Here is a 57,671-nt window from a genome sequence, read left to right as displayed (position 1 = left end):
AAAATCGAATTCGGAAGATAAGGTTTTGGGAATGATCTCAACGGGAGATCGTTACGACGTGATGGCAACAGCGACGGACGCGTTGAAGGTGGAATACATCCGTTTGGCATTGGAGCGTTTGAGTCAGAAAAAAGATCTGCAAGTCCTTCGGATACAAAGCAGCGAGTCCTCTCATTCTAAATACGTTCCTTCCGGAATCGCTACTTTCCCGCCGGGAAGTTACGGATCGATCATATCCCTACTCAAGCCGATGGACCGAATCTTCTTTGCCGGAGAACATACCGCAGAATTGAACGGGACGGTGGAAGGCGCCCTTGCCTCCGCGATTCGTGCGGTCAATCAAGTCTAAAAAAGATCTAAGAACGGGATTTTACAAAGTCGAATCTCTTCCACTTTCAAAGGGAGTAAGAAAAATATCTTAAGAATTTTCTACTCCCTTTTTGAATTCGGAACGACTTTTCAAAAAAGAGTTTCCGATCAGACGGCGCTTCGTTCCGATCTCCGAGAGTTTTCCTTTCGATAGAGTTCAGGAAGAAAACGTTCAAATTGTCCCACTTCTTCGATGTTGTGTTTGATCCAAGCCGATCCTCTTTCTTTGTTAAAGACGAACTTTAAGAAGAGCGGACGAACGATTCTCCAAGTCCAGCCTTTCCATCCTATAATCAAACAGTTTTCGTAGACCGTATCGTTTCCCGAAGGCGCAAAGGTATATTCCATTCTTGCAACTTTATATTTTCCTTCCAATTTCGGATTGTGAATGTAGCCTGTTTCGTTTAACTTCTCGATATCCGTCACGATGTTCACGATATATTTTTTGTTTCTTCCAAGATATTCCACCAAACGAATGGAAGCGCCGGGGCCGATCGAACCGTCGGGAAGTCTTTTTTCATAACTCGCGTGAACGTGGTCTTCCGGATGCCAGACACGATATTTTTCAAATTCTCCTCCTTCGTATGCCATCTTTCCCTCCAGATGAGAAAACCACCAAACGAGCATCTTCGGCGTAACCCCTTTTACTGGAGAATGTCGTATCCAGAATTGAACTCTTCCGTCCGGAAGAGTTCTCACGCCTGAAGAGGCGGTCTCGATTCCTTTTTTGAGCCAAGATACGGGAAGAATTTCGGGAATCGTCAAATCTACGTTTTTCATAAAACCTCAAGTATAGTGATCACTATACTTATTAAAAATAAAATATAGCATTTACTATACAATCTTTTTTTAGGGAAATTGAAAAAAAAAGTACACCCTGATTCGGAATTCTACTTTCATTCCATGTTCGATTTTAAGAATCGAGCGTAGGGTACTACTTGAAACTGAATCGAAAAAAATTACTAAACGAATACGGGAAATACGTCAATCCGGCAAGCGCGAAGGAAAAAGACATTCTCCAGGCGGGAGAAAAACTTTTTGGAGAAAGGGGATTCGAGGGAACCACAACTTCGGAGATTGCGAAAGAAGCTAAGGTAACTGAAAGAACCTTGTTTAAATACTTTCCAACGAAAAAGGATCTTTATTTTAGAATCCTGTCTTCCATCGTCTATGAAACCGCATTTGCCGAACAAATACCCGAACTTAGGAAATTCTTAGAAGAAAGAAATATTTCCTTTGGACAGTGGTATCTTTCGATCATGAGGAATCGTATACAAGCTGCAAAGGGGAATCACCACAAAGTGCGGATTCTTGCTTCCGCGATTCTTCATGATTCGAGTTTCGCGGAATACTTCGGTTCCGTTTGGAAGGAGAATCTTTTCGCACCCGCCTTGGAAGCGATTCGTTATTTTCAAGAGAAAGGCGAGATTCGAAAAGAGATAGATCCGGAGACACTCGTAAAAACTTCCTATAGCATCAATATTTCTTATTTAATCTATCGATTTGTTCTAAGTAAGGATGAGAAGTTTGACGACGAAGCGGAACTCAGGAAAATTTTAGAAATTTTCGGTCGTGGGGTTTTGCATGGATCTAAAACGAATCAATATTAGTAATGTTTTTTGAATATTCTAAAAATCGTATTTTCTGTAAAAATAAAAATCTCTTTGTTTTTCAGATGGTTTTAAAACGGATTCGACCTTCTAAAAGAATCGAATTTTTGCAGCAAAGCGATTTTGCAAGTAGAATTTCAGAACGGAACCGTTTGTCGTAACAACCGGAAAAATTTCAAAAATACAGACGAGCCGCGTTTCACACAGCGAAGGATTTGGATGGATGTTTTTTTCTGATCAATTTAGAGCTTGTCTTTAAATCTCAAAACGCGTTTATAAACATCAGGTAGGCTCGTAATAAAAAAGCAGGAGTTCCTACAGATTACGTCCCTTTTGCGATCTTTGAACTTTCTAACTGCCTTATTTTTCTTAAATTCTGATTGGAGTTCCTACATTTTTGTAAAAATAGGTTTCTCTCTTCTGTTGAAGCTCGAAAGGTTTTGGGATAATTTCTAAATCAGGTAACGGAAGAATTTCGAAATTCTTCCGTTATAAAAAACGAATGATTGAAATGAGATTCGAGAGGAATCGGAATTTCCAAACGACTATTTTGGTCGAGCCGTTTGGAAATTGGAATGAAAGAAAAAATTAATCTTCGATCACGCTCATCGCGTATTCGGAAATCGCGTCTCTTCTTTGTTCTGCGAAGTCTTTGTGGAACCAAAGGTTCTGGATCTTAGAAGCTTCTTTTTTATTTCCGATGGTGATCTTAGTCATACACTCATCCACCGCAAATTTCATGGCTTCTTTTCCGGTTTCTCCGAGACCTTTGTTCCTTTTTTTACGGGTGATTTCTCCGCCGCTTTTTTCAACACGTTTGATCAGATCGTCGTAGTCTTTGTCGTCGATGCAGAAGATCGTTTCCTTTTTTTTATCTCCGAACTTTACATCCACTTCGTAGAGCGGAGCGCTCGAGATATGAATAAAACCCAACTCAAAAAGTTCAGGCCAGTATTCATAAAAGAAAGACAACATCAAGGAACGAATCGCGTATCCGTCGAAGTCCGCATCGGTGATGATACTTATCTTTTCGTAGTTCAATTCTTCTATCGATTTTACTTTCTGATCTAACGGCAATCCGACGATCGCAACGATATTTTTTAATTCTTCATTTGCAATTGCCTTGGCAATGCTCATTCCTTTGCAGTTGAGGGGCTTTCCTCGAAGAGGAAATAGTCCATGTAATTTCGGGTTTCTCGCGGGACGCAAACCTGCGATTGCAGAATCCCCTTCAGCTACAAACAAAACTCTCCCCGGATCGCCCGGCTTTCCGGTCGGAGGCATAAGTTTTGGAATGTTCATTCGGCTCGCTTTTTTAAGACCTTTTTGTGCGTCTTCAAAAGCCTTGAGCTGAGTACGTTTTTCCATCTGCAGCTTGATCTCTTCCAAAAGCCCGGTTTTTTTGATAAACTTTTCAAGATGTTTATCGACCGCGTTTCGAATCTCTTCGTTTAGATCGTTGATCAAATAGGATTTATCCTGGGATTTAAAACGAGGATTGAGGAGCCTTGCGTTCACATACATGTGAAAACAGTTTCTTACGTCGTTTCTTGTGGAACTCGTTTTGAGTTTTTTCTCTAATGCAACGATCTGACTTTTTTTCCGGACTTCGTCGCAGATTCTATTTTCAAGATATTCGATCGCGGATCCGCCTTGTGGAGCGAAAATGGAATTCACCCAGGCAAGGTTTTTGTTTTGTCCGATTACTAGATAAGTTTCTAAGTGAAGTTGCGACGCGGATCCCGGAGCGTTGAAATCCATTTTGTAGTAAACGAGATCGGAATGAGAAAAGATTTCATCGAGTCCTTTTTTGAACTTGAATTTTTCCTTTTTCCCTTTGAATACAAACTGAACTTCCAAACCGGGATTGGTCATCGCGATATCTTGCAGATATTGTTTCATCAAATCCACGTTAAACGAAATATCCAGATTGTTGAAATACTTAGGATTGAGTTCGAATTCCACGGAAGTTCCATGATCTTCTTTCGAAGCTTTTTCGATCAATTCCTGCATGTTAGTTTTTTTGAGGAGCGGGGTTAATTTTTCGATTTGATCCTTTGTGAGCAGAGGACAATCGGTGAACTTTCCGTGTTCGTCGAAATAAAGAAAGATACGATCGGTTTCGTCTTTCGAAAGTTTGTAGGAACGGATTTGTTTTTTTACGTCGTCGTGAACGGTAAAAAGTTTTTTAAACGAGGTTCCGCCGTTTACCGTTTTTACTTTGAAGTAGCTGGACACCATTCTTACGAGGGAGATACCGACTCCGTTTTGTCCGGCGACGTGATCCTGTTTTACGTGATCGTCGAAATTCTCTCCGTACATCAAGTGGAGATAAACTCCTTCCGCGTTCGCGGCGGGAATTCCCCTTCCGTTATCCGCAATCGTTACGCTCTTTCTGTCCGACGAAAGTTGAATGATCAGCTTGGACATTTTATCCTTTTCAGGAATGGTTTTGTCTTTCTGATTCTTACGGTATTCGTCGACCGCGTTCATACAAGCTTCGTCGAGACATTTTAATTTTGCGGGAACGTCTTCGAGTTCTTCGTGAACGATTTCATATTTTCCTTCGTTGTTCTTGCGGAAAAAATGTTGCTCGAACGTGGAAGAGGAGTTTTGCCCCAGCCACATTCCGGTTCTCATCCGAACGTGTTCCACGTTGGAGAGTTTTTTAAAATTTCTTTCTTGGGATGATTTATCTTTTACTTTTGTTTTATCGGCGCTCATACTTTATCCCATTTTGTCTGGAGTTCGTCCAATTCGGTGATCATGAAGTCGGTCAGCTTTTTGTCCTCTTTTACCAAACCTTGATAACGTGAGAGAGCTGTTTTTGCCTCTACGATCGCTTCTTCACACTTTCTTACCTCGTCGATAGTCATTCTATAGACGGGAATTGTGGACAACCATTCGAAATATTTAAATTTAGAGGCTTTGAGTTTTTCTTCAAAGTCCTTTTTGGATTTGATTCCGATCACTTTTTCGTTCCATTTCTCTTTGATAAAACGGATCAATTCGGAGTTCCTTTCGATTTTCTCCTCTTCCAATCCCGAGAGACGTTTGAATCTTCGGATCAAATGAGTTTTTCTAAAATCGCAGAATCGTTTTATGATTTCTTCCGGTTTGAAGTTTTTCAACTTTCCGTCATAAGTAATCACGTTCATCGCAAGAGTCTGAACGTCCTCCTTATTGAAGAGGGCCATAATTTCTTTTTGAGTCGGTTTTTCGCCCTTTTTATATTGAAGTTCGATTCTAAACGTCTGGCTGGAGTAGTCGACGTAGTCCTTTAACCAGGAATCCTTTCTCTCGATAATATCATCGATCAGAGAAACCACTTTTTCACGGTTCCAGTTCATCGGAGAATCGGTAAGATAAAGAGTGTCTCCTTCCCATTTGAAAGCGAAAGAAGTCGCCATCGTAATATTTCCGGCTTCCGTTTCGGCCATTCTGACTTCGCCGCCGAAATCCCTATACCAAGGTTTTAACGGAAGAGGCTTTTTGGTTTTTAGATAATTGACTTGAGACTTGACGATGTCCGCGAGTCTGTGCGCCGGAATGAAACAACGAAAACCGGTTGCAATTCCTTGAATATTATTGAGTAAAACGATCGGAACCTTTCCCACAAAGTGAATCGGCTCGTCTTCGGTTTCGTCGTAATTCTTAACATAATCGATATCCGGTAAACTTTCAAAGAATCCCAAATCTTTTGCAAAGTCGGAAAGTTTTACTTCCGTGTAACGAGGAGAAGCGATCGCACTCGGATCTAAAACGTCCCCGAAGGTTCCTTCGCCGGAAACGAGAGGAATGTTGTTGGCAAAAGTAAAATCCTGAGCCATTTGAGAAAGTGCATCTTGAATGGATCTATCCCCGTGAGGGTGATATCCCATCGCGAGACCCGCAACTTTTACCGTCTTTGTATAACGGTTTCTCGCGTCGGAATTCCACATAGCCCAGAGAATTCTTCTCTGAACGGGCTTCAGGCCGTCGATTTCATGGGGAATCGCCCTGGAATCGCAAACGTAACGCGAATATTTTCTCTGGTCGTCATTGACCTGGTCTTCAAAGGGTCGTTTTGGAAACGCGTCCTTCGGCTTTGGTGGATTGGAATTCTTCATACAGTTTTGGCCAACGAAATTCTAGAAGACTATCCTGTCAACTGTAAAAAGTTGACTGGATTTAATAAGGGTGTTTTTCCAGTGAAAGAAGGTGCAATTCACTTTTGGACATTTGCATATCTGACCCCCCGTTTTTGTAAAGAAAGTTTAATTTTTGGGTTTTTCCTTGCCGGTTTTTGCGAAAAGCACGATCTACAAGTAGATGAAAAAAGTTTTCAGGCTCTTTTTGCCGGTTTCAAATCGTTTTCCATTTTCGTTCCTTGTCTTCATTTTGTTCGGAATTTCTCTCTTCTTTTTTCATTGTAAAAGTTTTCCGATGAATTGGTTTGAAAGTCCAAAAAGTCTTTCGGAACAGTATTCCTCTCAGATTTATTTTGTTTCGAGACCGTTTGTTTCTCCGTATTACGAGAACTCGAGTTTTCAAGCTCGTTATATCTTCCTAAGAAATCGAGCGGGGAAAGACGAAATGGTCCAAGGAATTCTAAAATATATGGAATTGTCCGGAAAGACCGAACAAACGGAAAGAATTGTTTTGGATGTTTCCGAATGGAAGGGAAACTTTCAGAGAAATCCAAACGACAAAAACAGACTTGAATTTGCGCCGAAATTTATTTCCAAAAGAATCGAAAAATCGAATTCGAAAACCTTACCGGAGATTTTCAACCCCCAGTCGAAGATCGAACCGCTGGAGAATGTAAAAAAGGAATTTCTGATCGGAGACGAAGGAGGAATTCGGGAAATCGAAGAGACAAGAGTGGTCCCGGGAATCGGAACTCTAAAATGGAAACACAGTCTACGAGGAATTTTGGTAAGAATTATGCAGACGGAATTCATCTCCGCGAACGGAACTCTCACTTCTTCCAGGGACTACGACTATGAATCTTTGGAATACCCGCCTGCGATCGGACTTACGGGAACGATTCCGATTCTTCCATTAAAAAAAGGAGAGTTTTATGTCGACTATTACTGTTTGGATTTTCCATCCGATGTGGATCTTCCTGCGCTGAGAAAGAACGAACAAAAAAAATCGGTTTCATTTTACGATCTCTCTACAAATAAACCATTTACCACAACGGCTAATTTCAAAAATTATCCTATCATAAGAATTTCCAACGAGAAAAGCCAATCCCCATGAATCAAACCAGAGAAGTCCGAACCAGATTTGCGCCTTCGCCTACCGGGTTTTTACACGTAGGAGGAGCGAGAACCGCACTCTTCAATTATTTATACGCAAAGTCCCAAGGCGGAAAGTTTATTTTAAGAATCGAGGACACGGATCAAAACCGTTCCACCGAGGATTCTTTTAAAATTATATTAGAATCTTTGCAATGGTTGGGAATCCACTGGGACGAGGGTCCGGGCGCCGGCGGAGAATTCGGTCCTTACATCCAAAGCGAAAGAATTTCCATCTATAAAGAATATACTGATAAACTTCTCAAAGAAAAAAAAGCCTATCGTTGTTTCTGTACTCAGGAAGAATTAGAAGCCAAGAAAAAACAAGCCGAAGCGATGGGAGTTCCTTACGTCTATGACGGTCTTCATGCAAACATGTCCGACGAAGAAGTGGAAGAAAAAATCAAACAAGGAATTCCATATTCGATTCGATTTAAAACTCCGTCAAAAACTCTGATCGTCAACGATATCATTCAAGGAAAGGTAAAGTTCGAAACAAAATTGATCGGCGATTTTATCATCGTAAAGTCGGACGGATTTCCTTCCTACAATTACGCGGTCGTTGTGGACGACGCTCTTATGAAGATCAGTCACGTGATCCGCGGAGTCGGACATCTCTCCAACACACCAAGACAGATTTTGTTATACGAAGCCCTGGGTTATGAAACTCCGGAATTCGCCCACGCATCCGAGATCGTCGGGATGGACGGCAAAAAACTTTCGAAAAGAGCGGGGGCAACTTCCATTCTTGCGTTTCGTGATTTAGGATATTTACCGGAAACGTTTCGGAATTACATGGCTCTTCTCGGTTGGACTTCTCCCGATGGGAGGGAATTTCTTCCAAGCGACGAGTTGGAGAAAATCTTCGATGTACATCGTTGTTCGAAATCGCCTTCCACCTTCGACGTCTTTAAAAAACCGAAAGGCGGAGACGAAGAAGTGGTCACAAACTTCTCCGATCTTTCTCAAATTGCCGAAGCGATGAATCCAAAATCTAAACTCAATTGGTTATCAAATCGAACGATTCGAGATTTAGATATATCGAAAGTATTAGAAAATCTCCTTCCGTTTCTCAAAGATAGAAAAGATATTCCGGAAGAAGTAAAAAATATAAGTAACCCTGTACTTACTTCCATCGTCGAATCTGTTAGAGTGTATCTGGACAACCTGACTCAGGCTCCGGATTACATCGCGGAATTTTTCGTTACGGACCTGAAGATTCAGTCCGAAGAAGCGGCTGGTTACCTAAAAGAAGGCGATGGTTCCAAAGTAGTGAAAGAATTCTATACAATGCTGAAGAATTCAGAGCCGAAAACCGATGAGGACTATAAGAACTCAATGTCCAAGATCGGCGAAATAACCGGTCAGAAAGGAAAAACTCTCTATATGCCGATCCGGGCCGCAACCACCGGAAAGTCAGCTGGTTTGGAGTTGCCGATTCTTTTTCCGCTTTTGGGGAAGGAAAAACTCCTCCAGAGAATTGAAAAAACCGCCGGAGAAGCAGGAATTTCGTTGTCGTCCTGAAAAAAACCGGCATATTTTGTTCAAATCGCCTGCTTTGGGCTGTTAATCTGGAAAGTGGGTACCGGGAACGGAAATGAGAGATTCTGACGAATCATTGCTGGTTAAACATCACGGGGGTTCTTACGTTATGTTCCTCCCAACGGATCTAACCAGCATCCGAGAGCTTCGCAGCGCCCTGAGAGATTCTCTTTCAGAGAATTCTTTTGCCAAAAAAGATATTACTCAGATCGAGTTGGCCGCCGACGAAGCGCTTACAAACTCGATTTCGGCTAACGTAAAAGTTAGCTCGGATGAAACGATCATCTGTAGATGGGTGATTCAAGATTGTAAATTCACTTTGTGGATTATGGACTACGGCTCCGGTCTCAAAGCAGAAAAATTAGAATCCCTTACGACTCCGTCCGAACCTTCGAACCTCAAAGACTACATCAGTTGTGTTCAAAAACACCAGGAAAAGAAATGTGAAATTCTTCCGTGGAAAGGATCGCAAGTTCCTCATAGAAATATCGGAAGAGGATTGCAGATCATTCAGTCGTTGATGGATACGTTTAAAATCATGTATCACTGCGGAGAAGGAAAAATTTCCCTCAATCCGGACGAGAAGAACATTCAAGGTTCTATCATCGAACTCGGATTCGACGCTTCCAAACACCCCGCTTAAAAATGACTCTGAACGAATTCGCAAAGCAGGTGCTCTATGGCGCCGGCCTCGAAGACAAATTATTCTCCCCCGCAATTCCGCCGGAAGACAATCAAACATTCGAAATTTCCGATTTACCGAATCTTCCGATCCGCGAAAAAAAAATCCAGATCAGCGATCACAAAAGCAAAATTCCGAGATTGGAACAATTGTTTCTGGATGAAAATCGATACGTGACCCTTCATCATTTCGCCAATCACGAGTTGATGGCGATAGAACTCTTTGCATACGCGATTCTTAAATTTCAAGATGCTCCGTCGAGAGTTCGATGGAGTTTGTATCGAACGCTTTTGGAGGAACAGAACCATCTTCGCCTTTATCTTTCCGAAATGAAAAACGGAGGGATGGAGCTCGGGGATCGGCCTCTCAATTATATCTTTTGGAAACAAATTCCGCGAATGCAAACGTTGGAGAAGTTCTACGCCGTAATGGCAATTTCTTTCGAAGGCGCGAATCTAGACTTTTCAAAAATTTATACGATGGCTTTCGAAAGATTCGGCGATATACAAAAGGCCGAGATCATGAAGAAAGTATACCAAGACGAAATCAAACACGTACGTAGAGGATATCAATACATTCGAAAACAAATGCCGGATTCTAAGAATGAATGGGAACACTATCTTTCTCTCATCGAATATCCTTTTACACCTCGAAGAGCGAAAGGATATCATTACTTTCCCGAAACTAGGATCGAGGCCGGTTTTTCTCAGGAATTTGTAACGGAATTGGAAAGATACGAAGACGAGTTTACGGGAAGAGTGAATTCTCGAATTTTGAAAGAGGTTCTGGATATAAGAACCTTTCCCTAAGAGAACTTAACGCCTCGCTTTCTATGGGCGCTCGGGTGGGGACGGAACCTTGCAGCTTGATCTTTTCGATAGAGTAAAGTTGGATTTTGGAACGCGCTCTAAATTAGAGGCCTCGGAAAATCATAGACAGGCTTTTTTCCCTCCCGGATTCTGTTATCGAACCATGAATCCAGTCGTATTTCGTTTTCAAAAAATTCTCCAAACGTTGATTTTGATTTTTATCGCAGTGAGTTGTTCCTCAAAAACTCCTTCGGATTCTCGAATCGTAGAATTGTTGTTATCTCCTTCCGAACAAAAGAATCCCGATGTCGTCTTAAAAAAGGTGGGAAACCTCGACGAAGATCAGGATTTGGAATCCTTTGCTTTGGTTCGAAATGGAACCGAAGAAGTTCTCGGGGTTTTTAAGAAGAAAAGCGGCGAATGGTCTTTGATCGGGAAATTCTCGTTCTCCCTTTTGAACATAGGTCCGCTTCACTATGACGCGTCGAAGTTTTCTTGGCTTCCGGGCGACGGAGAGAATCCTCAGACAAAAGAAGCAGGTTTTGTAGTTAAGAGAATTCTAATGGAAGAACTTCCGGGCGACGGATTCAACTCTCTCTTTTTGGAAGTGTTAAGCGAAGAACCTCCTCTCGGACTTTTTTCGGTTCCCTACGGTATTCGAAAAGGTCAAAAGATTTTGGACGGTCTATTATCTTTGAAAGATCACGAATTCTTAATTAAAACAAAACGAATCGATTTTGATTACAACAAAGCAGAAAAGAACATAACGATCTTTCCATCCAATCGAAGTTATGCTCAAAATTTTATTTTCAACGGCTGGGAAATGGTCCCAGATATACCGCGAGTTGCGGTTCCGTCTCTCCTTTCTTTAGAAGCTCCCGTGGAATGGAAAAAAGGAGTTTCCGGAGAAGCAGTTCTTTGGTTTAAGAATCGGGGCTCTTATGCTGGAACTACGTATCTTTCACTTTCATTTCCGGATGGAGGAAAGATAAACATCGATACTACGAAAGAAGGGCAACGAATCTATTCTCCCGGTTCGAGCGTTTTTTCATCTGCGGGAAAGTATATCAATGCAACGGTTCCTCTCGTTGAGATTACAAAAGACGGATGGGGAAGAAATCATAAATATGGAATTCGTTTTTCCATCACGCCCGATAAGGACGGAATTCCGAGCGTACTTTTTCGATCTTCCACTCGTATGGGAAGAGACGTTGTCAATCTTCCGAACCAATTCGGCTCGGTTCAAAAACAAACCGATCAACAGGGTTTTTCCGCTTATAGACTGGAGTTGATTCCAAAAAAAGAATGAGCGATCTGGCAGGTAAAAAATTAAAAGCGGCGAGAGCCGAAGTCGTTCGCGCTCAAGTGGAACGATTCCGAGTCTTTTACGCCAACTACTTTCATCTTGAAGAAACGATTCCTATGGTGGAATATTTTTTCGAGAAAATCTACAACTTGGATGGAAGAGATGTCTGGTTGCAACTCGCGATGGACACATATCAAAAGGTAAAAGGTATGATGAAGGAAAGTTCGAGAGAGAATATCGAATATCTCATCGAACTAAACAATCTTACCGAAGAAATGGATACCATTCTTGCAAAACATCTGGTGGAGGCAGGTTGGGACGGAAAACGTCTTACGAGAGAAGAATACGATCTTCATTACGGTCAGATGGGTCATTATAAGGAAAGAATCAGACAGCTTGAAATCGTTCTTCGCAACTTGAAAGTTTTTTACGAATTAGCGCACAAACCGATCAGCGCGTATTTGATTCGCCCCGCCCGATTTATGGCGGGAATGCTCGGAGTTTCCGCACTTTTCCAAAGCGTCGAAGAAGCGTATAACGCGACATTGCCGGTTTCAGCGAACATCTTTAATTCTTTTTACGAAGAAGTGGAAAAGAGAGAAACCGAATACATAGAATCTTTGCTCGGGAATCGTCGGAAAGAAGCATGAGTCGTCTTCGAAGACAACTTCTCGAAAGAGGTCGTCGTAAGGACGAGTCTCACGAAAACCGGGAACGTTGGCTATTGACCTACGCCGACATGATCACCTTGCTCTTAGGTTTGTTTATCATTATGTATTCCATTTCCCAGGTCGATCAGGTAAAACTCAAACAGGTCGCCGATGTGATTCGAGGCGGTTTCGGTTTGGGAGAATCTTTTTTTCAAGGGAGTGCGGTTTCGATCGAAGAAGATCCTTTGCTGCAACCTCGAACTCAGCTCTATCGTTTTTGGGAACGAGTCAGTTATGCTTTGAAAAAGCTAAAAGAAAAAGCAAAACTGAATATAGGAATTCAAGAAACCGAAGAGATCAAGATAGTCCTTTTCGGATCCTCTTTAGGCGAAGGTCAGTTTCAGCCGGACGAGGATATGACTTTTGCTTTTCAAAAAATCTCGGAACTATCGAGTGCAATGGACGTCGATATCACATTAAAGGTGCAAATCCCGTACGGCAACGAGGCTGCACAAAAAGGTTTTCGAAACGTTTGGGAATACAACTCATACAGAGCTGAGTTGATCGCAGATTCCCTATCAAAGAATTATAAAATTCCCAAAGATAGAATTTCGATCGAAGCGTCCAGCGCCTACAAGGCTATCGAGAATTCTTCGTCCACTCCGGAAGGAAAGGCTTCGGGGGAAAGAGTTGAAATATTTATTCGTAAAAAATCCGAACACTGATCGAGAAACTATGAAACAAAAATACGGAAGTTTTTTATTTAGCCTTTTTGGGATTTTCTTTCTTGTTAACTTTGCTTTATGTAAAAAGAATTCCTTACCGAACGGGATCGTGGACGAGAAATGGAGAGAAGAATCTTCGGAATTACTTTCTTCTTATTGTCAAAAACTTGCGAATTGCTCGGAAGTTGTCTCTAAGGATTTAAAGGATTCTACTAAAAGTTTGATTCAAGAAAGGCTAAATCCTGCGAACTGCGCCGAAAAATTTCGTAAATCCAACGCATATCTCCTTGCGAATGAAGATCCCGAGAAGATCAAAAAGTCGGTTCGAGGTTGTTTTCAAATTGTCGCGCATGAATCTTGTGAAAAGATTCAAGGCGGTGTGTTGAAACTTTCGACGGATTGTAACGAACTACAGGCGATTCAATCTAAACGATAAATCTATGTTAGGCGGATATAAAAGACTCAATCGATACGATAAGAAACTTCTCAAAATTTTAAAGTTGGGCGGCAAACTCGCTAATTTGAGTCAGATCGGATTTTCGAGAAAAACGGAAGAGGGTTTTAGATTTCCGATTCATGCGCTTCGGCTAGGCACGGAAAAAGGACTCAGAGAACATCCTGTTGGAATCGTAGCCGGCGTTCACGGCTTGGAAACCATCGGGATTCTTATCTTACTCGATTTTTTAGAGTATATCTTACATCCCGATTCGACCGGTTATCTTCCTGAATTAAAAAAAGGAAAATTAGGAATCGTAATTTTGCCGATCGTAAATCCGGGTGGTGTCGTTTTAAAACAAAGATCAAATCCGGCAGGTGTAGATCTTATGAGAAACTCCGGAATAGACGCAGTAAAAGCTCTGCCTTTTTTCGGAGGTCAAAAAATTTCCAAACGACTTCCTTATTTCCGCGGACAAGGATTGGAACCGGAATCGAGAGCTTTATTCCGATTGGTTCAAGAATCTTTTTTTGACATAAAAGATGCAATGATTCCGGTACTCGATTTACATTCCGGTTTTGGAACGATCGATAACGTTTGGTGGCCTTATGCTTATACAAAGAGTCCTTGTCCCGATACACCTTTGTATCGGAAGATCGGAGATCATCTTAAAAATCACTGCGGTCATATCCATTTTCAGTACGGCCCTCAGAGTGAAACTTATACCACTCACGGAGATCTTTGGGATAAATTCTACGACCATTATCTCGAATATCATAAAGACAAATCTCCTTGGAATTCGAAATTTTTACCTCTCACCCTCGAAGTAGGTACTTGGTCGGATATCAAAGAGGATCCTTCCAAATTGTTTCGAAAAAGAGGGATCTTCAATCCTGCTTCGTTTAACAAAATTGAGACAGTGGGAAGATACAGAGGATTTTTAAGGGACTTCGTTAAACTCGGAATCACGAAACCGAAAGACTGGAGTCTCGAATAGATTTTCGAATTTTTTGATAGGAAAAAATCGCTCGAAGAATTCTTCCTTACCGAATTACCTTTTACTCTTGAAGTTAGGCTTCTTTCACAAAATCTAAAATTCTTCCGATACCGGATTCAAAGGATTCGGTTTCCGCTAAAAGGCTTAAGACGATTCTGCCTGTGTCTTCCGAGTTCGGAAAACCGAACATTTCGCCCGGATGAACATACACCTTTTTTTCTTTTAATAAACGAAGTGAGAATTTTTCCTCCGGAAAAAAATCCTTACTTTCTAAAGTACAATACCAGCCTGCTTTTGGAGGATCGTAGACGATTTTTCGCGATATGTCGGTTTCGGAAAAAATTTGCATGAATGCGGTTCGATTTCTTTGAATTCGTTTTAAAATCTGAGTCTGGATCATCGTCCTCCATTGCATCAGATCCGAAAGTACGTTTTGAACCGGAGTATTCACGGAAAGATAAGTATCCGAAATCAATTCCAGAAATTCCTTTGTTTTCTTTTTCCAGTCGTTTGGGCCGCTGAGTAGAATCCAAGAAAGTTTCATCCCAGGCATTCCGAGGATTTTAGACAAACCGTTTACGGTGATTACGGGCGTATCAAAATCGATTAATGTGGAATGAGTCTGTCCGGCATAAACGAAGTCTGAAAAAACTTCGTCGATGATCAAAGGAATATTATATTCTATTAATATATCTTTGATCGATTCAAAATCGGAACGACTGAATACGGATCCGGTTGGGTTGTTCGGACTTACGATCAAAAGTAATTTGCTTTTGGCGAGGTCTTTCCGGTCCAAATCCGTAGATTTCAAGTTCCAAAAGTTTTCCTTTTTTGTACAATAGGAAATTGTCCGGAGTCCTTCCATTACTGAAAGAAATTCAAATAAAGGATATCCGGGAGCGGGAATTAAAATCGAATCGCCCGCGTCGCAAAAAAGCTTGAATAAATAAGAGTAGGCCTCGGAAGAAGAGGAAACCAAAAAAAGGTCATTTACGTCGATTTCCAATCCTTTGGATCCGTAATAGTCGCAAATGATTTTACGGGCCTTTTCACTTCCTTGAGGATCGGGATTGTATGTGATTAAGTCACTCGTCTGAAAACTATGGCGAATCGCTTCGGAAGGGTATTGAAATCCGGCTTTTGTGGGATTGGATGTGGTTAAGTCGATATAGGCGATGTTCTTTTTTTTGTATTCGGAAAGAATTTCAGCAAATTCGTTTTCACCGTCTTGAAAAGAAAACCGCGAGCTAAAACGAAATTCTTTTCTCATGGCGAACCGTTTCTGAACTTTTGTATCAAAAAAAGGACGATAGAAATCAAGACGCTGATTAAAATCGAAGTAGTGAGCGGGAAATAGAATTTGAAGTTTTCTTTTTCGATTCGAATGTCGCCGGGAAGTTTTCCCAGTTCGTTTAAAAAAGGAAATTTATTCCCATAGAGAAAAAAGATTCCGAGCAATAAAAATAAGGCTCCGAGAATTAAAAAGGGTTTTCCGAAAGATTCCATCTGCGTTCTCGATCTTATTTTGATTATAAATTCAGTCAAGGAGCATTCGGATTCTACCGAGTAACCTTTTGTGTATTCGGATTTTATGATATTATTTTCGGATTGGAACCGCTTCTATCGTCTCCAATCGAATATGAATATCTTTTTCAGGGCTCAAAAGCGGAATATGCGTTTTTACGAACACGTCTCCTGATCTTACGATCGCAACTTTATCCTGAGTCAGCTCCATGTTGATTTTAAAATATAAGTCTTTAACTCCGAATTTCCATTTGGAAGTGGTCCCCTCAATATAATAAGGGTGTAAAGAATTCTTATCATAGTAGATTTTTCCTTTGAAGTGCCTTGGCGAAAGTTGAAGAGGTGTCACCTCGACAACGTAACTTTCCCGATTCTTAAAAAGAACGGGGCCTTTGATCTGAACCGAATAATGATTTTCGGATTCATCGTCAAATATCGGATAGGTGGGCGATGATTTTTCGGGTTCGTAATCCTTGGGCGAAAGTTTTTCTCCATTCTTAACGTAATCGAGGACTACGATGACCGGTCGTTCATAGTAATATTCCACCCTTCGTATCGTTGCCTTCGAGATCGAGATTTGTTTTCCGGTCTTTGAGTCCGTCTCGGTAATTTTCAATTCTCGCTTATAATCGATTCCCTTAAACGTAGCGATGGCATTTCTAGAACTTTGTCTGATCTTTTCGATGATACGGCTCAGGTCCTGTTGCCTGATAGGCGTGGAGGAAAGCTCGTGGGATTTTCCCGTTATAATATAAAAAGATAGAAGTAGGAGCGTGCTCCCTTTTCTGAAGTAAAATTTTTTCATGATTTTTTGCGAACGACGGAGCAAGATGCTAAGTCTTCCGTTTTCAAATGCAAGAAATTATTCTTTTCCATATTCTAAATCGAGATTGATCTTACTTTGAAGTAAGGACTCTAGAATTCTTACTTTAAAGGATAGGATAAAGAAATTTCTTTATGTCAATTTGCGGATACGAAAGAATCTTCTAGGATGAATTTGGCCGCTTGTTTGCTGAATGCCATAATCGTATAACTTGGATCCACTGAAACTCCGGTTGGAAATACGCTTGAATCGGAGACGTAAAGATTCTTTAGCCCGTGAACTCGGTGTTTCCAGTCGACAACGGAGCGGGAAGGATCCTGTCCCATTCTACAACCGCCCGCGGGATGAGGCGCCGCCATCATCATAGAAGCCGGACTCAACTCGATTTGATCCACTTTGTCGATTTCTTTCTCCGATTCTATTTTTGTCCTTTTGAGGTCCGGAAGAAGGATCCATTTTGCGCCGGCTTTAAAGTTCAGTTGCACTTGTTTTCGTATACAATCTCTGAGAAACGCTTTTGTCAGCTTACCGTAGTTATACGTTACGGTTCTTTTTCCGGAAGAACTTACGGAAATATTTCCTAACTCGGACGGAACGTCGTCGATCCATCCAATGGTTCCTCCGAGTTGAGGAAGAATTTTCATGATCTCCCTATGTTCGATTCCGAACCCTGGAATCAGAGCGGCGAGACTTCCGGGTTGAAGCTGATTCGCCATGATCAAAAAACCACCTTCGACATATTTCCCATCTTTAAAACGAGCCAGACGAAATTCTTCCACACCGAACGCTGAGGGAATGTTTCTCCACTGTATGATCGGTTCGTCGTAGATTGCGTGAACGAAAGGGGAGGGATTGATTGCAAGGTGTTCGCCGAGCGCGGGTAATTTATTTTTCCATCCGTTTCGAAGTAAGAACGTGGAACTTCCGAAGCCGCCTGCGGCGATCGCAAAAACGGGAGCTTCGAATTTTAGGGTGATTCCCGATTCTTTTCCGGAAGGCCGGTCGATCATCACCGCTTCTAAAAATTCCACCTTATCTCCTTTGAGTTCCAAGCGAACGGCTTTGCAGTCCGCGTAGATATCCGCGCCAAAGGACATCGCTTTTGGAATGTGGGTGACTAACTGACTTTGTTTCGCACCGAACATACAACCTTGCATACAGTGACCGGACTTCTGGCAATTTTTTCTTGCCTGTGGAACCGGGTTACCTTCCCAACCTAGGGACTTGCAGGCTTTGCGAACGAGTTGATTCATTTTATTATGATATTCTTCTTTTGCAGGATGTACATTCAGAGTTTCGTCGAGTTCTTTCCAATAAGGATCGAGGTCTTCGGAGGAATGCCCGTGAACTCCGTATTCTTCTTTCCAAAGATTTAAACGATCGTTCGGAGTTCTGTAACTGTCCGCCCAATAATGAACCGAGGCGCCACCCACGTTTTTTCCATATACGAGATTGATGGTTCCGGAACCGTCGGTGGCCATATTTCTTTCTGCGGAAACCTTTCCCGCCATGTTGAGTTCATGATTGTCAAAAGTCCCGGTATGGTAGTAACCGCCTTCTTCGATAAGGACGACTTTTTTTCCGTTCTTGGAAAGTTCGTAGGCCAGAGTCGCGCCGCCACAACCGGTTCCAACGATCACAACATCGGCTTTAACGGTTCTTGAATCGCCTAGATTCTTCCATTCGTAAACGCGACCGCTCATGCTTCCCCCGAAATTTTTCTATAGTAGATTCTGGATTCGCTTAGTTTTTCAGGAGGATCGGCAAAAGGTCCGTCATACGAAATCGATTTGAATGTGGACTCGTGTCCATAGTACATCAAGAAGATCGGCATTTTAAGATTTGCTAATGCTGCTCGAATAGTATCGGAATTCGTCGTTTCCTGAGAACGTAAAAATTCCGATCTGTCTTCTTCGCCTAATCTGGAAAAACGACTCCAATATCCGCTAACGAGAGGGAGGTATTCTAGGATAAGAATCAGAGATTTGAAATCATCGGTGATGCCGGAGTCCACGAAAAAGAATTCTTCATCCAGGCGCTTAACAACTTCCGCCTTTTCTATATCGGGAAATCCTTTTTCAGGAGGTAAAAGGGTCTGAGCATACGCGTGTAAAAACTGAGCTTCGGATTCGGAAAAGAATATGGTCTTCGGAACATTGCCGGAATACGATCTTTGGCAAAGTAGCGATCCGATGCCGACGCTTAATAAACCTCCGAAACCAAATCCGAAGAGTTTGCGTCTTGAGATTTTTTCTGAAAACACGTTCATCGTTCCGTGAGTATTCTTACATTAGAATCGGTGTCAATTCTGAAAACAGGGTTGACGAAACAATCGTTCGATTAACCTTGTTAAGCATGGCTGACAAAAACGACAAAGTCAAACAAAACGCAACCGGCAAATATTATATCGATAACAGCTGTGTTCCTTGCAACGATTGTGTGGAAGAAGCTCCTATGCTTCTGAAATATACTGATGACGAATCTAAAGTTTACTTTCATAGACAACCGGCGACTCCGGAAGAGGAAGTGGCGGCCAAAAAAGCTATGGAGATTTGTCCTGTCGAAGCTCTTGGAGACGACGGGGAATAAGATTCTCAATGGGCCGGACTTGTTCTCTTTAAAGTCCGGCAAAAACACCATTCTCAGACTTCTCATTGGATTGATTTCAATTCTTCTCTTTTTTAGAATTTAGCCTTCCGTTTTATCTACTACGAATCTTAAAATCACGATCCCGGAACTTTATCGATTCGTTTAATGATTGCAAATCGTTTCTTTTGATTTCGGATAATAGTCGTTTGTAATCGGTTTTTATCTTCTTTTCGGAACGAAGTTTGATTCTTCTTTTTAATGTAAATTCTCGAAAGATTTCGTCCTATTTTTCCTACTTTAACCTTTTACAAAAAATAAAATTCGAATTCGTAATGAATTGTTTTTTTAGAAGAAGGATTATTCTAAGATAACTCACGGCGGCTAATTTTGGATGATTTGAATATTCAATCTACAGAATTTTATAAAGTATTGGTTCAAAGAAGTCCCGATCTGATTTGCTATCATAATCCAGACGGTTCTTACGTTTATGTGAGCCCCGTTGTAACTTCGATGTTGGGTTATCAACCGGAGGAATTGATCGGAAGAAGTCCATACGATTTCTTTAATCCCTTGGACAAAGAACGTATCTATAAAAACTCTCACGAACCCGTTCAACGAGGATCTAATTTCGAACAAATAGAATATCAGTTTCTTCGAAAGGACGGAAAATATATTTGGCTTCAGACGATTTCACAATCCGTTCAAAATGAAAAAGGAGAAGTGATCGGAATTCTTACCAGCTCGAGAGAATATTTGGGGTTAACTACAATCTTAGATGAGACCGAAAAAAAGCAGGCCTTAGAAGAGGTTCGTTTATCCGAAGAAAAATTCTTCAACGCTTTTTACTATTCGGGTGTGGGAATGGCTTTGGTTTCCTTGGAGGGAAAATGGTTGGAAGTGAATCCGCATCTTTTGGATATTCTCGGATATTCCAGGGAAGAACTTTTAAAACTAACTTTTCAAGATATTACCCATCCCGACGATTTGATGGAAGACCTGGCCCTCGTTCAAGAACTTCTCGACGGCAAGAGAGACAGCTATCGATTGGAAAAAAGATATTTTCATAAAAATGGAAGTACGATCTGGATTCTTTTAGTTGTTTCTATCGTAACAGATCCCAAAAAGAAACCTCTGTTTTTTATTTCTCAGATTCAGGACATTACGGATCGAAAGAATATGCTTTCGGCGTTGATCGAAAAAAACGAAACTTTACAGGCTTTGAGCAATCGCCTAACAGAAAGAAACGCACAACTGGAAGAATTCAACCAGATCGTATCTCATAATCTTAGAGCTCCCATCGGAAATATTTTCACCTTAGTTCAAATGCTCTTGGAAAAAGACGCAACGGATAAAGAGGATTTGCTTGGATCGCTTGAAATCAGCGCAAACGACCTTATGACCACTTTGAAAGACATTATTGAAGTAATAAAGATTAGAAGAAATCTGAATATCGATAAACAGACGGTTTCTTTTCAGGAAGCTTTTTTGAAAGTGCAAAATTTACTTTCCGCGCAGATCAAGGAGGTCGGAGCGGAAATAAAATGTGATTTTACTGGGGCGCCGGAAATTCTTTATCCAAAAGTTTATTTGGAGAGTATTCTTCTGAATTTATTGAGCAATTCTTTGAAATATTCCGAACCCAGTCGTAAACTGGAAATTTCCTTCGTCTCATTCAAAGAGGGTAATAGAACTTTCTTAGTGGTTAGAGACAACGGACTTGGGATCGATCTTAAAAAATACGGACATCAAATTTTTAAAATGAATAAGACGTTTCATAGGGACAAAGAAGGACAAGGCATCGGCTTATTTATGACTAAGAATCAGATAGAATCTTTAGGCGGCGAAATTACGGTTGAAAGTTCCCCTGGACGCGGAACCGCCTTTGTCATCAATTTTAACAAGTATAATGATTTTGAACAACGATAACATGAATTTCTGGTTAATCGACGACGACACCATTTATATCATGATTGCAAAAAGATTCTTAGCAAAAGACGGAAGGACAAAAAAGTTAAGAGATTTTCAAGACGGGGAGGTTGCGATCAAACAACTTCAGACTCTGAGCTCAAATTCGGAAGAACTTCCTGACGCTATTCTTTTAGATATCAATATGCCGTTTATGGACGGCTGGCAGTTTTTAGACGAGTTCAAGAAAATCCAAGGCGATCTTGCCAAAAAGATTACGATTTTTATGGTAAGCTCTTCCGTCGATGAAAGGGATATCGTAAAAGCGAATTCCTTTCCGGAGGTCAAGGGTTATATTTCCAAACCGCTAACTCAAGATCACATTCAAAAGCTTTATAACGATTTAGAGTAAGTCTTGATCCAAGAGTGCGTTATCTGCAACGCACTTTTCGTTTTAGACCCTCTACTCTCCCTGACCTAAAGAGAAGGCTCGCTTTCCGTCGAAGTAATATAGATTTTCCGTCTTTACAGCATCAAACCCGGCATCATCCAATTTCAAAAGTAATTCTCCGATTTGTTTGTGAGAGATCGGATAATAGGTAGGATTTTCAGGATGTAAAAGGGCTTCTTTACTGACGAACCTGCATCTCCAATGATCGATCAAAAAGGTTTCCGGTTGTCCGTCAGGATATACTTTTACTCCGCGATTCGTGATGATCTTTAACTTTAGATCGCTTGCGATCGATTCCAATTTTTTTCCAAGTTCGTTCGGATCCTTTCCGACCCAATCCAAAAAAACGTCGGTTCCGACCAATTCCTTTTTCTGAAGAATTCTAGTATATTCAGGAATTGTAATTTTCTTTGCTTTTCCGAAAGAGACAGGTTTGAACTTTTCCGGCAGATGTCCCAAATTTCCGATCACGGCTTCTGCGAATTCTTTAGTTCCGACCTTGATTCTACTCACGCCCGGCTTAAAAATATCTCCGGTATGAATACCTTCTTCGATCGTCAACAACCAGGCATTATTGATCTTAGCGGCTATGTCGGGTTGTCCGATGTGAACCAACATCATTACGGCCGCATTGAGAAGTCCGGATGGATTTGCGATATTCTTTCCGGAAATATCCGGCGCGGATCCGTGGATCGCTTCGAACATAGAAACGATTTCACCGATATTGGAAGATCCCGCCATACCAACGGAACCGGCGATCTGCGCTACGATATCCGAAATGATATCTCCGTAGAGATTCAAAGTTACTACTACGTCGAAATTTTGCGGTCTGTCCGCGAGGTTGGCAGCCCCGATATCGATGATTTGAGAATTGGATTCGAGCTCGGGATATTCTTTCGCAATATCTTTAAAAATATCATGGAACAATCCGTCCGTCTGTTTCATGATATTGTCTTTAACCATCGCGGTCACTTTTTTGCGGCCGTAAGCTCTCGCATATTCGAACGCATAACGAATGATTTTTTCGGAACCGGGGCGGGAAATCAGTTTTAAACATTGGACCGTATCGTTTGTCTGTTGGTGTTCGATTCCAGTATAAAGGTCTTCTTCGTTTTCGCGGATGATTACGATATCTAAGATCGGATGTTTGGTTTCGACATAAGGATACAGAGAAAAACAAGGTCTTACGTTTGCAAAGAGACCTAACGTGGTTCGAACCGTAACGTTTAAACTTTTATAACCGCCTCCTTGAGGAGTTGTGATCGGCGCTTTCAAAAAAACTTTTGTTTGTCTTAAAACGTCCCAAGCTTCCGGTTTGATTCCCGAGGAATGTCCTTCTTTATAAACTTTTTCACCGATCTGAATTTCGATCGGTTCGATCTTGGCGCCGGCCGCGTTGAGAATTTTGAGAGTCGCCTCCATAATTTCGGGACCGATTCCATCACCGTGAGCGATTGCGATTTTAGTTTTTTCGGACATTCTCGTCTCCTAATACTTCAAATAGAAAGAGAATGGAGAAACAGGTCAATTCCCTTCCTGCGACGCTCGTATTGAAAGTGAAGAAAATGTGAATGAAAGGGATTCATCCCTTTTGGAATCGAAATTCTAAGATAAGAATTGGAGAATTTTGTAATCTAAGAAAAAGAAACTTTGAATCGTAAAATCGATCTTATTCGATTTCGAAGTCTGATTCGGAATCTACAAGAAATTCTTCTCTGGAATAGATCAACTCCATTACGTCGTCCATCCAATCCGGCGTTCCATGATTGGGATCTCCGAACGGATCGTTTGCTCTATACTGTCTCATGATTTCGCTGTGCTTCTGAATCTGATCTTTTGTGCTTGCGTTCATACTAGAATTGTCGGTTTAAAGAACCGTTTCCTGACAGATTTAGGAAAGAATTAATAATTTCTTTCCTAATGTACAACCAAAAAAAGATTTATTTTTGCAATACTTTTAACCGAAATAGCGTCGATAGAATCGACGTTTTTAAGAGGAGAAAGAATGGAGGAGCCTAACGATCGTCAGGCCCCGGAAGAACTTTTAGAACAGTTCGTTTCCTTTGAAGAAAAAGGAGATTTCAAGAGCCGCGTTGTCGTCGGAATCGGAACCGTGAACCGCGTTTGCTTCTTTACTTTCGGCAAATAATGCGCGAATGGTTCCCGCCGCCGCTTCTTTCGGATCGGTGGCTCCGATCACATCTCTCCAATGAAGAACTGCGTTGTCTCTTTCAAGAGCGGCAGCTACGATCGGACCGGAGGACATGTAGGAGCAGAGGTCGTTGTAAAACGGGCGAGCCGAGTGAACTTTATAGAATTGTTTTGCATCTTCGAGGGACAATTTGAGGTATTTTAAACCCAGGATCTTGAATCCTTCTTTTTCAATTCTTGAGAGAATATCTCCAACGTGTTTGTTTTTAACACCGTCGGGTTTGATCATGATAAACGTTCTGGACATTTTTTTTCCTTATTGAGAGAGTTTTTTAAGTAATGCTTTGCTTACGATTCCGGGGACCTGATTGCTCACGTCTCTTCCGTGTCTTGCTACCTCTTTTACGATCGTGGATGAAATAAAAGAATATTCGTTCGAAGACATTAAAAAAACGGTTTCCACATCCGGAGCGAGCTTTTTGTTCATTAAAGAAATTGCATATTCATAGTCGAAGTCGGTAACGGCTCTTAAACCCCGAATGATGCTGGTGGCTCCGACCTTTGCACAATAGTCCACGGTAAGACCTTGGAACGTATCGATCTCCAGACCTTTCATTCCTTTCGTAACCTCGCTGATAAATCCGAGTCTTTCTTCGATCGAAAACAAAGTCGTTTTGTTGGAATTCACAGCGATCGCAATGATCACCTTGTCAAACAACGCCAGAGATCGGTGGAGAATATCCAAATGACCGTTTGTCAACGGATCGAAGGAGCCGGGATAAATCGCAATTCGATTCATTTTTTACGAAGCCTTGCCGTTTCTTGCGCTGGGAGTCCGTAGATATTGATAAAACCTTCCGCGTCTTTTTGATTGTACAATTCTTCTTTTTCAAAAGTCGCCATTTCCGGGTTGTAAAGAGAAACTGAGGACTTTCTTCCCACAACGGAACAAGTTCCTTTGTACATCTTTACTTTTACGGTTCCGGTCACGTATCTCTGGGTTTCGGAAACAAAAGCGCGTACAGCCTTCATGCGGGATGAGAACCAATGCCCGTTGTAGATGAGTTCCGCCAATTCTATAGACAACTTGTCTTTGTGATGCTGCGTATCTCTGTCGATCGTAATGGATTCTAAATCTCTATGAGCGATAAATAAAACGGTTCCGCCGGGAGTTTCATAAACTCCCCTCGATTTGATTCCAACAAGTCTGTTTTCAACGATGTCCACTCGACCGACGCCGTGTTTGCCAGCGATCGTATTTAGAGTTTCCATCACTTCCAGAGGATTCAATTTTTTGCCGTTGACCGCGACGCAGTTTCCTTCTTGAAAATCGAGTTCCACGTATTCGGGCGAGTCGGGAGCTTTTTCCGGAGAAGTTGTCAAAAGAAACATCTTTTCGTCCGGTTCTCTATAAGGATCTTCTAATATACCACCCTCATAGGAAATGTGCATCAGATTTCTATCCATCGAGTAAGGTTTTTCCGCGGTGACGGGAACCGGGATACCTTTTGATTTTGCGTATTGAATGAGATCGGCTCTTCCGCCGAATTCCCAGATTCTCCAGGGAGCGATGATCGTTTTTTCGGGGGCCAATGATTTAACGCCGAGTTCGAAACGAACTTGATCGTTTCCTTTTCCGGTCGCTCCGTGCGCGAAAGCATCGGCGCCTTCTTTTTCGGCTACTTCCACCATCGCTTTTGCGATAAGAGGTCTTGCTAAAGAGGTTCCTAAAAGATAACGCATCTCGTAGAGCGCGTTTCCTTGAATGGCTGGAAAAATAAAGTCCCTCGCGAATTCCAAACGAAGGTCTTGGATGTAGACTTTGGAAGCGCCGGTCTTAATTCCTTTTTCTTCCAATCCTGAAAGTTCTTCTTTTTGACCTACGTCTGCGGTAAAAGCGATTACTTCGCAACCGTAGGTTTCTTTTAGCCAGGTTAGAATTACGGATGTATCCAACCCGCCTGAGTAAGCTAGGACGATTTTCTTAACTGGTTTGCTTTGCGCCATTCTGAGAACACTGAAATTCAATCCAGGTCTGTGGACAACCGGATTTTATGGCTTTCCATAAAGGTAATTTGAAATCTGGGAAGATTCCTTCCATTTGACTTCCTCGGTCTTCGATACTCTAATCACATTACAGCCGATTTTAAAAAGAAGCTCGAAAGCAATTAAACCGGTAAATAAATTCAATTGGTTTCTTGTTCTTCCGTGTTATGAATTTCTATAACGAGGGGAATCCATTTCTTAGGTTGGCCGCTTACTTCGCACTTTTCTATTTTGCCTTTTTTGTAATTTTCATGCCAGTAATTGTATAAATCCTTCTTGCCTCTTTGCTCATTTGGTGGGTCGGGAACTTCGGAGAAAAGAGGTAACGAGATTAGAATGAAAACGATAAAAAGAATATTATTAAGATTCATAAAAGTCAGAATCCAAGAAAGAATTTAAGAATTTCCATCCGCCCAGTCTCGCGCCTTCTGATTCGAGTTCGGTTGATTGGTTTCGATTTCATAACGGATGTGTTCAAAGCCGTGTAAACCTTTCACAAAAAGAATTTCTCGGGTTCGCGCTTCTTTACGAGTAACGGATTGATCGTGTTTATCTTTTTTATACTGGTAAATTCTAAAAATGATCGCAAAGGGTTTGCCGTTTTTAAAACGCCATTCGAGCATTCTTTCCTTATCTAAAAAGGTCAGATCTTGTTCTGCTACCGGGATCGCGACGTCTTTTCCGTTAAAAATTCCGATTCTTACGGATTTCTCCCCGGAATGAATTTCCAGTTTATAAGTTCCGTATCCTTTGCAGATAACCGGAATGTCCTGTCCTTCCATAGCGAAGGACGGATCTTCCTTACAGTCTTTCGACAGATTGGTATATTTGCTCGTGTAATTCGATTCGTCTTCGCCGAAGATCGGAATACAAAAAACGGCGAAGACGATAAAAGTGAGAATGTATTTTTTGGAATCCATAACTTTTTAACAAGCGATTCCAAATCCTTCTTTCGCTTTTTTACGATCGCAGCTTAAACCGGAAATCGAATGTCAATCTTGTCAGTAACAACCCCTTCCAAGAGAAGTGATGTCCACCGTCCAATCGGCGCTTGCATTTTGTTTTTGAATCGTAAAATCCGAATCGTTGCAGGCGCTCGAGGAACCGTCCGCAGCTTTTCGTTTCATATCCCCTTGATAACGATACCAGAATCTTTCACCGGAACTCCCGAATTCTCCATCATCGATTTTGAGATCGGAAAAAGTATATTCTCCCGAATATTTATCGTTGAGCGTTTTGAGAATGATCTCTTTGACTTTCGGTTTTGCCGGAGCCGACTGATCCACGCCGGCCATTTTTTCAACATTGCCGATTCCGACTTCGGAAAAATTCCACTGGTTGGATTTAGTGAGAACGTAATTAGCCCCCGCTTCGAATCGAGTCTTAGCGTTTCCCTTTTTAGAAACGACTATAAAAGGAATTTTGTATTTAGTTTCTACGACCTTTCCCTTCGAATCCGTCTTTTCTAAAACAACCGGTTCCCCTCCGCTTTCGATGGATCCTATCGTTTCTCCTTTGTATTTTTTGGCCCAATGCGAACGTAGATCGGCCTTTGCCGTTTCCTCACTCGGCGGAGTCGGCGCTTCCGAAAAAACTGCGGTTGTGAATAAGGCGATCGTCAAACAAAACGCTAAGTATCTCTTCATGGTTTCTCCAAAGAAAAAATTCGGAATCGAATTCCGTAACGAGAAAGAATAGACGAATTATTTTAGATTTCAATCTGGAATCTCAAAGAAATAAAATATTTATCCGTTCGCGGGCGGACCATAATAAGAGCACAACTCTTGCATTTTTGCCCCCTCTATTTTTATTCCAAAGTGAGGACCGCCCTATCCGATCGTCTGCTGAAAAGTGGAGATTTTCGAATAAATTTCAATCGGATGAAAAATCGAATTCCGACTCATTCGACAAAAAGGTTTTTTTCATCCGATTTTAGATTCAGGGACCAAGTCGGTTTAAAATCCACCCAAGAGTTTTGATAATAAGTAAGAAAGAATTTAAATTCTCCGGAGCGCGGAAGAAGAATCAGATGATTCGGTTTTAAAAAATCCTCTCTTTGATTCATCGTAGAAATCATGTCCGAGCAATTTCGATTGAAAACCAACATCGAAGATTTTTTAAAAAGGTTTTCATCGATTCCGTCGTACCCTTCTGGATCCAAGAGCTCTTTGGAAAGAGAATTTTTTGGAATTTTTGAATTCGGAATCCAAGTCGCGGTTACGGATCGTTCCCAGGATTCTCCGGGAACTAAGAGGCTAAGATTTTTTTCATAATAATTTCGTGTAGGTGGTTGAGCGGGCGGGCCGTAGTAAGAACGTAATTCTTGCATTTTTGCGTCTTGTATTACGATTCCAAAATGAGGACCGCCCCATCCGATTGTTTGCGGAAATGGAGCGATTTTCGGATATATTCCGAACGGATTTCGTGCGCGATTTTCAAAACGAATCTTAAATTCAAAATCGATGATTCGAGAAGATGGAAGAATGGTATCGGAAGTTTCTACTTTTAATAAAAGAGATTTCATTTTTTACCTTTTAAGAATGGAAAGAATATTCAGTAAATTCAGATTCCATTATAGAGATCGTGAATTGTCAGAATATCGGTCGCGCTAAACCCGGTAGGATATGGAATCGTTTTTTCATCCTTTGTAATGATAAGAGGGGCTAAAATAGTAAGATTGAGAGTAGAGTATGAAGAGTAGTGCATAATAGAACACAAATCGTAGTTCTGCGCCGTGATTTCGATTCCAACGGGTTTTTCAAATCGGGCAAAAGCGCCGGAAGCAGATGGAGAGATATTTAACCAAACAATACTAATAAAAGAATCACGATCAGGTCGTTGATGTTCATGCAATAATCCTAAAGAATGACCCATCTCGTGAACGACGGCTGAGACCCCGCATTCGTTTCCAATATTGATATCTTGTCTTCCTCCAATTTTTCCGATATTAGAATTACAACCCGACTGATTATCTTGAAAATTCACGTAATCAACTTCGATCGTACGCGGTATAAAGCGAATTTCGGTATGAGTAGTATAATAATCGATTGCACGCGTTATGCGTGTTGTTTCTTTGAGTGATGGATGAAGTGTGTAAGGAACGGTTTTATTTGTCCACAATCCTGCGAAAGGGGAAGAGACGGCAAAGGTTCTGGGGACTCCTCTATCGGAGGATGGATCGATTTTATTCTTAAAAACCATATCTCCTCCCACTATAAATTCTCCTGAATTCAGTTGAGAATATTCTGTGTTAATAGTTCCTGTTGGAGTTTGGAAAGATCCATATTTTGAAATTGAGTTCGAATCCGCTAAAGGAAATTGCTCTCGTTTCAAATTTGTTTGATTTGAGAGAATCGATTCGTTTCCTCGAACCGGAAGAAAACCGATAGGTCGGCACGTCACCTGATTTTTGGAAAGGGCGAGAAGAGTTCCCGCAATCAATTCGGTCGTCTCTTTTTCAGTGATATTGGAGGATACGGAATTTGTACAAGAAGTTTGAACAATTAATAGAATAGGAAAAATAATTAATTTATATTTTAGTTCCATGAGGGAATCTATTTTTTTAAAAAATGTACTGATCAATAAATTTTTTCCATTTTGAGTTCTTTATGAACCAGTTAACTGCGGCTTTTCGTTGCGATGTTATAAAACGTAAGTAATTTTATAAAATGGTAATATATGAAATGAAAACACATCTGCTCTACTTTTTAGAAAAAATAATTTGAATGCTATTGCTTTTTTTTAAAATGATTTTTTCTATAAGTTAAGCAAATTCAAAAAAGTATTTGGGTAAAATTTACTTTTCAGAGATTGATTCGATCGAATTTGAAAACAGGATATTAAATAATGGAAGAAAATAGCCGATCTTGCTATGGCTTTCGTAACCGATCGAATTGAATTAGAAAATATCGAAAAAAAGGATCAATGAGTTCATAAAAAATTCTTTGACACGTCCAAGTTCAGACGACTTCGACCCATTCTTGAATTTTACGAAGAATGAGGACCATCGCATATGTATCCAACTTGCAGTATTGAATCAGATTTTTTTCGATTTCTTGTTTTTCAGAATCTGAAAGGGATTCCGTTTTGACTCTTAAGAATTCGGAGTTCGCCATTTGGCCGGATTTGATTCCAAGATCCTTATACGACTGACCGGTGATTACCGGAAGAATCGTTTTTAAGGAGGTGCTTCCTTTTTGATCGGGATGATAGTAATCGTATTCCCAAAACGGTTTTGCTAAATCGACAAAGTCGTCTTGGATCGATTTGAGCCAAGGTTTGTATTCCGGAAAAGCGGTCGCCGATTCTTCCAAACATCTTCTTTCAAACTTATCGTTGAAACAAAGAACGGTCCCGCCTGGCAACATCCACTGTTCGAGCTTTTCTAAAATTCCTTTTCTCGGATCGGTGATTCCGTCGTCGATATAATAAAAACTTTCAGGTTCTTGAGAAAGATCCTCCCGAACGATATGCAATGAAAATAAGAATGGAACGTGTTGGAACGGATAAGAATTCGGATAGACCGGAATCGGAGGATTGATCGATTCGAAATCCAAAAAATAAATCGGATATCGGATCTTACTCAAAAATTCGGTAAAAACTTTTTGATTGGTAAAGGTTTTGCCCGTTTGTATCGCCTGGATCTGCGTTTTTTGACGGTGTGTAAGACTTTCAGTTTCTTGAATATCTTTTAGGTTTAAGATTCCTTTTTCGTAAAATCTTCCGGATTCTTCCTTTCCTTCACGAAGCGTAAAAATGTCGCCGGGAACCTTAGGCGTCAGACAAACTTCAGGATAAGAACAGTTTCTGGGATGAGAACACATGCGGCTCATATAACGTGCGGGACGGTTTTTTCTCGATAAAAGTTCATACAAAGAATAAGCTAGTTCTTTTGTTTCTTTGTCTTTTAACGCGGTTTCCGCGGTGACGTCCTTTTGAACAAAAAATTCTTCCGGTTTAATCTTTCCTTCGTAAAAGAATTTGGAATTTACGAATATCAGAGTGCATTTTGAAATCGGAAACCCGGCTTCCTGTGCGACGAATTTTTGAAATGCAAATTCTTGAATATGTTGTTTTTTGAATGAACTGGAGGCTTTTAATACTACGATTTCGTAGGTTCCCGGCTGTTCGGTGTTCGGAAGAACGTATTCCGTTTTCATAGAGAATTTGTCGGTTTCCAAACAAGCGGATCGAACTCCTTTTCCGGAACTCAAAATTCTTCTGGTTTCGCTCTCCGAATAACGGACGTTTTTAGAATTCGGATAAAGAAGATGGGAAAGTTCTCTCAGAGCGGATTTTTGTTTGGGAGAAATGTATTGGTGTTCGTAAGGATTGAAGTCGGGGCGAGGTTCGTATGTATTTAACCAGAGATGATACTCGCAATAAAGACCCGTCGTAAAATGGGCTTTGGTGAGTTTTGGAATTTCCCCTTCCGGTCTTTTTAGGGACAGAAGGATCGAAACCCATTCCGGAAGAAATTTCCGAAACGGGTATATCAATTTTAAAATCGAAAATCCCCGGCTGTTCAGGCCAGAAGAACCTTGATATCCTTAGGACTGGAAACCGCGTAGATTTTATTCTCGGAAGTTCCCATGTTTGCCTGAGTCAGTTTTTGACTCACGACACTCGGTCCAAAGTCGATACCGGTAACGTTAGGCGTGTTTACAAAGGCTTTTACCGCTTTGTCCCAATAGAGAGTTTTGATCAACATTTCTCTAAAGAGAGGAAGGCCGATTCCATCGTCCGACTGCATATTTCTTCCGTCGAAGATCGAGAAGACGGGAGTTTTCAGATCGGAACCTTTGAAATCAAAGCCGATTCTTTCCATATCCAAAGGAACGGTTTTGTTGGTTTCTTCCATGTGTGGAGAATGGAAAGGAGCCGTAGTTTTCAAATAAACGAACTTCACTTTTTTCTCGTCCATTTCCGCTTTGAACTTTTTGCGCAATTCTAAAAGGGATTCGGGGCTTCCGGAAACGATATTGGAATCTGGAGTGTTGAAAAGACTTACGTAAATGGCCTTGCTTCCGCTCAGACCCAGAGCTTCGTTTGTTTGTTTGACTCTGTCTTCTAGTTCTTTTTGAAGATAACCGATTACCGCAACCATTGGAGAAGGTTGTTTGTCTCCGACTTCTTCGTTTGCTTTGATAAGCGCTTCGGAAGGATTGTATGGACCGACGAGTTCTTGCGCTCTGTAGCCGATATATAAAACGAATTTTAAGAATTTTGCATATGCAGAATAGAAATCGGCGCCTTCTTTTCCGAGCGCGATCAGAGCGGAAGAGATAACTCCCTGGCTATGACCGGTGACTCCGATCGAATTGGCGATCAATTCGGAAACCGGAAATCCTTTATTGGTGAAAGCTACGTAATTTGCGATTTGAGTCAGAAAGATACCGACGATGGAAACGGGAGCGCTGCAGAGATAGTTTTCGTCGGGAGCGGAATCCGGGTTTTTTACCCAGCTTTCAAAATCGTAACCGCCGTAGATGATCTTTTTATCTAAGCTTGGAACTTCTTCCGCGATGGTTTTAAAAGAAATGTCGAAGAATTCTTTGAGAGACGGCTCGGATTCATAAAGTTTGGAGAGTTCTTTCAAGAACGGAGATCCTTGTCCTCCAAATTGCAGAAAGAGTTTTCCTCCTCCTGTCTTGACTTGAGTCAGAAAGTTTGCGATTGCCATGAACTTTTTTTCCTTAGGTGTTTAAGGATGGATCCCGTTTCATAGGTGGTTCCGCAATTCTTTTTTGATGCTAAGGGTTCTGAAAGGCGTGAATTGACATAACTCCTTTCGTTTTTAATGAGAAATTAGAATAATTTAGAAGAATTCGGCCTTTTTTAAAGGGACATCGTCTCTTTGAGAAAGTTGAACCCGGACCGATCCTCACAGCAAAAATAAAATTGGCAGATTGGAAACGGACGTTAGTTTTGCGAATCAGTGAAACCCATGTGGATTGAATTGTATGGATATGCGAGTTCTCTTTGCGCCTTTCTCATCGGAGTGATGTTGGGTGTAAGTCGAAGAAGTTCGATCTCATTAAAGATAGGATCCTTTCTTTTTATCGCGATTTCAATTTGGCTGGGACAACTTCATCTTTTTATTTCGGGCGCTCTGATTCGTTTTCCGGAACTGATATTCATGCAGATTCCATTTGCAATCTCTACGGGACCGCTTTTTTATTTGTTCATTCAATCCGTTTTTAAGGAAGAATTTCTGTGGAGGCGGACGCAATGGGCGCATATCGTCTTTGTTATGATTCTGAGTCTTTTTTTTCTTCCCATCGCCCTGATACCGAAAGAGGATAAGATCGAACTCGTTCGGAAAAATTTTTCCGTGATATCGCAGAACTTGAAATATTATATTCTTTTTTTCTTAAACATCAGCTATTTAGTTCCCGGAGTTTATATCGCGTTTTCATTTCGTTTTTTGTTAAACACGAGAATTCTTTTTTCCGCAGGAAAGGAGAAGGCCCTTTTTGCTTTTTATCTGGTGCTCGGAATTTTCGCTGTTTCCATGTCGTTTACGTTTTCCGGATTTAGAATGGAATTCTCTTTTTTGAAAGCGATAGGCGCTGTCGGTTTTTCGACCGGAATCTTTTTGATATTCATTCTTCTTTCCCGTTATCCTGATTTTTTGGATCTTGTAAGCAGAGACATTCGGGAAATCCAGAGAAAACAAAATAGAATTCATTCCGATCTTTCGGAATCCGCTTTGGAAAAAATCAAATATTTGTTCGAAGTTCGAAAAATTTATCTCAACGACGATCTTTCTCTCAAGTCGCTCGGAAATCAGCTTTCGCTTAGGCCGGATCAACTTTCACAGGTTGTAAACGATTCTTACGGAATGAACTTCAACCGGTTTCTGAACTATCATAGAATTCAGGAAGCGATTCGAATTTTGAAAGAGGATCCGGAAGCTAAGATCATTCACGTTGCGATGCGTTGCGGATTTAACAGTAAGAGTTCGTTTAACGAATCCTTTCGAAGAGAAACCGGAACTACGCCGACGGAATATTTCAAAAAAAAGAGTATGGAATCATGAATCCCGTCGACCCGATTCGGAATTTGAGTTATTTTCTTTTGTATGTCCAATGCAAACTTTCAGAAATATAAAAATCTCGCACAACTGTTTCGAGATTCGGTTCAAACATATAAAAATGAAAAATCTTTTCTAACTAAAAATTCAAAGGGAATCTTCGAAGGGCCGACCTACGGAGAACTTTACGAAGATGCTTTGTCCTTAGCTTCCTATTTGATTGAAAAATGCGGTCTCAAACCTCAAGAGAACGTCGCCATCATCGCCGACAATCGATTGGAATGGATCAAAACCGATCTTGCCGTTTTGTTTTCGGGAGCTGCAGACGTTCCGAGAGGAAGCGACGCCACGATTCAGGATATGGAATACATTCTTTCCCATGCGGATTGTAGAATCGCATTTATCGAAAACCAGAACGTATTCAAAAAATTGAATTTAATTAAAGATAAACTCCCAAAACTTGAATTTATCGTTTTGATGGAAGGAACTCCTGAAATTTTCCGGGAAGGAAACGTTCTTTCATTTCGAAAAATTCTATTGGAAGGGGCTCAACTTTCCAAAAAGGAAGTTTTATCCAGAATCGATAAAATCGAACCGGACGACCTTCTTACCCTGATCTACACTTCCGGAACGACGGGAAATCCGAAAGGTGTGATGTTGACTCACTCAAATATTTTGTCTCAGATTCGGAATATTCCTTTGGGATTGGAAAAAGAGGATAAGATTCTTTCCATTCTTCCCGTCTGGCATATCTTTGAAAGGATTTTCGAAATCGTTTCGATAACCTTCGGCTGTAAAACATACTACACCAATATCCGTTCTTTGAAAGAAGACTTGCAGATCGTTAAACCGACGTTTATGGCCTCGGCTCCAAGACTTTGGGAAAGTATCTTTCAAGGAATTCAATCCAAACTTCAGGGAATGCAAGGGATCGGAAAATTTCTGTTTATTTCCGCGCTCAGGACCAATCGAACTCGATATAAACATCGTTCAACTCTGAAAAACTTAAAATTGAAAATGGTTCCGGAATCTTTTCCGATTTCTCTACTGAAAAAACTTTATTCTTTTCTAATATTCTCCTTTGTATCGATTCCGGCGAAACTTTTGGATAGAATCGTTTTAAAAAAGGTAAGACAGGCGACGGGCGGGAATTTGAAGGCGAGCGTTTCCGGAGGGGGAGCTCTGCCTCAGCACGTGGACGAACTTTTTAACGCGATCGGAATCCCGGTTTTGGAGGGTTACGGTTTAACCGAGACAAGTCCGATTCTTGCGATGAGAACTCCCGAAGAACTGATCGTCGGTACGGTCGGAAGGATATTTCCGCAGACCGAAATTCGAATCGTGGACATTACGACTGGAAAGAACATCTATCCCGGGCCGAACCCGTTTGGAAAAAAGGGAGAACTGATCGTAAGAGGTCCGCAAGTTATGAAAGGTTATTATAGGAATCTCGAAGCTACCGAAAAAGTATTACAAGACGGTTGGTTCAAAACCGGGGATCTCGCCGTGCTTACCGCGAATTCCTGTCTGAAGATCGTGGGAAGAATCAAGGAGACGATCGTTCTTTCCAACGGAGAAAATTTAGAACCGGTTCCGATCGAAGCAAAACTGCAGGAATCTCCACTGATCGAATCTTGTATGGTGGTCGGACAAGACAAAAAATTTCCGGGATTGTTGGTCGTGCCTAATTTGGAAAATCTAAAAGAATACGGCCCCGATCTCGGCGCGATTTGCAAACATCCCGAGGTAAAAACGTTAATACGAACTGAAATTTCAAAGATGATCAGCGATCAGAACGGGTTCAAATCGTTTGAAAGAATCGGAGGTTTTAGTCTACTCGATCGTTCCTGGGAGAAAGGCGAAGAACTTACCGCGAAACTTTCTTTGAAAAGATTTCTGATCACGGAAAAATATTCAAAACAGATCGATCAGATTTACGAAAACGGAAAGTGATTATTAGAAAGAGAATCCGCCAATATTCGATAACGCTCTTTTGCAGGGGGCGTTATTTTTTTTCAAAAACGAAAAATAGCAAAAACGATCCATTTTGAAATCCTCTTTTGTGATATCAAAGAGTTATCACTATAAAAGAGGAAAACATGAATTTCAAAAGTATCCAAAAGGGAATCGTCACTTCTCTACTTCAAGAATCTAAGAATTTTTACACGCAGACGCTCGGGTTTCAGATCAAATTCGAAAACGACTGGTTTTTGCTTTTAACACTTTCAGACAATCCTGAATTCGAAATCGCTTTTATGCTTCCGAATCAAGAACAGGTAAGAAAAGACTACTTCCGTAAAGAATATTCCGGATCCGGAGTTTGGATCATCCTAGAATCCAAGGACGTCCAAAAGGATTATGAAACTATGAAATCGAATCTTGCGCCGATCGATCTTTTTTTGACGGAAGAAGAATGGGGGGATGTTCATTTTACGCTCGTCGATCCAAACGGGATCGGAATCGACATAGTTCAAGCAAAGGAAGTTGAGGAGTTTCAAGTCTAGCATGAGCCGAAAAATTCCGAACCTAATTCTTTGGAAGGGGCGATCCTCGGAAAGTTTTGGGGAGAAATTGGAGAAGACAGAAAACGGGAACTGAGACAAAAAGTCACGAAGTCTCGTGAGCAAAAAAGAATCCAACAGGCTTTACCCGGTTTGGGATCATATACAAAAAAAAATCGGAGAACCGATCGGACTTAACCAACTCGCCTTTCTGTCCAACCTTTCCCCTTGGCATTTCCATAGAATTTTTTCCAAACTCCAGGGAGAATCGGTGCAAGAATACATACGTCGATTGCGTCTTGAAAAGGCCGCTTATGAGCTAAAGATTTCAAGTTATCCGATTTTGGAAATCGCTTTGGAAGCGGGTTATGAATCGAACGAAGCCTTTACCAAAGCGTTTCGAAAAGTTTTCGCACAAACGCCGAGGCAGTATCGAAATCAAAGTCTAAAAAGAAAGTTTTCAGATTGGAAGGGAAACGAAATTCCGGAAGGAATCGATCTGAGAGAAATTTATAAAAAGGAAATCGCTCCGATCAAAATCGCATACATACGTCGTCACGGTTCCTACGAAGAATATCCTGGACCGAAGCCGGATTCTTCCGAAGTCAAAACGCTTTTGGATTTTTTGCACTCCAACGATTCATCCGAAAACAATCACCAATGGATCGGCGTTTCTCAAGACGATCCGGAAATAACCGCTCCCGAAAAAATCAGATTCGATCTTGGAGTAACGATCGGTAACGAAGAATTTTTAAAGACTAAAAACATAGGGAAACAGACTATTTCCGGCGGAAAATACTGTGTGATTCGTCATAGAGGGGATTACGAAGGACTTCCGAAAGTATATTCGTTTTTTTTAAATCACTGGGTCCCCGGTCAAAAAATGGTTTTAAGAAATTCTCCTCCTTTCGAGGTTTATTTGGATCCGTTCCGGAAAAAATTCAAAAATCAAATCACCGATATTTATATCCCGATTCAAAAATAGACGCGCCGTTTCTATCGAATCGTATCAATCGACGTTTTGTTTTTTACTCGGAGACGTTCTCTATATCTTTCAAAGAACGTTCCGAGTAACGGATTAGAATGCAAATCACAAAATAAAAGCAAATTTGTTTTCACTTTTTTAGCTTCTCATTTTCCTTTCCAAACCCAAGAACAAAGAAGAATAAAATTCTTTCCTACCGAATGCGAGATAACTTCCGGAAACGATCAGAAAAAAGCTCATTACAAAAGGAGGAAAGCCGATTCCCGACTGCAAAAACAGAAGATAAGAAACGATGTTAACGACGATCGGCGCTAAGATCAAAAGACCAAGCGCGGTCCATCTTCCCGAAAGAATCAAAATTCCTCCGAGGGTTTCCATTACACCAAGGATTTGCCAGAGATAACCGGTTTCCATCAATGAGCCGATAAAACGGGCGGCCTGGGGGAGCATCGGCGGCGATGGAATAAACGGAAAGAATTTATTGATTCCAAAGGCAAGAAACACCCCTCCGAGCGTGAATCGGAAAAAAAGATCTAAAATTTTCATAAGAATCTCCATTACTTGTTTGAACAAGTAATTTTAAGCAAAAACTCAATCCCGGAATTTTGCAAGTCATTTTTATTTGCTCAAACAACTAAAATTAAAAATCCATTCTGAACCGCCGCTTTCGCGAAGAGGTTTTTTAAGCGGTGATCGGATGATTCGATCCGAAAGATAAGAAAGATAAGAAAGGGGAAAAGACGAAATTTTCAAGAACTGAAAGAAGATTCGAGGTTCGTTCCCTCAAGGCAATTCAGGCTGATGGTCCCCTTCAATCGTGAAAGAAAATTATTTCCGTCCGGGGAACGGGTTTAAGTTTTTAAACGGTCAAAGAAAGTTCTCTGTCGATTCGTTTTGAGCGAAAGACAGCTTATACTTCTTAATAGAGAAAAGGGTTGACCCTATCCACAAAGTTTTTTCTATTCTTTCCTTGGAACCTCGTCGAAAGATTCTTTCTTAAGAGTTTCCAAAACCGCATTCGTACAATGAGATGTTTCGGTCGAAATTTGAATTGTATTAGAACCTGTCCATGTGAGCAGTTTAAACAAAGATGATCAAAGTCAAAAACCTATCTAAATTCTATGGCAAAAAACTCGCTATAGACCGTCTGAATTTTGAATTGGGAGAAGGGGAGATCGTCGGTCTTCTCGGCTTGAACGGCGCGGGAAAAACGACGACGATCCGGATTCTTACCGGATATTTGATCGCATCCGACGGAATCTGCGAGATCGACGGAACCAACACGTTTGAAAATCCTCTCGAAGTAAAAAAGAAAATCGGATATCTTCCCGAAACACCTCCTCTTTATCCGGAGTTGTCGGTCGAAGACTATCTCAAATTTGCGGCGAGAATCAAACAGGTTCCTGTTGAAACGATCGACTCCGAAATTGCGAGAGTTTGTGAAAGAACCTTCTTAAAAGACGTTCGAAAAAATGATATCGAAACCCTTTCTCTCGGCTTTCGTAAAAGAGTCGGAATCGCACAGGCGCTTTTGGGAAATCCTCGGATCATCATCTTGGACGAGCCGGTTTCGGGACTCGATCCGAAACAGATCGTCGAAATCAGAAATTTAATTCATTCTTTGAGAGAAGGACATACGATTCTTCTTTCGAGTCATATTCTTCCGGAAGTTTATAAAACCTGCACACGTTTTCTTTTTCTTCATAAGGGAAGAATGGTGTATCAAAGAGATCGAAAACAACTCGAAGAGGAAATGGAAAAACTTTCCGGTTTGGAAGTGACTCTTTCCGGAACGGATCCGGAATCGGGCAAAAAATATCTTTCCTCTCTTCCGGGTGTGATTGCGGATAAAACCCAAGCGATTGGAGAGGATTCAAGAGGAAATACGTTTCTTGTTTCTACTTCAACGGAAAAAGAATTTAAAGAAAAACTCTTCGCTTCCGCGTCGTCCGCTCCTCGTCTGGAATACATTCGCAAACAGGAAGTTACGTTAGAACAGATTTTTATGAATCAGGTTTAAGGAAACTATGTTCCAAAATATCAAATGGATTTTTTTCAAAGAAGTGAAAGTGTTCTTCGGAACGTTTATGGCTCCGCTGGTTTTCGGCGGAACAGCTTTCTTGAATTCTCTTTTTGTGCTCATCTTAAATTTTAACGCGGGCACCAACTACGTCGATACGACCGTGATTACGTTTCTTTCTTTTATGTCCACGATCATCATCGCGATGTTGATCTTGGCGATGGGAAGTATCACGGAGGAAAGAAACAGAGGCACACTCGAATTTCTTTTTACGGCTCCGATCACGGATCTCGAAATCGTCGCGGGCAAATTTACCTTCGGCGCCTTGATCTGTCTTTTGATCGCGGTTTTTGTAAACGGATTGTTTCCGATTTTCTTATATTCCTTTTGGAAAGCTCCTCTTTACATCGTGGTTTCGGGAACGATCGGGGTTTTTCTTTTAGGAATTTTTTCTTTCGCAGTGGGACTTTTCGGAAGTAGTCTTGGCAAGAATCAGATGACTTCCCTTTTGATTTCCATCGTGATCATTTTGACACTTTGGGTTTCGGGTTATTTCTCCTATCTCTTCGATTCGGTGACTCGAAAAATTCTATATCACCTTCATATTTTCTCCCATTTTATCGGGTTTTGTAAAGGAGTTCTCCCTTTGAACGGAATCGTTTTTTTTGTCAGCGGCACGTTATTCTTTCTTTATCTCACCGTAAAAGTTTTGGAATCTAGGAGGTGGAGAGGATGAAAGAATCCGTTTTATTCAGAATTTTTCCTTGGATTTCACTCGCTTCTCTTTTCTTATACTTTCCTGTAAGAGATAGCATTCAAACTCCGGGCACACGCTGGCTCTGGCTCGGCTTCGTATTAACCGTTTTGATTCTCGAGCCCGTTTTTCGATTCATTCGAAAAAAGAACATAAAGGAAGAATGGAATTCTTATCTTTCCGCAGGTTTGGGTTTGCTCGCTTTCGGAATCTATCATGTCCGGGTTTTTCTGGAAGACCTCGCTTTGAAAACGAGCGGTTCTCATTCCGGGAACGATCGTCTTCGGGAAATTCTTCTAGTGCTGCTTGTTCTTTCTGCGATCGGTTTTTTGATTCTTACCTTATTGAAAGAATTAGGAAAAGATTCCGCCGGGGCGCAGAGCGTTCTCAAAACTTCCAAACAAGCCCTGGTTCGCTATTTCATCCTGAATCTTGCGATCGTCTTTGTAGTTTTGGTGATCATCAATTACGTTTCCGTAATACGAAATCATAACTTCGATTTGAGTTCGAAAGGACAATATTCTTTTAGTCCGACCGCGGCCAAAATTTTAAAAAGTGTGAACCGCGAAGTCGAGGTTGTCGCGTTTTATCCAAGACCTCTGGAGAATTCGTCTGCGAGCGATAAGGCGAATTCTTTTTCACTCCGTAGAATCCGTCCGGATTTGGAAATCTATCTCGACCAGTTACAGTCTTTGAGTCCGCAGTTTAAGGTTCGTTTTATCAACGCGGACGTCGAGTTGGATGACTTGGGAGAATTCGGCCAGGTTTCGAACGGTTTGATTCTCGTGAGAACCAAAAAGCCCTTGTCCGGCGACGGAAAACAATACGCGGAACAAAAACTTTCCATCAAAGAGAAAAACGATCTCGAAGACTTGGAAAGAAAACTTGTTCAAGCGGTAGTAAACATCACAACCGAAGAAAAGAACGTCTATTTTACCCAATCCAACGGAGAACGATTTTCTCCGATTTTCCAAAATCTTCCGAACGAGAAAGTCGGAATTCTAACCAACTCTTTGAGCTTTCTCAATTTTAAAGTGAAAGGATTGGGGATCGCGGAAGGTTGGCCGGGAAGAATTCCTCAGGACGCCGATGTTCTCGTGATCGCGGGGCCGACGGTAACTTACTCGAAAGAGGCGCGAGAGGCGGTCATAGATTTTATCGAAAAAAGAAAGGGAAAGGTTCTAATTACGATTGAACCGAAAGGAACCGAGAACTTTGATTGGCTTCTTGAGAAGTCCGGTTACGAATTCGTAAAAGGCCCTCTTTCTCAGATTCCAAGTCAACCCGGGATCATCGTCGCAAAATCTTTCCGCAAACATCCGATCGAAGAAACTCTGACCCGCAAAGATATGGGCGCTATGTTTCCGTTCGGCGGCTTCTTTCTTCCGAAAGCGGTTTCCAATCCGGGAAGCCAATCTCTGGAGTCGTTTCCTATTATGGAATCCGGAGGCGAATCGATCCTTGATAAAAACAACAACGGTAAAATGGATCCGGGAGAGGATAAGAGAAACGTAATACTCGGTTTGATTCTTAAAAGCGCCGCGATCCAAAAGGAAGGAGCGCCAAACGTTACAAAGACGGAAACCAATCCGACCTCGGCGCTCGTTCCGGGACTTACACCCGAAGCGGAAACTCCGGCTCCGGCCGTAGAAACGGAATCGAAAGGAGAAGGACGTGCTGTGATCTTTTCGGGAACCTCCTGGATCACGGATCAGTTTATTTCCTACGGAACAAACTACGAACTCGCGACTTCCTCGATCACTTGGATGTATCAGGATCTTTCTTTGTCTTCGATCCAACCGAAAAAAGAGGAAATCAATACGGTTTCCCTTACGGACACTCAAAAAAGAATCGTCTGGATCTTAGGAATGTTTATTTTTCCCGGTCTGATCGCACTCGTTTCTTCCATTGTTTTGATTCGTAAAAGAAAAAACGAAGGAGAAGAATTTTGAAAAGAGGACTTCTTTTCGTTTTAGCGTTGTTTCTTTTGATCGCGAGTTTCTTTTTATTGGAAGAAAAAAAAGAAGATCAAACCGAGATTTCTTTTTGGGACATTGATATCGACGAGATCGAATACCAACCTCCGAAATCTTCCTGGAATGCCGACGACGCGATGAGTTTTTATCCGTCGCCGATCGTTCTCAAAAAGGAAAAAACGTTAAGCGAAACAGGGGAGTTTCTCTCAGTAAAGTCTATCGACTTGGAAACCGGCGGTTCATTGGTTTTTGAGGGCGGTTACAACGCGGACAATCTTTTTAGAGAGTTGTCGGTTCTCAAGGTAAAAGGATTGGAGAACGTCGGCGACGAAAAAGATTCTTCAACTTTGAAAATCAACGAAGGATCGCCTGAGATTTTTCTGAAGTCTTCCGGAAGACTGATCAAAAAGATTTTGATCGGTAAAAAGAAATCCTCCGATTCGACACGAATTCTAAAAGAGGGCAATCATATTCTCATCACCCAAAGTCATACTCTGGATCGTTTCGCAAGGGGAATCGGAGAATTCAGACAAAGACAACTCGTCAATCTCAAAGACGAATTCATCGCGGAAACGATTTGGGAAGAAGAAGGCAAAACTCTTCGTTTGGACAATCACCCCTTCAAAGAGGAGAATGTGAAGAAGAATTTCTGGAGAAGGTTGTCCGGTAAGATCGTTGCGATCGAACCTTATTTGGGGGATAGTTGGAACAATCAGATCATCGCTCAAAGGGTGGATCTTTATCCGGACGATCCAAACGGGGCCGGCTTTGCGGTGGCAAAAAATTTGACCTCCGTGCCTGCGGAATCATCACTCAAGTTGCGTCTTTCGAACGGTGATTGGATTACCATTCGTTACTATCCAAAGACAAACATCAACTCGGTGGACTACCGACCCGCGGTCCGAATTCTAAACGATAAATTTTCCGAACCTCCTTTTTACATCCGTGAAGATAGTTTCTTGCGGATAAAAGAAAATGCCGGGAATTTGGATAAAGCGGAGCAGAAAAAGCCTATAGAAATTCAGAATCCGGTTCCCAAAGATCCGACCTCCGCTTTTCCCAAATAATGATCGTAGATAAAGAACAAGACTTTTCAGACGTAAGATCCGGCATTCTTCAAAGAATTTTTCAATCCCCTGAAAATGCGTATGAAATCTTTCAAAAGACTGAAGGTTTCGGTTATTCCGAAATTTTAAGAACTCATTTTCTTCTTTGGATTTTAGCGCCGGTTGGAAAATTTATTTCCAACCTCGTATTTTCAGTTCTTTCCTTTGTACGTTTTGACGACGGAGAATGGACCGTGTTCTCGGGGGTTTTGTTTTCGTTTTTAGTTTATCCGATCGTTTTGTTTTTGGTAGTTCAGTTCGACGTCTTTCGAGTCTTTCAAAAAAAGGCGGATCGAACTAAGGGAGAAACGTTACCGCCCGCGAATATTTTTTTGTTATCCTTTTTACCGTTCAGCGCATCTTCCATCTTCTGGATTTTACCCTCTCCGTTCCAAGCGGTTTTTGTTACGATTTCCTTCGTTCTTTCCTGTGTCTTATCGGTCAGAAGTTTGAAAAAGATTTTAAACTGGAATGATAAAGAAATTCTAATATTCTTTTTATCCGGAACCGCATATCTGCTGACCGGAGTTTTATTTTTGACCGTGATTTATAATTTAATTAGGACCATTCTCAATTGAAAATTTTTCTGATCGGAATCGGCGGAATTGCGATGGGCAATCTCGCACATATGCTGAAAAAAAGCGGGCACGAAGTTTCCGGTTCGGATACGGGTGTTTATCCTCCTATGTCCGATAAGTTGAAAGAATGGGGAATTCCTTATTTTGAAGGTTTTAAGGCCGAAAACATCCATGGTCAAGATTTGATCATTGTAGGAAACGCGATCTCGCGAGGAAATCCGGAAGTGGAGGAGATGCTCAATTCCGGAGTGGATTATCTTTCCATGCCCGCCGCGATCAGCGAATTTTTTCTGAAAGGAAAAAAGGTGATCGTAGTCGCGGGAACTCACGGAAAAACAACGACTACATTCTTAATTCATCATATTCTTAAAGAGAATGGGGTTTCACCCGGTTTGTTCGTGGGGGGGATTCGTAAAGACGGCTTTCCCGGATTCGAACTTGGAAACGGTTCCTATTTTGTCATCGAAGGCGACGAGTACGATACCGCTTTTTTCGACAAGTCCTCCAAATTCTTACATTATCGTCCCACCTATGCCGTGTTAAACGCACTGGATTACGATCACGCCGATATCTTTCCGAACATTGAAGCGATTGAAACGATGTTCAAACGTCTGATCAACTTGGTTCCAGGAAACGGAAAGATCTTCTATTGGAGCGGATCGGGTTCTCTAAAAAAACTGGTTCAACAAGTCAAGTTCACAAAGACCGAAGGTTTTGAGTGGAATCGAAAAGATTCTTCACTTTCCTGGAAAAAACACGAACTTTTTTGGGACGATCGAAAACTCGATCCAGTCGTTTTCGGGGATCACAACTATCGAAATCTGGAAGTTGCGATCCGGGTTTGTTCCGAAATTCTAAAAGAACAAAACCCGAGCGCTTACAAAGAAGGAATCGCAAAGGCGATCGATTCGTTTCCCGGCGTAAAAAGAAGACAGGACATTCTTTTTGAATCTCCGAAGGCGATCGTGATGGAGGACTTTGCTCATCACCCCGTCGCGGTCCATGAGACGATTCACGCGATCAAAAAAAGATTTCATGGTTATAAGATCGTGGCGCTCTTTGAGCCGAGAAGCGCTACCTCTCACAGAAACGTTTTTCAGAAAGAATATTCGTATTCTTTCCTGGGCGCGGATCTCACCATTCTTACCGAAATTCATAACCTAAAAAAAGTCTCAAAAGACATACGCCTGGACGTGAAAAAGCTGGTTCAAAAGCTTTTGAAAAATTCGAAAACCATTCCCGTTTATGCAAAGGATCCTCAGGAGTTACTTGCGAAACTTGAGAAAATGATTCCCCAATTTACGGGAGAAAAAATTCTTATCTTAGCCATGTCCAACGGTTCCTTTGGCGGAATTTATCCGGGACTCGTGGAACTGGCTCGGAAACACACATGAATTTATCTCAAGAACTCGATTCTATCTTTGAAGAGGCGATCCAAAAAATCGGTTCCTCCGTCTCCGAAGAGGATTTAGATAAGAATAAGAACGACTTTATCGGTAAAAAAGGAAAACTCACCGCCGTTCTCAAAAACGTAGCTTCTCTTTCCATCGAGGAAAAAAAAACCGTAGGCCAGAAGGCGAACGAACTTTCTAAAAAGCTCGAGGCATTTGTTTCCGATACCAAAACTTCTCTTAAGAAAAAACTTTTTGAATCGCAAGCCGCTTCCGAATTTTTTGATACTCTAAGACCGCTTTCCAAACCGGAGAACGGAAGTTTGCATCCGATCACTCAGATTCAATACGAGATTGAGGATATTTTTGCTTCGATGGGTTTTAGCGTCATGGACGGACCCGAGATCGAAACCGATACTAACAATTTCGGCGCTTTGAATTTTACCGAAGATCACCCTGCGAGAGAAATGCAGGATACATTTTATCTGGAGAATGGAAATCTTCTGAGAACTCATACGTCCGCGATTCAAGTGAGAACGTTGAGACATCTCAAACCTCCTTTTAGAATCATCGCTCCGGGAAGAGTATTTCGTTACGAAGAAGTCGACGCGTCACACGAACATACTTTTTATCAGATCGAAGGTATGGTTGTTGGAAAAAATATTTCCGCGGCGAACCTGATCGATACGATGCAGGTTTTACTTTCCAGAATTTTTGAAAAGGAAATCAAAACCAGACTCAGACCTGGATACTTTCCGTTTGTGGAGCCCGGTTTTGAACTTGATATCAACTGTCTTGTTTGTGAAGGAAAAGGTTGTCCGGTTTGTAAACAATCGGGTTGGTTGGAACTTCTTCCCTGCGGTTTGATTCATCCAAACGTCCTTTCACACGCGGGTTTGGATCCGAAGGAATGGACTGGCTTTGCGTTCGGTCTCGGATTGGACCGCCTTGTGATGATGCGTTACGGAATTCACGACATACGTTATTTTCAATCCGGCAATTTAAGATTCTTAAAACAATTCTAATATGATTTCCACTCCGGTTCAGACTCGTTGGATGGACATGGATCCTTTTGCCCATGTGAGTAATTCGGTTTTTGTTTCCTATTTGGAAATCGGAAGAGTGGATTACTGCAAACGTCGTTTTGACGTGAAGGACGTTTTCGACGTTCCTTTTATTCTCGCGAGAATCGAAATCGATCTCAAAAAATCGATCGAGATAAATCATATTGTCGAGGTGCAGACCTCCGTAATTCGGATCGGTAACAGCTCTTGGGATTTCCAATCCGTTATTTTAGAATCCAATACAAAGGAAGTTTTTGCCGTTGCAAGGACGGTGCAAGTGACCTTTGATCACAAAAAAAAGATTTCGGTTCCGATTCCGCCGAGGATTAGAAAAATCTTAGAAGAAGACCTGAAAGATTTTCAGAGACAAAGTAAAGAAGGTTAAGACCCGGTCGACTTGCGGATGTAGGAACTCACACTTGGGGAGGCGCATCGTTAGAAACGATCAAGACTTTATGAGACGTAATTTGTAGGATCTCCCGCAGATTTTCTAAAATTTTAGAATGGTTGTTCTTTCAGGGTTATCTCCCTTCCGCCCAGGATTCTTTTCTGGGATCGGCTCCTCCGTAGAGTTTTCCCGTTTTCGGATCTTTCATGGAAATACAAGGCGCGGCGAAATCGTATTCCCAAACATCTCTTCCGATTACGTCGTAACCCAATTCTTTCAATGCCTTTCCGTGTTTAGAATCGATTTCTTTTTCCAATTCCAAACGACCCGGATAATAGGCGTGAGGCGAAAAAGCGTCCGGCCAATTTAAGGAACGAAAACGCGGGGCATTTACGGCGGTTTGAGGATTCATCCCGAATACGATCATATTCAAAAAAACTTGTATAGTCGCTTGAGTCTGCATATCGCCTCCGGGGGTTCCGAAACTCATAAAAAATTTCCCATCTTTAAAAACCATAGATGCGTTCGGAGTGATGGTTGGTCGTTTTCCGGGAAGCAAGGCTGACGGATGATTTGGATCCAAGCGAAACTGAGTCATTCGAATTCCCAAAGTGATATCACCTTCGATCATTGGCGATTGAGGAAAATCGCTCGGAGTGAGCGAAAGAGAATTCCCTTTCGGATCGATGATGCTGAGATACGTCGTATCGCGTCCTACTTTTCCGGTCTTTTCCCAAAAGGTGAGTTCTTCTTGGTCTACGGAAGAATGGAATGCGAGAGACGATTGAAAAGAATTCAGTCCTTCAGAAATTCGATCTAATAACGGTGTGTTAAAATTCCAATCGAAGGAAACCTCGGTTGAAAGTCGAATTTGATCGGCAGAAGAATTAAATTGACTCGGTAGAGAATTTTTCCTTGTTTTATGAAATTCGAGCGAGTTGGAAATATTTTTCTTTTGATAAACGACTGGATCGCCGGGAGGCGGAGTTTTTCCGAAAGCCAACGGTTGCAGAAGTTTTCTTCTTTCGTTTGCGTAATCTTTACTCAGAAGCCCTTCCGAAGGAACGTTTACGAATGCGGGATCTCCGAAGTATTTTTCTCGATCCGCCATTGCGAGTTCTATCGCCTGTGCGACGGTATGGATGTATTGTGGAGAATTGTGACCCATCGATTTTAAATCGATTCCCTCGAGGATTTGGAGAGCGAGAGGAACCACCGCTCCTTGGTTCCAAGTCTGATTGGAAAAGATCGTGTAAGGCCCGTAATTTCCTTGGAGCGGCTTTTCCCAACCGCCGGAATAGGTCGCGAGATCCGCTTTGGTCATGGTTCCGTCGTTTTCATCGTGAGCTTTTGCGATCTTATCCGCGATCGGACCTTCGTAAAAATACTTTCGAACCGAGTCTAATGCTTCATTTCGATCGGAGCCTGCTTTGAATGCTTCGGATTCCACATCAGCAATGTCGCGTAACGTTTTGCCTAAGGCTGGGCGGGCAAATTTTTCTTTGTGATAAAGAGGTTTCCACCACTTCTTATCCAGATATACTTCAGCATTGTAAGGAAGAAGAATCGAAAATCCGAATCTTTTGAAAAGATTGATGTTTAGATTCCGCATGAGAATTCTATGAACTGGAAATCCTTCTTCAGCAATTTGGATTGCCGGTGCGCTAACCTGAGTAAAACTCATGGTTCCGTATTTTTTTAAGAGCGCTACAATTACGTCGGGAGAAGCCGGAATCAACTGAGAGCTGTATTTTAAAGTCGGAATGTATTTGTGTCCTCTGGATTGAAAGTATTCTATCGTTGCTTTGGACGGGGCTTTTCCGGCTCCGATGTAACTGTTCACTTGCCGATTTTTTGCGTCGTAATAGAGAAGCGGTGCGACTCCGGGGAAAGAGGCTTCTTCACCTTGTGTAACGTTTAACACGAGTAATGCGGCCACTCCGGCATCCGCGGCGTTACCTCCCTTTTCTAAAATTTCCAACGCCGTTTTCGTTGCGAGTGGGTGCCCGGATGCCACCATCATTTTTGATCCTTCCGCGAGAGGACGTTCTTGATGATACGGATCGTTGAATTCTAAAATTTGATTCGGTCTTGAGAAGGTGAAATAAAAAGCGTAGAGTAGTGCGGCTCCTAAGCCGAAGGCAAGGGCTAAATATTTTAGAATTTTATTCATCCGGTTTCTCCTTTTGAATTTTCCGCTGTAGTCATCGAGTTTCGATGAAAGCAAACATTTTTCGGTCACAAAATAATTCTTCCTACAAACGAATCCAGTGAAAAAATTGCTTCCGAATGAATGACGAGTAATCGTATGAAATGTGAGAGTTCCTACTTTTTTCGGTCTTGGTTTATCTTGTTGAGGAAGAAATTCAATGCCTTGGCTCTCGAAACTCAAAACGTTGCTGCCTGCTGTCGCAACGTTAGGTCGCCGCGGAGGAAACTCAATGCCACGGCTCTTTATGGGTCGCCGCGGCAGGGATCGAGGCAACTCAACACATCGTTCCCTAAGGGTCGCAATGTGAGGTCAAGTTATTGGTTTTTAGAAATATGGTATCTAATTTTGATTCGAGATTTCAATAACTTGACCGGAGCGGAGAGCCCGGTCCCGCCCAATTTCATTTGGGCTTACTTTTGTAAAATGTTGGCGGGAGCCGCCAAACTTTATTAGATCAAAGTCGCGTTCTTCTCGAATGAATAGATTGAAAACTCGACTTAGAATCCTTCTTCTAAAGAATTCTACAGATCTTCTTCTGCCGAATAGGTAAGGATGAGCGAAGAAATGAGTGTAAGAAGAAATTGGGAAAATACCCAGAGCCAAACGATCGTGCTCGGAAGAACGTTCACGAAGTTTAAAATAGAAATCGCAGGTCCTACGTAAGCGGCTAAAGAAAAACAAACCGCCACGATCAGCCCGCCCACGATTCCGGTCGGTAAGGAATCTTTCGCGAGACGAATGATAATTCCTAAAAAGAAAACTTGTATCAGGTCCGCAACGATCGGCCCTACCCATAAAATCATTCCAACGGATTGAAAGAAGGATTTATAGGCAGGGTCGTAGTAAAAGCGCGAGAATAAAAGACTACGAAGAGGTACGGAGATCACTTCCCAAAAACCAAAGGCGATAAACAGCCTTAAAAGAAATTGATTCCAGTCTTTTGCAGTCTTTAAGCTCATTCTTACTTTCCTACGATGAAAACCACGTTCGTTGTCGCGGATCCGCCGATATTCAGCATCAATCCGTTTTTAGCGCCTTCCACTTGATAGTTTCCGGCGGTTCCTGTGACTTGTTTGTAAAGGTCGAGCATCATCCGAACTCCGGAAGCGCCTACTGGATGTCCTACTCCGATTAAACCACCGGATGGATTGATTGGCTTCTTGCCTTTCAGGTCAATCACACCGTCTTCGATCGCTTCGTGCTCTTTTCCAGGTTGTGTGATTCCGAAAGCGGAGATCGCGGCATACTCGGAAGAAGTGAAACAGTCGTGAGTTTCAAAAACGTCAATGTCTTTGACTCCTAATTCTGCTCTATCGTAAGCGTCTTTTACGGTTTGTCTGGTCCAAGGGAGAATGTATTTGTCTCCTTTGGATTCGGCAACCTTCGCGTCAAAAGTGATCGGTGCAACTCTGTGTCCCCAACCTTTCAGTCTTGGAATCGTGTTGATCTTCTTTCCTCTTTTTTTAGCGTATTCTTCGGTATAAGATTTATTAGCGAGAACTACCATCGCCGCGCCGTCGGTAACTTGAGAACAATCGGTGATACAAAGCCTTCCACCCACTGCCATGTTGTATTCTCCGCCGCGTGCGTTTGCGTGTTCTTTGTTCATAAACCAAGAACGGGTTTGCGCTTTCGGATTTCTCTTCGCGTTGTCGTAGTTGATTCTGGAGATTTCGGCTAACGCTCCCATGAATCTTTGTTCCGGAAGTTTGTATCTTTCCAGAATAACGTCCGCGAGTTTTCCGAAAAGTTTTGGGAAAGGAAATTGAACTCCTTTCGCTTCTTTTTCGTAGTAAGCCGCAGTTCCTAAAAAGTCCCCGCCTATGGAAGAGCTCACGGTTTTCATGATCTCGATTCCGAGAACGATGGCAACGTCGTAGTCTTTCGCGCGGATTTTTGTGGCCGCCGCGTCGAGTGCAATCGAACCGGAAGCGCAAGCCGCTTCAAAACGTCCGCCTGGAATTCCATAGAATGCAGGATCGACTTCGGTTAAGAAGGCGCCCAAGTGACCTTGAGTTGCGTATTGTTCGGCATCGAAGTTTCCTACGAAAATTCCGATTCTATTTTGTTTATTGAGTTTTTTGAGTTCGTCGGGTGTAATTCCGACAGCCGCGAGTCCGTCTTGAACGGCTTCGCGCATTAAGGACATAAAGGTCTTTCCTTCTTTGGTCCAGTTTCTTTGAAAATCGGTTTGTTCCCCGCCGAGGACGTAAATTTTATCGCTCATGTGACCCCCCTAAATTATCCTTTGAAAAGTGATCGAGCGTCAAGTTTTTCCTTCAGCTCGTAAAACGGTTTCCCCGGTTTCGCCTTTGCCAATACCTCAGGAACCGGAAGTTTTGCTTTTTCGATCAATTGAATCGTATCCTTAGGCCCGCCTAAGAAATCGACGAAAGCAGATGCGGGAGCCCAGTTGAAACCAGTTCCCATTGCGAGGTCCGCCATTTCCTTCGTGTCTACGACTTCTCCTACGATAGAAAGAGAATAACTTACGTATCTTGCGATGAAGTATCTCGCGAGGTCCGCTTCAAAACCTTTCGCTTCTTTCACGATGTTCATAGCGCCGGTATAATCCGCTTCGGAAATTCTTCTATTCGCCTGACGAATGAATTCGATATCGAATTTTGGAAGTGGTTCGTAAAGATCGGCGCCTATATTATAGACTAACTTTTCTTTCTTACCGTCCGGAGTTTTGGACATCTTATAGAGTCCGCCGCCGGCCTTTCTTCCTAAATCACCTTTATCGATTAACTTTTGGAAGTAACCGGGCATTTTAAAAGTAGAATGAGCGGCGTCTTTTGTCATTTCATAGAGATTGTCCACGATTGCTTTGTGAACATCCAGACCAACGAAATCCGCCGTATCAAGAGGAGCCATCGCTCTTCCGGTATAACCGCTCATGATTGCGTCCATAAGGGCGATCCCGCCTTTGTCGGAATACTTTTCAGCGATCTGAGCGACTTCGTTGATGAGCTGAAATCCGATTCTGTTACCGGCGAACGCAGGAGTATCGTTTGTGTAAACGACCGCGCGACCTAAAACTTGATCGAGATATTCTCCGAGTTGTTTGAGAACTTTTTTATCCGATCCTTTGTGTGAAACGAGTTCACAGAGGATCATCTTGTAAGGTGGGTTAAAAAAGTGAGTTCCAAAATAATGCTTTTGTCCGTCTTCATCGAATGCTTTGGAAAGTCTTTCAATGGAAAGTCCGGAAGAAACGGTGGAAACGATGGTTCCAGGTCTTCTGGAGCTTGCGATTCTTTTGTTGATCGGTTCTTTTACTTCATAACTTTCCGCAACGAGTTCGAAGACCCAGTCGGATTCCGCTACTGCCTTTTCAAGATCTGCATCGTAAGAACCGGGAATGAGTCTTGGTCGGATTGTATCCGTCTTCACGGAACCGATCGCTTTCTCAATACCTTCTTTCGCTTTGCTTATGTCCCTTGCAAGCATGTGGACTTTTGCCTTCCCAAAGGAGGCAACGATTGCGGCTGATCCGGCACCCATAGTACCGTTAGCGCCTAATACTGTTACTGTTTTTATCTCTCTCATGAAACTATACCAATTCTTGGATTTTCAATGGAATAGAACCTGTTTAAAACAGCTACGCGAGGAGGAAAGGTTTTTTTCAATTAAAACGGGTATAGAATTGTTCTAAACAGAACGAATGTTCTGCTTAAACTTATACGAAAGATCAAAGGAATAGGCTATAAACGACCGAAAAAGGTTCGACTCTTTGAAGATCCAATTCGGGGCGTGCCTCTGCGGAATCTTGCGTTAAGTATCAAAGCGAAAAGTTTCAGCGCAGAGTCGCGCTCTCAGCTTCAGTCAAGTTATTGGAATGGGAAAGTAAGTTCAAAATCCGGATTACAAAAACCAATAACTTGACTCCGCTTCGATCGCTCACGCGTGATTGAAATTAAAAATCTCCGAATCTTCGGTTAAGAGGACAATTTTGAAAGGAATCTTTCATAGAGTTCAAAGTTATCGGAGTCAAAACACACGAAGAATACGGTTTGAATTTGAGAGTCTTTTTTGAGAAACCCCTGAACGTTTTCAATTGCGATTTTTGCCGCCCTTTCCTTTGGGAAATTATAAATTCCAGTGCTGATATTGGGAAAAGCGATCGTAAGAATCGAATTTTTTTTCGCTAACCGAAGGCTACTTGTATAAGCATTTGCTAATAATCGATCTTCGTCCTTTTTCCCTCCGTACCAAATCGGACCCACAGTGTGTATCACGAATTTTGCCGGAAGTTTTCCCGCAGTCGTAATCACGGCTTCTCCGGTTTTACACCCTCCTTCTTTGTCTCTAATCTTCCGACATTCTTCCAATATCGCCGGACCTCCGGCGCTATGGATCGCGCCGTCTACGCCACCTCCGCCTAACAAGGAGCTGTTGGCTGCGTTTACGATCGCATCAACCTTAAGTTTCGTGATATCGCCTTGAATGAGTTGAATTCTATGTTTCATTACGGTTTTCTTAAACATAGACTTCATTTGATCGGATGTTCTGCAAAATTTTCAAATCGGTAGTCGATAAAAAATTTGTAATTTTAAGTTTTTTTTCATCAAAAGTGCTTCCTGCCGACGAATTAGGGAAATGTCTTTGGTATGGGAATTCTACTTTTAAACTCTGATCATGAACTCCGTTCCATTCTTCAGGAAAATCGAACCGAAGTTGTCACTCTGCTGATTCCGAAACTTACTTTGCTTCAATTTAGCGAAAAAGAGAGAAAGAATCTTCCTAAGTGGATTCCGATTCTTTTGAAAAGGTATGCGAAATATCTTACTTCTATCAAACGTTTAGGGACAAAGGCCGAGAAAGTCTTATATCAACCGAGTCCGGGAAAAGAACAAATGCAGAGAATCAATGTTCGAGTGAGTAGAGGAAGTTGGGCCCTTTTGGGCCTCTTGGCTCAGGTTCACGGCGTTTCCCGTTGTTTTCTTTTTAATTTTCTTTTGCGGCTCGATGAGGCAGGCGTGGGGGATTCTATCGTGAATACTATGAATGAGGGAGGTCCCACGTTTCATAGGAATTACAAATATATCCTCCATCTCGATCTCTTAAACAATCGGATCATACGATCCTTAGAATGCGAACCCGTGGATTATTTTTACGTTTTGGACTATCGAGATTGGTTCGATTCCTAAAAAACAAGCGCATTCCTGAAAATATTCCGATCGATTTGCGATGAGTATCAATTTCTCCGAACCGAAATTTGCTCGGAGAGATCCTTCATTCTCATAAATGGAAATTCAAATCGATCCCAATATTTTACGATCATTGAAGAATGATCTGATCGACTTTGTTTTTTCGATACTTCACAAAAGCGCTTCCGTTTTGAGTATAACCCAAATAAGGACCGTTTTTTTGAAATTGTTTTCCGAAAACTTTTTCAGCAGTTCCACGATCCGAACCGATCGGAACTCCCTTATCAATTCCGGGGCTATTGTCTCCGTATGCGTTGACTTGGAGGACGGAGCCGATGCTAAGAAGGAAAGAAGTTTCTTTCTTATTGTAAATATAAAACTCGCTTCCCGAACTTTTGTCCACTTGAATCCTATCCGGTTTTCCCCAGAGTTTTAATAGGTCTTCTAATTTATCTCCGGGGCCGACCCCACCGACTTTAAAGGCATTCTGTTTTGGATTTTGAGAAGGATCGGGAAGAGTGATTCCATGGAACTCCGCAAGATGTTTCGCCCATCCGGAAGAAGAATCATAATTCTCTAGATAATACATCGCGAGCTGTTTTGTTTGAGGCGTTTTTGCTTTATACGATTCTAAAAGAACGTAATTTAGAATTGGAGTAAAATTTTCATAAACGTAATCGGGATCGAGTTGAGTTTTTTGACGGATCGAGTTTCCGATTCCCTGAAGATAAGCTTGAATCTCAGGATTCGTTTTTGCCTTTTCTCCGAAAGATTGAACTCTCTTGTCCACCATCGATGCCACTGATTTGAAAACTTCCAAAGATTTCGCCTGATCGTCAGTCCAATAAAAAACGATTCCAAGATTATTTGCCAAAGGAATGGAATTTTCAGCCCTTACGCTATTTCCCGCCAAAGATCTAGCCACGTTCATATCGTTTTCTTCGGTGGAATAAGATAAAAGAACCGCGTAATTTGAGATGAAGTACGGATCGTCTGTTTTGAGAATCACCTTTTTGTAGGCTTCCATCGCTTTTTCATAAGCCGCTTGATTGCCCGGAATGGTTCGCATAACAGCTCTTTTACGAAGACCTCCGGGAAAAACCATTGAATCCCTAAAGGAAGGCATATCGATAACCGGCTTTAATTTAAGATCGTCGTTGCTTGCGCTTGCCATCCAGATTTTGTGAAGACAAACTGCATAAGATTTTTCTAAATGAGTATTCCCTGGAAATTTAGAAAGCGCTTTCTCGAGATTCGATTTTGCCTGATCTAAATTCTTTCCAAATTGAATATCGTCGTATGTTTTTTCCAAGGTTGCGAGTAAAGAATAGAGTTCCTGTTTGTCTCCGTTAAAACGGGAGAGGCGATCGTTGGGAGAAGGATGACTTGTGAAATATAAAGAAGTCATCGATTCCGGACTTACTTTATCCAGTTTTTTGCTTACGATATATTCTTTATATTGATTATCGATGTCGCTCATCAATTCCAGCGTTCGGATCATATATTCTCCGCCGTATCCGGCCTTGTTTAAAAGTTGAAAACCGGTCTGGTCCGCATCCACTTCCTGCTCTTGGGAGAATTTCAAGTTGTCCAAAACGGCTTCGCCGGTAGGATTTTCCTTAAGCTGGTAGAATTTTTTCACCGAGTTGAAAGTATGTTTATTATAATAGTGTGATAACTCGTGCGAGAGAACTCCTGCAATGTATCTTTCTCTATAAAAGGTCATCTTTTCTTTTGCATCCGATTCCGAACTGGTAATCACCTGATCAAGAATGTCGAGTGTTCCGGAGTTGATACAAAACTGCCCGCCGGCCATCGCAAAGGCGTTGAAGGAATTGTCCTGAATGACGTTATACACGATTGGAAAGGACGGATTCCCGGAAGAATCGGCGAGTTTTCGAAAAGCTGCGTCTATCGGTTTTTTCCAATGGTTATGATCCTTCAAAACTTTTCTGGATTTTAGAATCGCACTGTATTGATAACCGCTTTGGCGGACGATTTGAGCGTAGAGTTCCGAATCGAAGTTGATGTTGTTGTTTTTCTGGGCGCTGAGGGAAAAACAACCGAAGACGGATAAGAAAAAAAGAATGTTTTTAAGAGTTCTAAACATATTCTCACAACCTTAGAAAATATTTAAGAAGGAACGGATCACTAAGATCGTTAAAAAATCTGAAATGTCAAGCCTGAATTGGACAACAATTTCTTTACAACGATTTCGGTTTAGGTATAGCTAACGCCTGTATGGTTATATATCCTTTTTTAAAAAGAACTCGGACTCTAATACGAATTTTCTGAGCTCTTCGGGGGGAAAAAAAATTAATCCGAATAGGAATCGATATGGATCCTCTCTAATTCCTAAAAGTTTACAAAAGGCTTCTTCCGTTTTCCAACCTTCTTTTTTTAGAGTTCTAATTCCTTCCTTAAATCGAGATCCGGCAATAAATAGAATTTCACTTTCTATCATGAAATGAACGTAACCCATTTGCTGAATTACCGGAAGTTTCTGAGCGAAAATCTCGTATTTGAATTTTTCGGTCTGAAATCGAATGAGAACGGACGGAAGGTCTTGCAATACTTTTCGCAAAATCTGTAAACCTTTGAAATTTTTAAACGTGAATTCTGCGAAGGAAACGAATTCTTCTTCGTTTGAAAATTTGCAAAGAATATCGACGTCGCTCTGCTCGTAGTCTATGTCCAAGGGAATGGTGCCCGCAAGATTCGGGTCGTAATTCTGAAGTTTTTCAAGAATCGAATATTCTTTCAAATCTTCCCAGAGAAGTTTTTGTTTTTGATTTCCGGTTTTGAGAGAATCTACTATAAAACGAGAGTTTCTAAAATTCATAATGCGGGAGTAATGCGACTTTTTGAAAAGAAACTTTTTTAGTCTTCTTCCGGGAGTAGAGGGGAAATAAAATAGGCGATGAATTCGAGTTTCCCGGTTGTTCCGGATTTCTGATAAATCGAAAATGTTTGGTTCTCGATCGTCTTCAGACTTTTTCCGCGGATGGCAGCGATCTGATGATTAGACATTCCTCTCAGAAGGAGGACGGCAATTTCTTTTTCCTTATCCGAAAGGTCCCATTCTTCTAATTGCCTCTGTAGAGATTCCCAGAAGGATTGATTGGTGTGTATGAGTAACTGGTTTTTACTCTTTAATCCTTCGATTGCAATTTTAGCCGATTCGATATCAGTTTGTGTAAGCCTTATCTCTTGAATGAGAAAGAAAACTCCAACAATGGAAAGAAGGCCGACTATAGTTTCGATCGTTGTAAAATATGCTTGCGATCTTTCGATCCAATGAATATCGAAAGCGAACGTTAAGACTTCCTCAATGATCCAAAGTAAAATTAGAAAAACATAAATCGAAAAAAAGTAAAACCGCTTTTCTTGAGGAAACCAGAGTTTCATTCTTACCTTCTAAGAAGATTCGCATCGAATACTTTCCTTTTTATTTTCGGATTCAAGTCGATTTGTAAAACCTGATTCCGATCAATAAGTTTTGGAGCAAATTTCGACTGCAATGGAAAGTAAGTATTTTTTCGATTCAAGAGTCAAGCGGGATATAAAGTTTCAAAATTCCTTGGGTAAAAACCACTAATACACAATCGATT

At 41.6% G+C, this 57,671-nt stretch carries 56 protein-coding genes (1 of these 56 running past the window's edge); 27 read left to right on the top strand and 29 right to left on the bottom strand.

From position 1 onward, the window contains the following. Positions 1-349, top strand: partial view of a flavin monoamine oxidase family protein gene (locus tag JWG44_RS00755; RefSeq protein ID WP_205273058.1) — the final stretch only. Its footprint begins 998 nt before the window's first position; only the last 349 of its 1,347 coding nucleotides appear in the window; its start codon lies off the left edge, out of view; it ends in the stop codon at positions 347-349. A gap of 128 nt (positions 350-477) precedes the next feature. On the opposite strand, the gene JWG44_RS00750 is transcribed toward JWG44_RS00755, so the two are convergent. Continuing rightward, a complete protein-coding gene (locus JWG44_RS00750; RefSeq protein WP_205273057.1) occupies positions 478-1,149 on the bottom strand; it encodes a DAPG hydrolase family protein in 672 nt (223 codons plus the stop codon). A gap of 158 nt (positions 1,150-1,307) precedes the next feature. On the opposite strand from JWG44_RS00750, the gene JWG44_RS00745 reads away from it, so the two are divergent. Next, a complete protein-coding gene (locus JWG44_RS00745) occupies positions 1,308-1,979 on the top strand; it encodes a TetR/AcrR family transcriptional regulator (RefSeq protein ID WP_205273056.1) in 672 nt (223 codons plus the stop codon). Positions 1,980-2,567: 588 nt separating this feature from the next. On the opposite strand, the gene JWG44_RS00740 is transcribed toward JWG44_RS00745, so the two are convergent. After that, the gene (locus JWG44_RS00740; RefSeq protein ID WP_205273055.1) at positions 2,568-4,703 is read right to left on the bottom strand and encodes a toprim domain-containing protein; all 2,136 of its coding nucleotides are present in this window, start codon (positions 4,701-4,703) and stop codon (positions 2,568-2,570) included. Next, complete coding sequence (locus JWG44_RS00735) at positions 4,700-6,088, bottom strand: DNA gyrase subunit A (protein WP_205273054.1); 1,389 nt, start codon at positions 6,086-6,088, stop codon at positions 4,700-4,702. Before JWG44_RS00735 ends, JWG44_RS00740 begins: the two co-directional genes overlap by 4 nt. A gap of 202 nt (positions 6,089-6,290) precedes the next feature. Between JWG44_RS00735 and JWG44_RS00730 the strand changes: the two genes are divergently transcribed. From JWG44_RS00730 to JWG44_RS00690, 9 genes are all read left to right on the top strand, one after another. Beyond that, the gene (locus tag JWG44_RS00730) at positions 6,291-7,223 is read left to right on the top strand and encodes an LIC_13346 family putative lipoprotein (protein ID WP_205273053.1); all 933 of its coding nucleotides are present in this window, start codon (positions 6,291-6,293) and stop codon (positions 7,221-7,223) included. Beyond that, on the top strand, positions 7,220-8,785 hold the full coding sequence (gene gltX, locus JWG44_RS00725; RefSeq protein ID WP_205273052.1) for a glutamate--tRNA ligase: 1,566 nt from the start codon (positions 7,220-7,222) through the stop codon (positions 8,783-8,785). Before JWG44_RS00730 ends, gltX begins: the two co-directional genes overlap by 4 nt. Positions 8,786-8,858: 73 nt before the next feature. Next, positions 8,859-9,446 (top strand): ATP-binding protein, encoded by a 588-nt coding sequence (locus JWG44_RS00720; protein ID WP_205273051.1) that lies wholly within the window; start codon positions 8,859-8,861, stop codon positions 9,444-9,446. A 2-nt stretch (positions 9,447-9,448) separates the two neighbouring features. After that, the gene (locus JWG44_RS00715) at positions 9,449-10,294 is read left to right on the top strand and encodes a DUF455 family protein (RefSeq protein WP_205273050.1); all 846 of its coding nucleotides are present in this window, start codon (positions 9,449-9,451) and stop codon (positions 10,292-10,294) included. A gap of 163 nt (positions 10,295-10,457) precedes the next feature. After that, positions 10,458-11,603, top strand: a complete 1,146-nt coding sequence (locus JWG44_RS00710; RefSeq protein ID WP_232371409.1) for an LIC13341 family surface-exposed protein — start codon at positions 10,458-10,460, stop codon at positions 11,601-11,603. Beyond that, on the top strand, positions 11,600-12,250 hold the full coding sequence (locus JWG44_RS00705) for an FFLEELY motif protein (protein ID WP_205273049.1): 651 nt from the start codon (positions 11,600-11,602) through the stop codon (positions 12,248-12,250). Before JWG44_RS00710 ends, JWG44_RS00705 begins: the two co-directional genes overlap by 4 nt. After that, positions 12,247-12,975 carry an OmpA/MotB family protein gene (locus JWG44_RS00700; protein ID WP_205273048.1) on the top strand — a complete coding sequence of 243 codons (729 nt, stop codon included), beginning with the start codon at positions 12,247-12,249 and terminating at the stop codon, positions 12,973-12,975. The genes JWG44_RS00705 and JWG44_RS00700 overlap by 4 nt, the downstream gene beginning before the upstream one ends. A 10-nt stretch (positions 12,976-12,985) precedes the next feature. Continuing rightward, complete coding sequence (locus JWG44_RS00695) at positions 12,986-13,411, top strand: LA_2478/LA_2722/LA_4182 family protein (RefSeq protein ID WP_205273047.1); 426 nt, start codon at positions 12,986-12,988, stop codon at positions 13,409-13,411. Positions 13,412-13,415: 4 nt separating this feature from the next. Further along, positions 13,416-14,408 carry a M14 family zinc carboxypeptidase gene (locus JWG44_RS00690; RefSeq protein ID WP_205273046.1) on the top strand — a complete coding sequence of 331 codons (993 nt, stop codon included), beginning with the start codon at positions 13,416-13,418 and terminating at the stop codon, positions 14,406-14,408. A gap of 73 nt (positions 14,409-14,481) precedes the next feature. Here the strand turns inward: JWG44_RS00690 and JWG44_RS00685 are convergent, their stop codons facing one another. The 5 genes from JWG44_RS00685 to JWG44_RS00665 all read right to left on the bottom strand — a co-directional run bounded on the left by JWG44_RS00685 (position 14,482) and on the right by JWG44_RS00665 (position 19,024). Then, positions 14,482-15,678, bottom strand: coding sequence for a pyridoxal phosphate-dependent aminotransferase (locus JWG44_RS00685; protein WP_205273045.1), 1,197 nt, complete (start codon positions 15,676-15,678; stop codon positions 14,482-14,484). Further along, positions 15,675-15,914 (bottom strand): DUF2905 domain-containing protein, encoded by a 240-nt coding sequence (locus JWG44_RS00680; RefSeq protein ID WP_205273044.1) that lies wholly within the window; start codon positions 15,912-15,914, stop codon positions 15,675-15,677. The genes JWG44_RS00685 and JWG44_RS00680 overlap by 4 nt, the downstream gene beginning before the upstream one ends. Positions 15,915-16,005: 91 nt before the next feature. Continuing rightward, a complete protein-coding gene (locus tag JWG44_RS00675; protein ID WP_205273043.1) occupies positions 16,006-16,737 on the bottom strand; it encodes a hypothetical protein in 732 nt (243 codons plus the stop codon). 155 nt (positions 16,738-16,892) lie between these two features. Further along, positions 16,893-18,458, bottom strand: a complete 1,566-nt coding sequence (locus JWG44_RS00670; protein WP_205273042.1) for an FAD-dependent oxidoreductase — start codon at positions 18,456-18,458, stop codon at positions 16,893-16,895. Continuing rightward, entirely contained in the window at positions 18,455-19,024 is a 570-nt protein-coding gene (locus JWG44_RS00665) for a hypothetical protein (protein WP_205273041.1), read from the bottom strand. Before JWG44_RS00665 ends, JWG44_RS00670 begins: the two co-directional genes overlap by 4 nt. A gap of 86 nt (positions 19,025-19,110) precedes the next feature. Between JWG44_RS00665 and JWG44_RS00660 the strand changes: the two genes are divergently transcribed. The 3 genes from JWG44_RS00660 to JWG44_RS00650 all read left to right on the top strand — a co-directional run bounded on the left by JWG44_RS00660 (position 19,111) and on the right by JWG44_RS00650 (position 21,661). Beyond that, the gene (locus JWG44_RS00660; protein WP_205273040.1) at positions 19,111-19,344 is read left to right on the top strand and encodes a ferredoxin; all 234 of its coding nucleotides are present in this window, start codon (positions 19,111-19,113) and stop codon (positions 19,342-19,344) included. A gap of 387 nt (positions 19,345-19,731) precedes the next feature. After that, a complete protein-coding gene (locus tag JWG44_RS00655; protein WP_205273039.1) occupies positions 19,732-21,270 on the top strand; it encodes a PAS domain-containing sensor histidine kinase in 1,539 nt (512 codons plus the stop codon). A 1-nt stretch (position 21,271) separates the two neighbouring features. Next, positions 21,272-21,661: a response regulator gene (locus tag JWG44_RS00650; RefSeq protein WP_205273038.1), complete on the top strand. Its 390-nt coding sequence runs from the start codon at positions 21,272-21,274 to the stop codon at positions 21,659-21,661. Positions 21,662-21,712: 51 nt separating this feature from the next. On the opposite strand, the gene JWG44_RS00645 is transcribed toward JWG44_RS00650, so the two are convergent. The 12 genes from JWG44_RS00645 to JWG44_RS00590 all read right to left on the bottom strand — a co-directional run bounded on the left by JWG44_RS00645 (position 21,713) and on the right by JWG44_RS00590 (position 32,579). Further along, positions 21,713-23,179, bottom strand: coding sequence for an NADP-dependent isocitrate dehydrogenase (locus tag JWG44_RS00645; RefSeq protein WP_205273037.1), 1,467 nt, complete (start codon positions 23,177-23,179; stop codon positions 21,713-21,715). 190 nt (positions 23,180-23,369) lie between these two features. Then, complete coding sequence (locus tag JWG44_RS00640) at positions 23,370-23,552, bottom strand: hypothetical protein (RefSeq protein ID WP_205273036.1); 183 nt, start codon at positions 23,550-23,552, stop codon at positions 23,370-23,372. Positions 23,553-23,744: 192 nt separating this feature from the next. Continuing rightward, on the bottom strand, positions 23,745-24,158 hold the full coding sequence (locus JWG44_RS00635) for a nucleoside-diphosphate kinase (protein WP_205273035.1): 414 nt from the start codon (positions 24,156-24,158) through the stop codon (positions 23,745-23,747). Between the two features lie 9 nt (positions 24,159-24,167). Beyond that, entirely contained in the window at positions 24,168-24,650 is a 483-nt protein-coding gene (coaD, locus tag JWG44_RS00630) for a pantetheine-phosphate adenylyltransferase (RefSeq protein WP_205273034.1), read from the bottom strand. Next, positions 24,647-25,858: an argininosuccinate synthase gene (locus JWG44_RS00625; RefSeq protein WP_205273033.1), complete on the bottom strand. Its 1,212-nt coding sequence runs from the start codon at positions 25,856-25,858 to the stop codon at positions 24,647-24,649. The genes coaD and JWG44_RS00625 overlap by 4 nt, the downstream gene beginning before the upstream one ends. A 179-nt stretch (positions 25,859-26,037) precedes the next feature. Beyond that, entirely contained in the window at positions 26,038-26,268 is a 231-nt protein-coding gene (locus JWG44_RS00620) for a hypothetical protein (RefSeq protein WP_205273032.1), read from the bottom strand. Positions 26,269-26,292: 24 nt separating this feature from the next. Then, entirely contained in the window at positions 26,293-26,817 is a 525-nt protein-coding gene (locus tag JWG44_RS00615) for a hypothetical protein (protein ID WP_205273031.1), read from the bottom strand. 81 nt (positions 26,818-26,898) lie between these two features. Beyond that, a complete protein-coding gene (locus tag JWG44_RS00610) occupies positions 26,899-27,543 on the bottom strand; it encodes a hypothetical protein (protein ID WP_205273030.1) in 645 nt (214 codons plus the stop codon). 254 nt (positions 27,544-27,797) lie between these two features. Further along, positions 27,798-28,421 carry a hypothetical protein gene (locus tag JWG44_RS00605; protein ID WP_205273029.1) on the bottom strand — a complete coding sequence of 208 codons (624 nt, stop codon included), beginning with the start codon at positions 28,419-28,421 and terminating at the stop codon, positions 27,798-27,800. Positions 28,422-28,459: 38 nt separating this feature from the next. Continuing rightward, on the bottom strand, positions 28,460-29,230 hold the full coding sequence (locus JWG44_RS00600; RefSeq protein WP_205273028.1) for a M12 family metallopeptidase: 771 nt from the start codon (positions 29,228-29,230) through the stop codon (positions 28,460-28,462). Positions 29,231-29,856: 626 nt separating this feature from the next. Further along, complete coding sequence (locus JWG44_RS00595; RefSeq protein WP_232371419.1) at positions 29,857-31,110, bottom strand: DUF2779 domain-containing protein; 1,254 nt, start codon at positions 31,108-31,110, stop codon at positions 29,857-29,859. Positions 31,111-31,421: 311 nt separating this feature from the next. Further along, the gene (locus tag JWG44_RS00590) at positions 31,422-32,579 is read right to left on the bottom strand and encodes an ACP S-malonyltransferase (RefSeq protein WP_205273027.1); all 1,158 of its coding nucleotides are present in this window, start codon (positions 32,577-32,579) and stop codon (positions 31,422-31,424) included. A gap of 264 nt (positions 32,580-32,843) precedes the next feature. Between JWG44_RS00590 and JWG44_RS00585 the strand changes: the two genes are divergently transcribed. The 4 genes from JWG44_RS00585 to JWG44_RS00570 all read left to right on the top strand — a co-directional run bounded on the left by JWG44_RS00585 (position 32,844) and on the right by JWG44_RS00570 (position 37,418). Continuing rightward, entirely contained in the window at positions 32,844-33,938 is a 1,095-nt protein-coding gene (locus JWG44_RS00585) for an AraC family transcriptional regulator (RefSeq protein WP_205273026.1), read from the top strand. Positions 33,939-33,980: 42 nt separating this feature from the next. Next, positions 33,981-35,885, top strand: coding sequence for an AMP-dependent synthetase/ligase (locus JWG44_RS00580; protein ID WP_205273025.1), 1,905 nt, complete (start codon positions 33,981-33,983; stop codon positions 35,883-35,885). 146 nt (positions 35,886-36,031) lie between these two features. Beyond that, a complete protein-coding gene (locus tag JWG44_RS00575; RefSeq protein ID WP_205273024.1) occupies positions 36,032-36,436 on the top strand; it encodes a VOC family protein in 405 nt (134 codons plus the stop codon). Between the two features lie 115 nt (positions 36,437-36,551). Continuing rightward, a complete protein-coding gene (locus JWG44_RS00570) occupies positions 36,552-37,418 on the top strand; it encodes an AraC family transcriptional regulator (RefSeq protein ID WP_332460759.1) in 867 nt (288 codons plus the stop codon). A gap of 138 nt (positions 37,419-37,556) precedes the next feature. On the opposite strand, the gene JWG44_RS00565 is transcribed toward JWG44_RS00570, so the two are convergent. Continuing rightward, positions 37,557-37,964 (bottom strand): DoxX family membrane protein, encoded by a 408-nt coding sequence (locus tag JWG44_RS00565; protein WP_205273023.1) that lies wholly within the window; start codon positions 37,962-37,964, stop codon positions 37,557-37,559. Between the two features lie 544 nt (positions 37,965-38,508). Here JWG44_RS00565 and JWG44_RS00560 point away from each other — a divergent pair. Genes JWG44_RS00560 through JWG44_RS00525 form a run of 8 tightly spaced genes read left to right on the top strand, consistent with a single transcriptional unit; the run spans position 38,509 to position 46,692 of the window. After that, on the top strand, positions 38,509-39,438 hold the full coding sequence (locus JWG44_RS00560; protein WP_205273022.1) for an ABC transporter ATP-binding protein: 930 nt from the start codon (positions 38,509-38,511) through the stop codon (positions 39,436-39,438). Positions 39,439-39,445: 7 nt separating this feature from the next. After that, positions 39,446-40,174, top strand: a complete 729-nt coding sequence (locus tag JWG44_RS00555) for an ABC transporter permease (RefSeq protein ID WP_205273021.1) — start codon at positions 39,446-39,448, stop codon at positions 40,172-40,174. Beyond that, the gene (locus JWG44_RS00550) at positions 40,171-42,144 is read left to right on the top strand and encodes a motility-associated ABC transporter substrate-binding family protein (RefSeq protein WP_205273020.1); all 1,974 of its coding nucleotides are present in this window, start codon (positions 40,171-40,173) and stop codon (positions 42,142-42,144) included. The genes JWG44_RS00555 and JWG44_RS00550 overlap by 4 nt, the downstream gene beginning before the upstream one ends. Continuing rightward, complete coding sequence (locus JWG44_RS00545; protein WP_205273019.1) at positions 42,141-43,235, top strand: hypothetical protein; 1,095 nt, start codon at positions 42,141-42,143, stop codon at positions 43,233-43,235. Before JWG44_RS00550 ends, JWG44_RS00545 begins: the two co-directional genes overlap by 4 nt. Next, the gene (locus tag JWG44_RS00540) at positions 43,235-43,852 is read left to right on the top strand and encodes a hypothetical protein (protein WP_205273018.1); all 618 of its coding nucleotides are present in this window, start codon (positions 43,235-43,237) and stop codon (positions 43,850-43,852) included. The genes JWG44_RS00545 and JWG44_RS00540 overlap by 1 nt, the downstream gene beginning before the upstream one ends. Next, on the top strand, positions 43,849-45,246 hold the full coding sequence (locus JWG44_RS00535) for a UDP-N-acetylmuramate--L-alanine ligase (RefSeq protein WP_205273017.1): 1,398 nt from the start codon (positions 43,849-43,851) through the stop codon (positions 45,244-45,246). The genes JWG44_RS00540 and JWG44_RS00535 overlap by 4 nt, the downstream gene beginning before the upstream one ends. Beyond that, positions 45,243-46,268: a phenylalanine--tRNA ligase subunit alpha gene (pheS, locus tag JWG44_RS00530; RefSeq protein WP_205273016.1), complete on the top strand. Its 1,026-nt coding sequence runs from the start codon at positions 45,243-45,245 to the stop codon at positions 46,266-46,268. The genes JWG44_RS00535 and pheS overlap by 4 nt, the downstream gene beginning before the upstream one ends. 1 nt (position 46,269) lies before the next feature. Further along, a complete protein-coding gene (locus JWG44_RS00525; RefSeq protein ID WP_205273015.1) occupies positions 46,270-46,692 on the top strand; it encodes an acyl-CoA thioesterase in 423 nt (140 codons plus the stop codon). A gap of 136 nt (positions 46,693-46,828) precedes the next feature. On the opposite strand, the gene JWG44_RS00520 is transcribed toward JWG44_RS00525, so the two are convergent. The 5 genes from JWG44_RS00520 to JWG44_RS00500 form a co-directional block, all read right to left on the bottom strand. Further along, positions 46,829-48,868: a gamma-glutamyltransferase family protein gene (locus JWG44_RS00520; RefSeq protein ID WP_232371408.1), complete on the bottom strand. Its 2,040-nt coding sequence runs from the start codon at positions 48,866-48,868 to the stop codon at positions 46,829-46,831. Positions 48,869-49,428: 560 nt separating this feature from the next. Continuing rightward, positions 49,429-49,866, bottom strand: a complete 438-nt coding sequence (locus tag JWG44_RS00515; protein ID WP_205273014.1) for a hypothetical protein — start codon at positions 49,864-49,866, stop codon at positions 49,429-49,431. Between the two features lie 2 nt (positions 49,867-49,868). Then, positions 49,869-51,134 (bottom strand): acetyl-CoA acetyltransferase, encoded by a 1,266-nt coding sequence (locus tag JWG44_RS00510; protein ID WP_205273013.1) that lies wholly within the window; start codon positions 51,132-51,134, stop codon positions 49,869-49,871. A gap of 14 nt (positions 51,135-51,148) precedes the next feature. Further along, complete coding sequence (locus JWG44_RS00505) at positions 51,149-52,459, bottom strand: 3-hydroxyacyl-CoA dehydrogenase family protein (RefSeq protein WP_205273012.1); 1,311 nt, start codon at positions 52,457-52,459, stop codon at positions 51,149-51,151. A gap of 389 nt (positions 52,460-52,848) precedes the next feature. Continuing rightward, on the bottom strand, positions 52,849-53,379 hold the full coding sequence (locus JWG44_RS00500) for an O-acetyl-ADP-ribose deacetylase (RefSeq protein ID WP_205273011.1): 531 nt from the start codon (positions 53,377-53,379) through the stop codon (positions 52,849-52,851). 141 nt (positions 53,380-53,520) lie between these two features. On the opposite strand from JWG44_RS00500, the gene JWG44_RS00495 reads away from it, so the two are divergent. Next, a complete protein-coding gene (locus JWG44_RS00495) occupies positions 53,521-54,060 on the top strand; it encodes a DUF1564 domain-containing protein (protein ID WP_205273010.1) in 540 nt (179 codons plus the stop codon). Between the two features lie 130 nt (positions 54,061-54,190). On the opposite strand, the gene JWG44_RS00490 is transcribed toward JWG44_RS00495, so the two are convergent. The 3 genes from JWG44_RS00490 to JWG44_RS00480 form a co-directional block, all read right to left on the bottom strand. Next, positions 54,191-56,170, bottom strand: coding sequence for a M48 family metallopeptidase (locus JWG44_RS00490; protein WP_205273009.1), 1,980 nt, complete (start codon positions 56,168-56,170; stop codon positions 54,191-54,193). Between the two features lie 135 nt (positions 56,171-56,305). Next, positions 56,306-56,902, bottom strand: a complete 597-nt coding sequence (locus JWG44_RS00485; RefSeq protein ID WP_205273008.1) for a DUF4269 domain-containing protein — start codon at positions 56,900-56,902, stop codon at positions 56,306-56,308. A gap of 38 nt (positions 56,903-56,940) precedes the next feature. After that, positions 56,941-57,468, bottom strand: coding sequence for a helix-turn-helix transcriptional regulator (locus JWG44_RS00480; protein WP_205273007.1), 528 nt, complete (start codon positions 57,466-57,468; stop codon positions 56,941-56,943). Positions 57,469-57,671: the final 203 nt, after the last annotated feature.

Origin of the sequence: Leptospira ainazelensis, from assembly GCF_016918785.1 — a bacterium.
Lineage (GTDB): Bacteria > Spirochaetota > Leptospiria > Leptospirales > Leptospiraceae > Leptospira > Leptospira ainazelensis.
This window is presented reverse-complemented; position numbering and strand designations above follow the sequence as displayed.

What these genes read in the sequence shown, in the direction of transcription:
- JWG44_RS00700 (WP_205273048.1), top strand. Translation starts at nt 12,247, where the DNA reads ATGAGTCGTCTTCGAAGACAACTTCTCGAAAGAGGTCGTCGTAAGGAC.
- JWG44_RS00490 (WP_205273009.1), bottom strand. Translation starts at nt 56,170, where the DNA reads ATGTTTAGAACTCTTAAAAACATTCTTTTTTTCTTATCCGTCTTCGGT.
- JWG44_RS00480 (WP_205273007.1), bottom strand. Translation starts at nt 57,468, where the DNA reads ATGAAACTCTGGTTTCCTCAAGAAAAGCGGTTTTACTTTTTTTCGATT.
- JWG44_RS00690 (WP_205273046.1), top strand. Translation starts at nt 13,416, where the DNA reads ATGTTAGGCGGATATAAAAGACTCAATCGATACGATAAGAAACTTCTC.
- JWG44_RS00670 (WP_205273042.1), bottom strand. Translation starts at nt 18,458, where the DNA reads ATGAGCGGTCGCGTTTACGAATGGAAGAATCTAGGCGATTCAAGAACC.
- JWG44_RS00685 (WP_205273045.1), bottom strand. Translation starts at nt 15,678, where the DNA reads ATGAGAAAAGAATTTCGTTTTAGCTCGCGGTTTTCTTTTCAAGACGGT.
- JWG44_RS00520 (WP_232371408.1), bottom strand. Translation starts at nt 48,868, where the DNA reads ATGAATAAAATTCTAAAATATTTAGCCCTTGCCTTCGGCTTAGGAGCC.
- JWG44_RS00610 (WP_205273030.1), bottom strand. Translation starts at nt 27,543, where the DNA reads ATGAAGAGATACTTAGCGTTTTGTTTGACGATCGCCTTATTCACAACC.
- JWG44_RS00625 (WP_205273033.1), bottom strand. Translation starts at nt 25,858, where the DNA reads ATGGCGCAAAGCAAACCAGTTAAGAAAATCGTCCTAGCTTACTCAGGC.
- JWG44_RS00485 (WP_205273008.1), bottom strand. Translation starts at nt 56,902, where the DNA reads ATGAATTTTAGAAACTCTCGTTTTATAGTAGATTCTCTCAAAACCGGA.
- JWG44_RS00730 (WP_205273053.1), top strand. Translation starts at nt 6,291, where the DNA reads ATGAAAAAAGTTTTCAGGCTCTTTTTGCCGGTTTCAAATCGTTTTCCA.
- pheS (WP_205273016.1), top strand. Translation starts at nt 45,243, where the DNA reads ATGAATTTATCTCAAGAACTCGATTCTATCTTTGAAGAGGCGATCCAA.
- JWG44_RS00550 (WP_205273020.1), top strand. Translation starts at nt 40,171, where the DNA reads ATGAAAGAATCCGTTTTATTCAGAATTTTTCCTTGGATTTCACTCGCT.
- JWG44_RS00640 (WP_205273036.1), bottom strand. Translation starts at nt 23,552, where the DNA reads ATGAACGCAAGCACAAAAGATCAGATTCAGAAGCACAGCGAAATCATG.
- JWG44_RS00510 (WP_205273013.1), bottom strand. Translation starts at nt 51,134, where the DNA reads ATGAGCGATAAAATTTACGTCCTCGGCGGGGAACAAACCGATTTTCAA.
- JWG44_RS00750 (WP_205273057.1), bottom strand. Translation starts at nt 1,149, where the DNA reads ATGAAAAACGTAGATTTGACGATTCCCGAAATTCTTCCCGTATCTTGG.
- JWG44_RS00580 (WP_205273025.1), top strand. Translation starts at nt 33,981, where the DNA reads ATGTCCAATGCAAACTTTCAGAAATATAAAAATCTCGCACAACTGTTT.
- gltX (WP_205273052.1), top strand. Translation starts at nt 7,220, where the DNA reads ATGAATCAAACCAGAGAAGTCCGAACCAGATTTGCGCCTTCGCCTACC.
- JWG44_RS00710 (WP_232371409.1), top strand. Translation starts at nt 10,458, where the DNA reads ATGAATCCAGTCGTATTTCGTTTTCAAAAAATTCTCCAAACGTTGATT.
- JWG44_RS00505 (WP_205273012.1), bottom strand. Translation starts at nt 52,459, where the DNA reads ATGAGAGAGATAAAAACAGTAACAGTATTAGGCGCTAACGGTACTATG.
- JWG44_RS00650 (WP_205273038.1), top strand. Translation starts at nt 21,272, where the DNA reads ATGAATTTCTGGTTAATCGACGACGACACCATTTATATCATGATTGCA.
- JWG44_RS00645 (WP_205273037.1), bottom strand. Translation starts at nt 23,179, where the DNA reads ATGTCCGAAAAAACTAAAATCGCAATCGCTCACGGTGATGGAATCGGT.
- JWG44_RS00575 (WP_205273024.1), top strand. Translation starts at nt 36,032, where the DNA reads ATGAATTTCAAAAGTATCCAAAAGGGAATCGTCACTTCTCTACTTCAA.
- JWG44_RS00680 (WP_205273044.1), bottom strand. Translation starts at nt 15,914, where the DNA reads ATGGAATCTTTCGGAAAACCCTTTTTAATTCTCGGAGCCTTATTTTTA.
- JWG44_RS00515 (WP_205273014.1), bottom strand. Translation starts at nt 49,866, where the DNA reads ATGAGCTTAAAGACTGCAAAAGACTGGAATCAATTTCTTTTAAGGCTG.
- JWG44_RS00720 (WP_205273051.1), top strand. Translation starts at nt 8,859, where the DNA reads ATGAGAGATTCTGACGAATCATTGCTGGTTAAACATCACGGGGGTTCT.
- JWG44_RS00660 (WP_205273040.1), top strand. Translation starts at nt 19,111, where the DNA reads ATGGCTGACAAAAACGACAAAGTCAAACAAAACGCAACCGGCAAATAT.
- JWG44_RS00615 (WP_205273031.1), bottom strand. Translation starts at nt 26,817, where the DNA reads ATGGATTCCAAAAAATACATTCTCACTTTTATCGTCTTCGCCGTTTTT.
- JWG44_RS00585 (WP_205273026.1), top strand. Translation starts at nt 32,844, where the DNA reads ATGTGGATTGAATTGTATGGATATGCGAGTTCTCTTTGCGCCTTTCTC.
- JWG44_RS00540 (WP_205273018.1), top strand. Translation starts at nt 43,235, where the DNA reads ATGATCGTAGATAAAGAACAAGACTTTTCAGACGTAAGATCCGGCATT.
- JWG44_RS00590 (WP_205273027.1), bottom strand. Translation starts at nt 32,579, where the DNA reads ATGGCAATCGCAAACTTTCTGACTCAAGTCAAGACAGGAGGAGGAAAA.
- JWG44_RS00560 (WP_205273022.1), top strand. Translation starts at nt 38,509, where the DNA reads ATGATCAAAGTCAAAAACCTATCTAAATTCTATGGCAAAAAACTCGCT.
- JWG44_RS00695 (WP_205273047.1), top strand. Translation starts at nt 12,986, where the DNA reads ATGAAACAAAAATACGGAAGTTTTTTATTTAGCCTTTTTGGGATTTTC.
- JWG44_RS00635 (WP_205273035.1), bottom strand. Translation starts at nt 24,158, where the DNA reads ATGTCCAGAACGTTTATCATGATCAAACCCGACGGTGTTAAAAACAAA.
- JWG44_RS00675 (WP_205273043.1), bottom strand. Translation starts at nt 16,737, where the DNA reads ATGAAAAAATTTTACTTCAGAAAAGGGAGCACGCTCCTACTTCTATCT.
- JWG44_RS00740 (WP_205273055.1), bottom strand. Translation starts at nt 4,703, where the DNA reads ATGAGCGCCGATAAAACAAAAGTAAAAGATAAATCATCCCAAGAAAGA.
- coaD (WP_205273034.1), bottom strand. Translation starts at nt 24,650, where the DNA reads ATGAATCGAATTGCGATTTATCCCGGCTCCTTCGATCCGTTGACAAAC.
- JWG44_RS00500 (WP_205273011.1), bottom strand. Translation starts at nt 53,379, where the DNA reads ATGAAACATAGAATTCAACTCATTCAAGGCGATATCACGAAACTTAAG.
- JWG44_RS00715 (WP_205273050.1), top strand. Translation starts at nt 9,449, where the DNA reads ATGACTCTGAACGAATTCGCAAAGCAGGTGCTCTATGGCGCCGGCCTC.
- JWG44_RS00495 (WP_205273010.1), top strand. Translation starts at nt 53,521, where the DNA reads ATGGGAATTCTACTTTTAAACTCTGATCATGAACTCCGTTCCATTCTT.
- JWG44_RS00605 (WP_205273029.1), bottom strand. Translation starts at nt 28,421, where the DNA reads ATGAAATCTCTTTTATTAAAAGTAGAAACTTCCGATACCATTCTTCCA.
- JWG44_RS00665 (WP_205273041.1), bottom strand. Translation starts at nt 19,024, where the DNA reads ATGAACGTGTTTTCAGAAAAAATCTCAAGACGCAAACTCTTCGGATTT.
- JWG44_RS00735 (WP_205273054.1), bottom strand. Translation starts at nt 6,088, where the DNA reads ATGAAGAATTCCAATCCACCAAAGCCGAAGGACGCGTTTCCAAAACGA.
- JWG44_RS00555 (WP_205273021.1), top strand. Translation starts at nt 39,446, where the DNA reads ATGTTCCAAAATATCAAATGGATTTTTTTCAAAGAAGTGAAAGTGTTC.
- JWG44_RS00525 (WP_205273015.1), top strand. Translation starts at nt 46,270, where the DNA reads ATGATTTCCACTCCGGTTCAGACTCGTTGGATGGACATGGATCCTTTT.
- JWG44_RS00705 (WP_205273049.1), top strand. Translation starts at nt 11,600, where the DNA reads ATGAGCGATCTGGCAGGTAAAAAATTAAAAGCGGCGAGAGCCGAAGTC.
- JWG44_RS00620 (WP_205273032.1), bottom strand. Translation starts at nt 26,268, where the DNA reads ATGAATCTTAATAATATTCTTTTTATCGTTTTCATTCTAATCTCGTTA.
- JWG44_RS00565 (WP_205273023.1), bottom strand. Translation starts at nt 37,964, where the DNA reads ATGAAAATTTTAGATCTTTTTTTCCGATTCACGCTCGGAGGGGTGTTT.